We start from the raw sequence: 56,542 nt of genomic DNA, 5'->3' as shown, positions 1-56,542 counted from the left end.
TTAATTGTTAAATAATATTTCGCGCATATTTTTTTTTGTAACAAAATGTAACTGTCCGTCGGAGCGGAGCGTGAAAGAAAATTGCGACAATCTGGTATTCTCGTTCGCTGTAAATCTGTCCCGCTCTTGTCGGAATACATCACGATAACGGTCGATCCAATGCCTAATAACTCTCCCGAACCCCAAGCCGTATGCAGCCCCATCACGCGCAGCGCTATCTTCATTGTCGCGACGCTTTCGCCCGGTGACGGCCATGCCGACACGGTGCGCGCTTGGTGCGCGGACATTGCCGCCCTGGTTCGCTCGGTTGGCCATCGCGTCCCCTCCGGTAATCTGTCCTGCATATGCGGCTTTGGTTCCGGCGCTTGGGATCGGCTCTTCGGCGCCCCGCGTCCGGCATCGCTGCACCCGTTTCGTGAGTTCGGCACGGGTGCGCGCCGCGCCGTGGGGACGCCGGGCGATATCTTGTTGCACATCCGTGCGGATCAGATGGATCTTTGCTTCGAGTTGGCGACGCAACTGATGGAGCGGCTTGGCGATGCGATCTCCGTGGTTGACGAAGTGCATGGCTTTCGCTATTTCGATCTGCGCAGCATAGTGGGTTTCGTCGACGGCACCGAAAATCCGGATGGCCGCGAGGCCGTCGATTTTACGATCGTTGGCGACGAGGATCCGGCGTTTGCGGGAGGCAGCTATATGCTCGTGCAAAAGTATCTGCACGACATGGCTGGCTGGAACGCGTTGTCCGTCGAGGCTCAGGAACGCATCATCGGCCGTACCAAGCTGTCCGACATCGAACTCGACGAATCGGTCAAGCCCTCGTCTTCGCACAGTTCGTTGACGACGATCACCAAGGATGGTCAGGAAGTGAAAATATTGCGCGGCAATATGCCGTTCGGCCGGCCAGGCATGGGAGAGTTCGGTACCTATTTCATCGGCTATGCGCGTTCGCCTGAACCGATCGAGCAAATGCTTGAAAACATGTTCGTCGGACGACCGCCGGGCAACTATGACAAGCTGCTTGACTACAGCAGCGCGGCGACTGGCGGGTTATTTTTCGTTCCTTCGGCTGCGTTGTGCGAAGAGCTTTCAGAGCGTCATCCGCAGACATGACAGGTAGCGTCATAGCCTCTTAGAAAATATATTTTCACTGCGGCGTATCCTTTTGCGATTTCGCCGCCGCTTTATCTTGTCTTTACGGCATGTCAGATTGTTTTTCAGCGAGATTTCCAGCGAAATTTCCAGCAAAATACAGAAGGCTTGGTTGTTGTGCTTTTATTATGCGCGGACCTGCCATGCTTGTTGCACGGTCCGTGAGTTCGCAAACATTCGCAAACGCGGCTAAGTAATCCCGTGGCAGCCGGTTTAAACTTTCTGCTATGAAACGACATAGTCCAGAGGAAGACTACCGCAAGCGCATGGCCCGTGTGATTGCCGCCATCGTGGCGGAGCCGATGGCGCAGCACAGTCTTGAAGGTTTGGCCGGCATCGCCAATTTTTCTCCTTTCCATTTTCATCGCCTCTACCGCGGCATGATGGGCGAAACAGTCGCCGCGACCATACGCCGCCTGCGGCTGGCGCATGCTGCCTCGCTGCTGATGGAAGGCAAGCGCAGCATCACCGATATCGCGCTGGAAACTGGCTATGACAGTCCGCAGGCTTTCACCCGCGCATTCCGCAGTTTCAGCGGCAGCAGTCCGCGTGGATTCAGGCAGAAAATCGGGGTATTCGCCGGGGGCGACGCGGGCGGGGGCGCTACCCAAGACCAGCCCGGCTTCGACATGCATTTACTGGAGCGCGAACCGATGCGCATTCATGCTTTGCCGCATTCCGGCCCGTTGGCGACGATTCCTTATTCGCACCGACGCTTGCGTACCCTGGTAGGCAGCAGGCCAGTGCAGCAATGGCTGGGTGTTTGTTATGGCGATCCAGAAGCAAACGACGATTTCCGAGATTTCCGTTATTACGCAGCAGCAGTTTTGCCTGCGGAACCGCTGATTGCCGACGGCGTCGGCATCATGGATATCCCGGGTGGCCTCTATGCAGTGCACACGCTGATGGGGCCGTACACGCAAATCGGCCCGGCCATCAACACGCTGTATTCGGCCTGGCTACCGGGCAGCGGCTACGAGCCTGACGACCGGCCGCTGCTGGAGTGCTATCGCAACAATCCACGCATGGTTGCGCCAGAAGAGCTACGTACGGATTTGTTGATTCCGATTCGCTTGATTGCGCATCGTTAGGAAGTCTCCCCCGCATTGCCGCAGACAGTTTTCGATGTCCCACATATACAAGGTGAACAAATGAAGAAGACATTATTCCTTGCGTTGATAACCTTGCTGGTTGCAGTATGCGGCGTCACCCATGCCGTCGGGTTCCAGCAAGTCACCGCGCCGGACCCTGACGGCGCGCCGCTTGAGGTTGGCATCTGGTATCCGAGCAATGCGACGCCGGCGCCCATATCGAGAGGGGCGGTCACGCAGAACGTTGCCGTCAACGGGCCTGTCGAAGGAAAAGCTTTGCCGCTGGTGGTCATTTCGCATGGCAACGGTGGCACCTTCCTCGGCCATTACGACACAGCGATTGCCCTTGCTGAAGCAGGATATGTCGTCGCTTCGGTGACGCACACAGGCGACAATCACGGAGACCAGAGCCGCAGTATTTTGATCATGGAGCGGGCGCGGCATATAAGCCGGCTGATCGACTACATGCTCGGCGCGTGGTCCGGGCGCGCGCAAATCGCCCCGGAGCGCATCGGCATGTTCGGTTTCTCTGCGGGCGGCTTTACCACGCTGGTGAACGTCGGCGGCATGCCGGACCTGGCGAAGGTTGCCCCTTTCTGCAAAGAGCACGTCACTGATTTTGCCTGCAGACTGGTGGCCAGCCATGCCAATGCAGATGATCCCCCGCTCGCCCAACGCGACACATCGCACGACGGCACGCAAGACATACGCATCAAGGCTGCCGTCGTTGCGGCTCCTGCGCTTGGCTACACCTTTTCACCGGACGGCTTGAAGAGGGTGACCGTTCCGGTTCAGCTGTGGCGTGCTGAGGACGACGTTGTTCTTCCGCATCCGTGGTATGCAGAGGCCGTGCGCCTGGCGCTGCCGCAAAAGCCGGAATATCATTTCGTGCCGAAGGCTGGGCACTATGATTTTCTGGCCCCTTGCAGCGCATTTCTTGCTTCCAGAGAGCCAGAGATCTGCACCAGCGCTCCAGGTTTCGACCGGGTAGCGTTTCACGCCATGCTCAACGCATCAGTGGTCGGATTTTTCAACAAGACTCTTAAGCCTTAAACCTTAAACGCATGCGCTTCAATAGTTTCAGGTAAGCCGTAGAAAAAGAGGAATTGCTTGTCTCCTATCTAGCGGAGCGCAATACGTACGAGTTTTTTGTGTGCGACGGCGTTATTTGAAAGACGTCGCGCTGGAACCATCATGTACAGTTCTCCGCTCGCATCATTGTTGTCGTGCAGATTGATGGTCATTTTCAGTTGCTTGTCCAAAGCGACAAACGTGTTTGGCGTGATGGCCACTATTTCATGTCTTACCTGATCATCCAATGCGGCGTACATCTTGAAACCTCTGTGGAAGACAGAAAGCGTCATACCGTTTGACAGATCGTAAGCGCGCATATAGTCGTAAAATTCGTCCGGGTGCATCTTGCGATACCGCTCGGGGAGGACGATACGTTCTTTGATGCCGGAAATTGTTACTGGTAAATTGTCTTGATCGGCCGGTGGTGCTGCCGACGCCAGGAAGGACACGCTGAGGAGCGATAATAAGAAAAGATTCTTCATGTTATGTTTCCTATCCGATTTATTGAAAATCGCAAACCACCTGGAAAAATCAGCGGTGGTCGCCATTCATTAAATGAAGAATATCGGCCAAGGTCAATGATGCAGGCGCAATGTTGATGCACATATTTTTCGGCGTGCGAATCCCTCTCGCGAGGCCGGGGTACCGTATATCAACATATGTGACACGTACAAGATGACAAACTTTATAAAAACTTTATATGGTGGAGGAGAGAGGGAACGGAAACAAATCTTCATGTCTAACCCCCGATGATCGGGAATGCGGGCATGACTGATGGTTAATTTGTAAAGATGGTTGTCCGGCACTGGCCCAAGGTTTCGTCAGAGACAAGAGGCCAGTCGTGCCGATTGAAAAATAGCGATAAGTTAATAAGAGGCTGTTGCAAACACACCTAGCGTTGTTGCCCTTGCAAGCACGGGTCGTTCCGCAGGCAGACGACAATGTAGTCTGAAACCCCTGCTACACCCTCCTAGCCGTACTACTCGTACTGTCTTCGTCGGAGCGCCTAGCCATCCGTGTTTGCAACAGTCTCTAAGTTAAAGTTAACGAACCGTCATTGGCGCCGGTGCTTTGTTTCTATAGGCAAGTGTTAACAGCGCTAACCCGAGCAAGACCATCGGTATCGAATACATTTGGCTTCCGGACAACGTTATGCCAGGTATGTGTACTTCGAATTCCGGCGTGCGGAAATATTCTGTAAAGAAGCGAGCACTTCCGTACAGAGTCGCAAACATGCCGCTGACTGCCATCAGTGGCCTGGCGCGACGTGAATAGCACCATAAGATAATGAACACCAGCAGGCCGTCAATCAAGGCCTGATAGATGGGGGAAGGGTGTCTTGGCAGAGCATCGACGTTGGGCCAAATCATGGCCCATGGCAGCGATGGATCTGCAACGCGTCCCCATAATTCGCCGTTGATGAAATTTCCGATGCGTCCCGCAGCGTAGCCGAGAGGCACCAGGGGAGCGATGAAATCCAATACTTCCATCAATTGAAATCCCCGTTTCTTCGCCCAGAAAATCATCGCAACGGTGACGCCGATGAAGCCGCCGTAGAACGACATGCCGCCGGTCCAGACTTCAAAAATTTCGATTGGATGCAGGAAAAAATACGCGGGACGATACAGGAATACCTCGCCTAGCCGGCCGCCGATGACGACGCCCAGAGCACCGTAAAAAAGCATGTCGTCCTGATCCTTGAGCTTCCAGCCGGCGTGCATGATGTGGGATTGCTTCAGGCGTATTCGCCCTAGCAGTAAAAACTGTGCAAACGCCACGAGATACATCAGCCCGTACCATCGAATGGATAGCGGGCCAATCAAGTGCAATATCACGGGGTCAGGCAGGGGATGTATAAGCATTGTGTTTTTGGTTATTTCTACTATGGGGCTAAATTGACGTATTGTCTGCCGTCACCAAGTGGACGTTAGTTGCGGCAATTGATCAGACGGCTCATTGTCATTATGTCACTTCGCCAATATGTTTCGACGATGGACATGTATGAACATCCTTGCCTAGATTAATTCCGTAAAAGCTATTTTTGGATGGAATGGCATTCTTCTTGAAGAAGCCTGGTTAGACTATGCTTCAGTAAAAAAGGGAGGCGATGCCAAATTCCTAAGCGCCAAGATGAGCGGCATCAGGCTAAAGCAAGTTCGTTCAAAAATTTTTTACTATTTTGAATCCAAAACACCATCCAGCCTCATCCAAGCAGAGTAAGCCTTTCACTCACTCTTTTCAGGAGACACAATGGACACCGTGCTACAACATGTCGCGCCGTTTCTCATCCCTATCGTTGCTCTGTTCATTCCTATCGTGGCTATCGTCATGGGCGTGCTGGCCAGGATGCGCCGTGCCGAACTCATGCATGAGACCGTGCGCCAGCTGGTTGCCCAGGGCCGTGACATTCCTCCGCAGCTGCTTGACGGCAGCTTGCTTGCCGATCGTGCTATCAGCGGCAATGGCGGCTGGCGGAATACGAACGGCCAGTTGATCTTTGGCGCAGTCAATGTCGGTGCAGGTTTGGGCGTCATGATTATGTTTTATGCGATGCGGCCTGATATGTGGCTATGGGCGATCGGCTGTATCCCCTTGTTTATCGGCGTGGCCTTGCTGGTGGCGCGGAAGATGGAATCCAAGCCTGCGCCAAATTAAATCCCGTGACATCGCACGCCACGTCTCTGCCAGAGGCGCCGACGCTGGAAGACCCTGATCAGCTCTTGCTGCAGCAGGTGCAGCAGCACGATGACCGCCGCGCATTTGCAGCTTTGGTCGTTCGGCATCAGGGTGCGGTGCGGGCGCTGCTGCGGCGTCTCACCCGAGGCGATGCGGGGTGGGCGGACGAGCTGGCGCAAGAGGCTTTTTTGCGTGCTTACCAAAACCTGGCGAATTTTCGCGGCGAGGCATGCTTTCGCACCTGGCTTATCCGAATCGCTACGCATGTGTTCCTGGAACAGCGGCGGCGCGGCGACGCGCAACTCCAGGCGCGAACCCAGGCTTTGGATGAAGAATCAGACGAACGGCAAAGTTCTGCCGATGTCCTGGCCCAGGCTAACGCCGCTTTGTCCTTGAGCCACACTGTGGCGTTGTCGCTCGATGTGCAGAGGGCGCTGGATGTACTTAGCGAACCCGAGCGGCAAGCAATCGTGCAATGCTATTGGGGAGATTTGTCGCATGCCGAAGCTGCCCAAGCCTTGGGATGTCCGCTGGGCACGCTCAAGACGCATTTATTGCGCGGTCGCGCCAAACTTGAAACAGCGCTCTTGGCCTGGGATCCACGCCAAACTTCGGAGCAGTGCAAATGAAGAAAATTTCACCCATACACGCGTCTCACCCGATTTCAATAGATGAGGCGCATGAGTCATCAGCCGACGACTGGCTTGCCGTCTTGCTGCAACACCAGGCCCGTCTTGACGCGCCTGCGGATGAAGGTTTTACCGCAGCGTTGATGAGGGCTCTGCCTCCGGAAACGGAGCGTTCGCCAGCGCTTGCTCTGGCGCAGAAGCGACGCGCACCAGGCTCCGGCAGCGTTTCCGCATTGCCTGGCTGGCTGCTTATCTCGCTGCCTTGGTTGGGTATCTACGGATTGGTGGTCACGGCGGCGATCATGTTGTGGCTGGCATTTACGCTGGCCGTCATTCCCGCCTCTGGATTACCAGTGCCTCCGCCGTTGCTGGGTCTCGGCACGATGCAGGCATGGACTGAGATGGTCAATTTTTTGGGGGCTGGCCTGGCGCATTGGATGGCGCCGGCGATGATACTGGGTTGGCTGATGTGGTGGTTGCGTGAGCAGGAATGGTTGCTGGAATAGGGGATCAGGAGACTATCTCGATACTCTTTTTCAGAACGCCAGTTCGAACAACAAACCCGCTGCGCCGAGAACGGCTGCACTATTCTCGTAGCTCAGCGTGTACATGGCAACGGCGCCGGTCAAACAAGCGATAGTGATCAAGTGTTTCATGAATGACTCCTTACACATCAGGGAATGACAGGGTTTGCAAGAACATATCATATCCGCGCCGGAACCGTACAGTGTGAAACACTAAAAGTGCGTTGAGGAGGTACAGTTAGATGATCTTCGTTTCAGGTCAATGATCAATGGTCGATGTTAACGCGCCCTAATTGTGGGCTAATTATTGTTCATTAGCCTGTGGCGGGTATATGTGCTTACTGGTTACCTGGATTGCGGAACAGGCAGGCGCATATCAGCCGATCGACATTCCTCCACTATCTCTACATCACATGAAAAATTTGATTGCCAGGAAAATGTATCTCAGCGCAGCGTGCGCGTTCGCGGTATTGCCGGCCGTGCTGCCTGTGCAGGCTCAGGCAGCCGTGCCGGATAATTACAAGATAGTTTCGCGCTTTCCTCTGGCTGGAGAGGAAGGATGGGATTACCTTTCCATCGACAGTCAACGCGGCCGCCTGTTTGTCAGCCGTTCCGATCATGTGCAGGTGGTCGATACAAAATCCGGCAAGGTGCTTGCCAACATTGCGGATACCGCCGGCGTTCACGGGGTGGCGATTGCGCAGGACCTGAATCTTGGCTTTACCAGCAATGGCCGGGCAGATGCCTTGACCGTGTTTGAACTTGACAGCCTGCGTACGGTTGACGTCATCAAGCCGACTGGCACGGGCCCTGACTCCATACTCTACTACCCGCCTTTGCAGCGTATCTACAGTTTCAACAATCACGGCCAAAGCATCACGGTGGTCGATGCGGTGAAACGCAAGGTCATTGAGACGATAGCGGCTGGCGGCCATCCTGAATTCGCTGTCAGCGACAGCCAGGGACATATATTTTTCAATGTCGAAGACAAAAACGAGATTGGCGTCATTGACGCGCAATCTTCCAAGATCGTCAAACGCTGGTCTGTCGCACCGTGCGACGAACCTAGCGGACTGGCCATCGATGACAAGCACCATCGCTTGTTTTCGGTATGCAGTAACCAGAAAATGGTGGTGCTAGACTCCATGACGGGGAAAGTCGTCGCCACCGTGGCGATCGGCGACAAGCCCGATGCCGCGGCATTCGATGCCGATAGTGGACTGGTTTTTGTTTCCAATGGCGGCGGCACCTTGACCGTCGTGCACGAAGACGGCCCTGATCAATATACCGTGAAGAACAACCTGCCTACACAAAAAAGCGCCAGGACCATGGCGCTGGACCCGAATAGCCATCAGGTCTATCTGGTGACTGGACAATTCGGGCCGCCACCACCTGCCACCGCGGTGACGCCTCATCCTCGCGCACCGTTGTTGCCGAATACTGTCAACGTATTGGTTGCAGGACCTGGCACCGTCCAGAAATAAAGCAGTCTATCCAGAAACAAAAAAGGCAGCGCTCCAGGGGAGGGCGCTGCCGTCAATCGACTATTCAAGGAGACCCAAAGAGTCGAAGTTACACGGTTCTCTGTAAGAAGCTGTCGCAAACACACCTGGCGTTGTTGCCCTTGCAGGGCGCGCTTGGGCTGTTCCGCAGGCAAACGACAGTGTCGTCTGAAACGCCTGCTACACCCTCCTAGCCATCTGTGTTTGCAACAGCCTCTAAGATTTAAATCGCCCAGCCACCTGCATAGAAGACTGCCAGGGCAATCGCAATGGCGACTGTACCGACATTCAGTTTGCGGAATTCGCCCGATACGACACGGCCGATCACCAGGGTGCAAAAGCCGAGCATGATGCCGGTGACGATATTGCAGGTCAGTACGATGAACACTGCGCACAACAGGCCGGACATCGCGTCAACCATGTCATCCATGTGCATGCGGCTGACGCTGCCGAGCATCAGCAGGCCGACATACATCAGCGCCGGCGCCGTCGCATAGGAAGGCACCAGGCCAGCCAGCGGCGAGAAGAAAATCACAGCCAGGAACAACAGGCCGACGACGACTGCGGTGAGGCCGGTGCGAGCGCCTGCAGCAGTGCCGACAGTCGATTCGATGTAAGCAGCCGCAGGAGCGCCACCGACCAGGCCAGCGAAAATCGAGCTCAGCGAATCGGCTGTCAACGCCTTGCCGCCGTTGTGGATATAACCTTTTTCATTGACCTGTCCGGCTTGTCCGGCAACGGCGCGAATCGTGCCGGTGGCGTCGAATACCGCAGTCATCACCAGCGCCAGCACGCTTGGCAGCACAGTCATGCTGAGTGCGCCTTTGATATCCATCGAGCCGATCAGCGACGCGTGGCCGGGTGAGCTCAGTGCAGGCATGGCGAATACGCCGGTAAATTTAACCGCCGGATCGAAGATCAAACCGATCAGCGACAGTGCGACCACCACCAGCAAGATGCCACCCGGTACACGGCGACGCTCAAGTCCGAAAATGGCAGCCAGGCCGAGGATGCTCATCACGACTGGAAATGCAGTGATGTGACCGAGCGCAACCGGCAAACCTGGACCGGCATTTTTGACAACCAGGCCAACATCGTTCGATGCGATCAGCAAGAGGAACAGGCCGATGCCGACACCGGTGCCATGGGCGACGCCCGACGGCAGGTTTTGCAGGATCCAGGAACGCACGCCAGTGACGGAAATGGCGGTGAAGACCAGACCCATCAGGAATACCGCGCCCAGCGCCACCGATGGCGACAAGCCTTTGCCGAGCACCAGTCCGAAGGCGGTGAATGCAGTTAATGAAATGGCGCAGCCTACGGCGATCGGCAAGCGCGCCCACAGGCCCATCAGCAGCGAGCCGAAAGCGGTCGTCAGGCAGACCGCAACGAACACCGCGCTGACATCGAAACCGGCCTTGCCCAGCATGCCGGGCACTACGAAAACCGAATACACCATGGCCAGGAAAGTGGTGATGCCGGCGACCACTTCACGACGCTGGGTGCTGCCGCGTGCAGTAATCTGGAAGTACCGGTCGATTTTACCTTCGGCCACGGCGATAGGTTCTGCCAGGCCCGCAACAGGCTGGGGCTGGAGTTGTTGTTCCATCATGATCGAGCTGCTCCTTTGTCTGTCCACTGAAGCGGCCGTGTGCCGGCGATGCGCCGGCTGGTCGTCAACAGGGTGTCTCATGTTATGTTTTTGAATTGCCAGTAACCATCTGCCGAACCCCCTGGTTACTGGACTGCTCGTTGTTTGCAAAGAAGATCAGTTCGGCGAAGACAGCTTAGGGTATGGATAGCTGCGAATCCATCATGAGGGTTCAATAGCCGCCATTCGCATTTCCATATGCAGGAAAAGGCGCTGCAGGCAAAAGGCTACGTCGCGTAGGAGCGAGTGATAGAGGAGGTTGCGAAATGGGTAACGTCTGCGGTCTGGGAGCGTGGAAAATAAATCGTGCTGCCAAAGCGGCAAGCAGCGCTATGCCGCTTACTGCCGCTTACGTATGAATGGTGTAGGCCAGGTCGTGCCAGTTGTGCGAGGTTTTGGCGCCACGGCTCTTGCTGGGGAAGCGCATCGCAGCGATCTCGCGTTGCGCCCGCGCGTCCAGCTCGGGGTCGCCGCAGCTTTTCCGGATAGTGACATCAGTCACATGGCCCGCAGTGTCCAGGTACACGCGGACCAGGACCTTTCTGACCGTTTCGGCCGGCGTAGTGTTTGCGCTTTGCGTCTTCGACAGCAATTTTTCGAGCAGGCTCATTGGTATTCCTTGTATGAAATAGTTTTCTCTCACTTAGAGGCTGTTGCAAACACACCTGGCGTTGTTGCCCTTGTAGGGCGCACCCGGGCTTGCAAGCCCGGACCACGACAGTGTCGTCTGAAACCCCTGCTACACCCTCCTAGCCGTACTACTCGTACTGTCTTCGTCGGCGCGCCTAGCCAGCTTAATTTTTGCAACAGCCTCTTAGCTTGTTAAAGATATAGCATGTGGCGTTCCACAACAATCGAATCTAACGCCAGGAGACTGCAATGCGCCTCATGCTGATTTGTCCGTTGATCTGCGCAATATTGGTTTCCGCGTGCGCCACGTTACCGGAAGGCACTGCCGGCGATATGTGCAAGCAGGCTGGCGGCAGCCGGCAATTGCAAGCCGAACTGCTATTCGGCCGCGATATTAACGGTCGCGGGCCGGTAACCGATGTCGAACGCGCCAGTTTCATGGCGGAAGTCGTAACGCCGCGTTTCCCGGACGGCCTGACGACTTGGGATACGCGTGGACAGTGGCGCGATGAGGCGAGCGGCAAGACCATTCGGGAAGACAGTTTCGTGATTCGCATCGTTGCAGCCGAAACGCCGGAAACGCTGACGCGCCTGGCGCAGATACGCAGCGCTTATACCAGCCAGTTTCACCAGGATGCAGTGGGTTTGCTGTTCTCGCACACCTGCGCTTCGTTCTGATCCGACATGTGCATTTCCTTCGATCAGCGGTCTGATCGAATGTGTCAGTACATCAATTTTATTGCCTTGAGGTAACATATCTGGCATTGTCGTTTTACACACAGATGTGTGTAACTTCTCTTGGAGATGATATGACAACGACCACTGAATCATTGCAGCTTACTCTTAAGGCAAAGCACGATTTGCTGACAAATCATGCTGTATTTTCTGCCATACGGACCCAGAGTGATTTGCGCCTCTTTATGGAATGGCATGTTTTTGCGGTATGGGATTTCATGTCGCTGGTGAAACGGCTTCAGGCTGATTTGACCACTACTTCCATTCCCTGGTATCCGCCTGCCAATCCGAATGCTGCGCGTCTGATCAATGAGATCGTGCTGGGGGAAGAGTCTGATATCACGCCGCATGGCGCCATGACGCATTTCGATCTTTATTTGTCCGCGATGAAAGAGATCGGTGCTTCCACCCGGCAGATCGACCAGTTCCTGAGCATGATCAGGAAAGGGGTTGCTGTTCCTACCGCGCTCAACCGGGCGGAGGCGCTGACGCCGATCCAGCGTTTTGTGAACTCTACGATCACTACTTGCATGGACGGGAAGACGCATCAGGTCGTCGGCAGTTTTTTCTACGGTCGTGAAAATGTCATTCCAGAGATGTTCCAGGCGTTGTTGAAGACGTGGAGCATAGCGCCGGAAAGCGTCCCGGAGCTTAACTTCTATCTGGAACGGCATATCGAGGTGGATTCTGGCGAGCACGGGCCGGCGGCGCAGCGCATGATTGATGAAATAACCGATAACGATCCGGTCCAGATCCGCGAGGTGCTTGAAGCGGGTATCCGGGCCATTGATGAGCGCCATCAGTTGTGGGACAGCTTGCTGGCTGCTCTGCAAGAGCGATTATCTTGAGGATATGGCGGGAGACGCCTGAGTTATTTTCCAACGTGAATGCTTCTTCTATGACCACAGCGCCATACCGGTACATGTAGTACGCCCCTTGGTCGAACGCAAACGTTCGGCCAAGGGCAAGCTGGAAAAAATTCTTTAAATTGCAATTAAGAAATCTATTTCCACGTGGAATTTAATGTACTATTGTTGTCGATAGGCAATTACAATAATAAGCACAATAACAAACAAGTAATACTTCGATAATGACTTCTGTGCGCACACTGGCGAGGTGAAATATGTGGCTTAAAACAATTTTCAACAAACCCGAAACCAGTAAGCGCGATCAGGAGAAGCACGACGCAGCAAAAAAGACTGTCAGCCAGCCAGTTTCGCTAGCCAGAACAGTCGCCCCCCTTGCGGAGCGGGCGGCATTGCAGCCATCAAAAGGCAATCAGATTGAGTACGACGAAAAACTGATCCCGCAATTGAAGGGCGACCATGCGGCGCTGCTGTTGATGTATTCAACGGTGGCTAACAAGATGAGCGCCGACAAATGGGATACCGTGCCCGGCTCGTTACGCGAGATGCGGATGGCGATGTATGGTCACTTGCTCACCGAGGGCGTCAAGCTGTATTCGTATATGCGGCGCAGCCTGGCGGAGGATCCGGCCCTGCACGATGTGTACCGTTCCTATAAACGGGAAATGGATGGCATCGGCCGCGTAGCGTTTGATTTTTTCGACAAATACCAGGGCAAGGAATGGGTTGTCTCGCGCGACGCACGGGCGGCTTTCAAGGAGGAGTTTGAAAATCTCGGCAAGGTGCTGGTAGATCGCATCACGCGCGAAGAAAATATTCTTTATCCGCTGTATATCCCGTCTTAGTCGTTCTTTCCGAACGCCTGCGGCGTCTGTCTGACGTTGGCCCTGCACTGCTCAGGGCTGCCAGGCGCCGTTCCGGTACACCTGTTGATCGTCGAGGTAGACTGCCTCGGTCACCGCAAAGACATCAATATGATATCGGGCGTTAGCGCGTTTGATATTCGCCTTGTTATAGACCCCATGCTTGGCCCCCAGCGACAAATGGATGCCGCACATCCGTTCGTAGGTGCCGATATCGCTGACCATCCGCTCCTGCGAAAACGCCCGGTTCATGCCAAAGCCAAGTTCGCGCAGCCATACTTCGCCTTCATCGGCGCGGATGTTGGCCAGCACCTGGTCGAATTCCGGGGTTGAATCGATGACCCCGGTCACCCGGCCTTTGGCGATCACCAGGGTGATCGGCTGCGCAGGCTGGTTGACCCGGAATGCGGTGTCGCCGAAAACAAAAATGCGCACCCGGCCGTTGACGGCTTCCAGGTCTTGCGCTTCAGTGAACACTTCGCCGATGGGGAACTGGCCGCCGACATTATTCATGCCGCTGTAATCACCGATGTTCAGCTTTGCCGATTCGAACGGAGAATCGAACACCAGTCGCTCGCCGCCGCTATCAACGACGCCGCAACGCGCGTTGTCAATACGGGCCTTGAGCGCGTAGCCGGTGCCGCGGTAGTAAGCGGGATCGTAGGCCAGCGATTCGAGATAGCAGAGCGCCTGTGCACCTGGCATGCGTGACAGGTGCGGATGTTCTATCACCTTTAACCCGCGCTTGAACAGTTCGACGCGGATGCGAAAAGCTTCAAGCCGGAAATTGGTGGATTGGACCAGCACTACCAGATCGCCTGACTGCAGCGGCGCAAATGCAGCCATCACCGCATCCGGCGTCACCGCATCGAAGTCGATGAAGTTCGCGCCGGGCAGGTTGCGCCGATAGGCTTCCGTGAGCGTGACGGCAAGTTCGCAACGTGTGTCGGAGACCACCACGGCGTTGCGGTCGGGCGTGTGTTCAATCGCTATCGAAAGAATATCGCGCAGGTGCTTTTCTGCGACGTCAAGCGCGTCTTCGCTGATGACGCTGGCGGAGGCTGGGTTCTGAATCGGGGTCATCTTCACATATCTCTCGGGGAGTATAGGAAATGCCATGTCGCAAGATTAAAAAACGCCCATGCCACTCCTAATGGATGAGCATTTTAATCGACAACCCCGATCCGAGGCGGTTTTGCCGGGAATTGCCATAAGGACCGGGCAAGATTCCATCTGTGCCGGTCCCCCTGTCGAGCCGGCAAGGAATCAGCCGGAGTTACTTTGAAAATCCATAATTAACAAAGATTTGCTGGGCTTGCGGACTGAGCAGGAATAACGCAAACCGATACGCTGCATCATGCGATCCTGTGTTCGGATTTAATACGGTCAGGCCGAAATCCGCCGAAATGGCGAGTTCCGCCGGCAGTTCTACTTTGGTGAAACGGGCGTCGGGTACTGTTTGTCGTGAACTGCAATAACCGATGAACGCATCGGCTTGTTTATGTTCCAGAAAATATTTCACCGCATCCTGGCCGGCGGGTACCGGCGGACTGTTTTTGCCGCCGACCAGTTGCCGGGCTTTGTTTTCCAGCAGTTCTTTGGCGCCAGGCTGGAGCTTGCCGGCCTTGGCAAAAAGCAGCCACGCATAGTCGCCGCCTGGGTCGGCCTTGGGGGTTGATGTGCCGATCTTGACGCTGGGGTCGAGCAGTTTCGCCAGCATATTTTCACTGCTTAGCTGTAGCTCTGGACGGGCCAGCACGCACAAGCGGTTACGGGTAAAAACCAGCGCCGGGATGGCCTTGCCTTCGCGCGCAAGCTGCTGCGGATGCGCCATGTTCGCCGATGCAAATACATCGGCGTGCTCTCCTTGCTCTATACGTTCCAGCAGGAGACCGGATGGTCCGAATACCATTGCCACCGGCAGGCCGGTGTCGGCCTCGAATTGCTTGGCAAGTACGGTCAATGGGCCGGTCAGGCTACCTGCCGCAAAAACCTTGACGGGGTCCTGGGCCTTGGCTGGGGTAATCGCCATGGCCAGCAGAGTCAAAGGCAGTAGAGTCAAAGGCAACATCGATCGGGTGAAAAGTGAAAGTCTGGACATGTTCAAAATGGCTGCAGGGGCAGTGATGGGTTTGTAATCGCTGTATTTTAAAATATATAGCGAGAGATGAAAAAAAAGCCGTCGATCAGGCTTTTTCACGAAAGCGCATCAGAACTGCCGATGCGCTTCGCTGATTTGCCGGGCGTCAGGCTCAGGCAGAAAGGCCTTTGTTCAGCAGTTCTGCGACCAGCTGGTTGAGATCGAGCTCACGCTCTTTCGCCAGCGTTTGCAGCTGCTGCACCAGGCCGCTATTGAGCTTGACTGCAAACGGCACTAGTCCCAGCGCCTGGTCGCGCTTGCGCTGTTCCTTGCGGTCCACCACGGCGACATCGCTGTTGCCGAAGCCGCTGGTACCGGGCGCGGTCATTTTTCCCATGAGTTTCTTGGCGTCGCTCTTTGCCATTCCGGTCTTTTTCACTATTGATGTCCTTGTCTGTTTTGTCTGATAAAGATCAGCATTGCGCGCAGTATAAGCCTGTTACGTCGCCGCAGCGCGTCCGCGTTACGCTATTCGCGCCGCTGCCAGCTCATGGCCCAGGAATAGAAGCCGACCAGGGCGCCGAACTGGATCAGGCTGGAGCCCAACAGATAGATGAGAGGGTGCCATAGTAGTGAATAGCGCAGCATCAGCCAGGCCGCAAACGTATATTGAAACGGCGTCAGCAGGATCAGGTACAGCACCGCCAGCAGCGACAGCAGGATTTTGCGGGGGATGCCAAAGTCGAAGATGTTGTACAGCAGGCCATAGATCCATGGCGTTAGCAGGATTAGCACCATGGAGACTTGCGTCAGCGCCGAAATGGAAGAAGCCGACTGATAAGGGAATTCCGCGGCCCAAAAATAGAAATATAACTGGCTTGCCAACTGCACCAGGCCGACCACGCGCAAGGCATAGGTGATTGGCAGCATGCGCATTGGCAGCAAAGTGGTGGCTAGCAAAAGCGTGATGCTGACCAGCATGCCCGCCCACCATTGCAAAGGGTCAGGCAACGCAGCCTCGACGTGGGCATAGGGAACGGATTGAATGCCGGGAAAAGAAGTATGCTCCGCTCGCAGCAGCATCCCGTTGCCCAGGCCGTTGGCCCAGAACCGGATGATCCCCGACCACAGCTCGGCGATCAAGGGCCATGCCAGCAAGGTGCAACTGAAAATGAGTGCCGGCACCAGCAAGACGTCGATCCAGCGGCTGTGCGGAAAAGCTAGGCGGCGCAATGCGCGATGGGTCTGTATCAGCTGGCCGCCAAAGCCGGTAAAGCGCGGATTGACTACCGCGTCCCGGTGCTTTTTGATGTGGCTGTTTTTTTTAACCGTTTTGTCAGGCGTGCCGGGCGCAGCGTTTGGCGCCGCCAGTTTGTCTTTGGCGGCATCATCGGATACGACGCCTTGCCGGGTTTTCATCTGAAGCTCCAGCGCCAGCCAAGGTTGAGCGATAGCCGGTCATAGAGCGGACTTCGGTAGTATTCAAGGCCGGCCAGCAGCAGGCTGGCGGAGCTGATGCGTTCGCGCCACTGGAGATTGACGGTATTGCTCTTGAAGTTGACCAGTTCCGGCCCTCCCGGCAATACCTTGTAGGTCTCCTTGGCATGCTCGTAGCGCACAATGATGGCGCGCCGGTCGTCGCTGCCGAAAGTCGCCGCGACGTATTCGCTGGGACCGAGTATCGATCCTGGATCGGCCCAGTTCAGCCGCACGCCGCCTTCGATGACCAGCCCGCTCAGATAGGTAATACCGGTGAACAGCAGGCCCTTGTCCGAACGGGCGCTCTCATTGCCTTTTGCGTAATAGCCGCCGATGCCGGCGACGTACTGGCGTTCGCTGCCGAATTTCCGGTAGCCGGTGGTATCCACGCGCCAGCTCGAGAACAATGGGCTGTTGCCGGTGCCGATGCTGACCGTGCTGTAATACTCCGGGGAGAAATCGTGGGTCAGCGAGACGTCACCGTAATTACCGGTATAGCCGAAGCGGGTCTGCTGCGTCAGTTCTCCCTGCACCACACCCAGCGATGTCACTGCCATGCCGCGCAACGCCATCATACGGGCCTGGCCATAACCGGCGCTCATGTGGCCGTCGCCGGCGACCAGTTCGAGCGCAGCGGTTTCGGGACTGAGTTCGGGGGCTGCCGCCGGCGCGGCTTCAACCGGCACGACTGCAACGGGAGCCGCATCGACGGGCGCAGCCAGCGCCAGCGGCGCTGAAACTGGCTGGGTATCGGCAACTGTTGCGGCTGGCGTTGGCGTTATCGGCGCCCCTGAAGCAACCGCCTGCGGGGGCGCGGCTGGCTCAGTGACCAGTGTAGGGACAGGTTCAGCGGCCGGTTCAGCAGTGAGCATGGTAGGCATGCCAGGCAGCGGCATCAAGCGAGCCTGGTGCAATGGCGGCGCCAGTATGTTCTCGCTTTCGTCAGCCAGCACGGAAGAAGGGATTGCGACGCAGCCGAAAGACAGGCCCAGGGTTGCCAGTGCTGTTTTCAATGCAATGCTTCCTTTATCAACGGTGTTGAAATACGAAGTTGTTTTACATCGCCGGCGACCACGGCCCAGCTATCGCCGCGTTGTTCCACTTTAGCTGAACCTTCCGTAATGCGTGGTCTTGCATACAGCGCGACCGGGAAAAGCCAGCTTAGCTGCTTCAGCGATGCGGTATTGGCAGCATCGACGATAACAGTATTGCTGTCACGGGAAATATGCCATTGCGTCTGTTCCCGGCGATTCATGAATCGCGCCAGGTCCGTCATGGTGCGCCAGCGAAAGCGGCCATCTTTTTCCGCTGCGTCGGCGGCCAGCATCAGCTGGTTGATGGCGTCGGGATACAGGACTGCGCCCGGTGGATGAAAATAGATCAGTCTTATCTGCCCGGTATTCTCGGTAAATTGCACCAGCGACGTCAACCAGTTGCTGATTTCGCTTTCCGGAATGTGCTCCATATAGGCTTCTTCGATGGTGCTGATGTGGCCATAGGTTTGTACCGGAAATGACCAGATACGCTGGTCGCGGCGGCCGTCGCGATAGGTGTGGGTTGGCCCTTGTCCGATATTGCCGGTGAAGTAATACGCCAAGACATCTTGTCCGTCGAGCCAGTCGGTAACCCAGACCGGCTGGTTGCCGGTTGGCGCCGAATATTCGGTCTGTTTGTGGCCGATCAGACGTTGTACGGCGTCGGCATTCTGCTCCAGGTAGGGCAGCATTTGTTCCTGGTTGTCTTCTGCCAGGTTCTTGCCAAACCAGTCGTGTATCCAGCCGCCGTGGCTGCCGATCTCATTACCCTGGGCCAGCAAGGTTTGCAATAGTCCCTGGAACGTCGGATTGTTGTTGAGGTCGACGCCGAGGCCGTCACCGAAGGCGCGCTGGTCCGGCCCGGCGGTCACATGAATGCTGAACGGTCCGCGCTTGAAAACGCTGGCCTTGATCAACTGATCCATGGCGGGAATGCAGATCTTGGCGTCGCAGTGCCAGTTCAGGACCAGCCCGCCGATCGCTTCGGGGGCGGCGGACAGTTGCGGCTGGCCCATGATGCGGTTGGCGAAGTAGTGCAGGAAGCCATGCATCAGAATGCCGTCGGTGCGCAGCTTCAGATATCCCAGCGGCAGGTTGACGAACAGCACGTGGCCCTTGCCAAAATTGTGCTCGCCGGCGATCACCGTGTTGCCTTCCGCCTGCATGTGCAGCGTCCCGGAATAGGGGCCAGTAGTATGCAGGACCGGATAGCGCAGGGTGTCCTCGCCGTAGCCGGACAATACTGCCTGTTGACCGCTCTTGATCCAGCGTCCTGGGGGGATCAGCAACTCCTGCATGATCTGCGGACTGCCGGAAATGGTCGGGTTAAAGGACATTTTGTCGTGCAGCGTTTGATACATGGCATAGCTGGTTCCCGCCAGCGTGGAAAAACGCGATGCCGGTTCTGTGTAATAGCCGTTTTCATCCAGCACCCCGGCGTCGCCTACCAACATCAGGGCGCCGCCATTGTCGACAAAGCGGCTGATCTGGTTGACGAAGGCGGTATTGATCCGGCGATGGATGGTGTCCGGCAGAATCACGCCGGCAAACGGCCGTTCGCCTTGCAGGCCGCGCCGTGAAAATTCCGAGGCGCTCACCGCTTCCAGATGAACCCCTTCTTCTGCGGCGGCATCCAGCCATGCCGATTCAAACAGCTTGCTGGCGTCCGACAGGTCGTCCGGCAGGATCAGGGCGATGGCGTCGCTTTGCCACTGCGCCGGACTGACTTGATTGAGGCGATAGACCCAGGTTGCCGTGCCGCCGATGATGATGGCTATCGCCAGCGCCGGCACGATCTTGCGCAACGGCAGTCGAGATAGCGCGTTCATGCCGGCGGCCTCGCGTTCGCGGTTTTCAATGCATTACGCAAACCGATGCGGGCGCCTTCTTCAACGATGTTCCAGCGGCCGGCGGCGCGCCATGCGTCGGCATTGTCGAGCCAGTTGCGGGCGCTTGCCTGATCGCCGCTGAGGTACGCGGCGAAGGCGATCAGGCCCCACGGATAGCGATCGCTTTCACCGGCCAGCCATTGCGCGCCATAGCGTTTCATCCATGCTTGCCAGTAGCGCTCGCCGCTGGCGCCGCTGCGCAGGCCGTATAGCCATAGATAGACTGGCGCTACGGCATTCGGATAGAACCCGTAAGGTGTCGGCGGGACGCTGGCGCGTTCCGGCTCGAGGGCGCCCCCCGGATCGTAGCCATAAGTACGCTGGAGTCCTTGCTGCAGGCTGGCGTTACCGGGCAGCGCCGCCAGCTGGACGGCAAAGCGTGCGCGGGTGGCTGCGTTGCTGCGCAACCTGCTTAACGCAGCAATCACTTCAACATTGTCGGCGAAATAAGCTGCACTGCCGCCGGACAAGGCGTGGAATGTTTGTTGCGCCGGTTGCCACAGGGTAGCCAGATTTTCAAGGGATCTGGCGCAGCTGGCCGCCAGCGCGGTATCGCCAGGCAGCACTTCCGCCGACAGCAAACACCACAGCGCATCCAGCGAGTCGTCGGCGTCGGCCGCGCCGCAGGCCAGCCAGTCCGCCATGCCGCTGCGACAGATGCGGGGAAAGGGGCCGTTGGCTTGCTGGAATGGCAACAGCCAACGGGCGAAAGCGCTTGCGACCGGAGCAACGTCGATGCCTAGCCTGTGTGCCGTCAGCAGCGCTTTAATTGCAAAGTAAGGCTCGACGTAATCGCCATTTTGGAAGACTGTGAGGGCGCCGCTCGGGGATGCGAAATCGGCAAACGCGGCGATGTCTGGCGTGGCCGGTAAATTTTCTGCCGCAGCCGCTACCGGCCTGCCGCAACAGACAGTGCTGATGAGCGCAAAAAAAAACAAAGAGACTGCCCGCCACCGGCATCGGCACAATTCAGCTTGCATCTGCCGCCTCCCGCGACGCCATCACGGCGCCGTCTTGCGTGGTGATTACGCCGTGCACCACGCAGCCGGCGGCGATGCTCAGCCTGCGGCAGATCATGGTGGTTGCCGCATCGGGTGTGCCGATACGGCAATCGGGACCGACCACGATGTCGTTTTGACTGATCACAGGTCCAAGTACCGAACAGCCTTTGGCAAGCACAATATCTTTGTTGGAAACCAGGCTGCCGGCAACGCAAGTCCGCTCTCCCAGATGCAAGTCGCCATAGGTCTTGATGTTGCCGTAGACTGTTGTGCCGGGATGTAGCTGATATGCGCCGCGCACCACATAATCGCCGTGCTGGCTGAGAGCAGCGGATTGCCGCTCTCCTTCGTCGAGCACATGGCGCACGCGCAGCGATGACGCTTGCGGCGCCGCCGCTGCGGTGGCGTTGGAGTCTCCAAAGCGCATGGTCGGCGCGCCCGCACGGATAAAATGACTGCCGCTGCAGAAATTGATTTCCTTTAGCGCGGTGATGCGACCGTCAATCGAAGCATTGCTGCCGACGTGGATGCAGGGCGCGTCGATCCAGCGATGCACTACTGTATCCGCACCCAGTGTGATCGCCCCCTGGGCCGAGCAGGCGCGCAGGCTGGCGCCGTCGCCGACCAGCAGATCGGAAGCGGCGAACAGGTCGGCTTGGCTATGGCTATCGGGTGGAAGGAATGCGTCATGGACAAAGATAACGATACCGTTCTTCTTTTGCAGCACGCGCAAGGTTGAGGGGGAGTAGCCGGTGGCGGCGTCTTCGTCCAGCCGTTGATGGACGACGTGCAGCTTGTCGCCGATGCTGACGGTGCGGTCGGTGTGCAAGTCCCTCAATTTTTGCAGATTGATCGCCGGCATGTTGGCGATGGTCATGCGAAAACTGTCGGCGAAATAGCGCAAGTTGTTTATCTCGTTTCTCCTGACAGGCAACGGCGCCACGTCGCTGGGGCGCAGCCACTCGTGCAGCGCCGGAACGTACGGCAGGAGCATGATCAGGAGCATGCTGCTCAACAAGAGCGCCGGGTAAAGAAGGTTCATGCTCAGGCAACCTTCTCTTGCCGTTCGGCAGACAAACCTTGCGGCATTGCGTCGCGCGGCAAGAGCAGTTCCTGTATGGGAGATGCCGAGACCGACCTGAATCTTTCGGTTTTATGCCATACCAGTTCGCGTTTCCGTAAAGTGTCGAGAACCTGGACAAATGCCGCGCGCGATATGGCTACCAGACTGACCAGGAAGCCGAAAATATTCAGCGGCAGCAAGCGGATGCGGTTGCGGTTGCCATCCAGGTAAGTTGCCGCAGCCATTTCAAAAAAAGCCGCATTGGTGCCGAATGCGCCATACGCGACCATGCCGCTTAAGGCCAGCCAGCCGAACAGCCATTGATGTGAGGTCATGAAAAACTGGATGATGGTGATACTCCAGCCGACCACCAGCAATGGCGGCATGACAAATACGCAGAGCAGCAGGACGCCGTCCACTCTTTCGCGCAGGCTGATGCGCGGATTTTTCAGCAAGCGCATCAGATTGCGTTCCATGACCTGGTTGTGGCCACGCGACCATCGGCTGATTTGCCGGATTCTGACCGGCCAGACTTCGGGAACTTCTTCGTAGCACTCCGAGCGATTCTGATACACGGTTTTCCAGCCGTGCTGCAAAAGACGGAAAGTGACATCGGTATCTTCTGCCAGCATGTCGCTGTTCCAGCCGCCGATTTCCTCGAGGGCACTGCGTCGTACGCCGCCCACCGTGCCGCCGTATTGCGGCACCAGGCCCAGGTTCATGCGTGCCGCCTGGTCGACCTGGTAACCGCCGGCCCGTTCCAGATCCAGCAAGCGCGTCAACAGGTTGGCGCCGGCGTTGAGCGGAACCACGCGGCCCATGATGGCGCCGACCTCCGGATCGAAAAACGGCGCCACCAGCTGCTTGATCAGGCCGCGTGCGGGCAGGTAGTCGGCATCGAAGACGATAATGATTTCAGCATGGATGCGTTCGGTCGCGTCGCGCAACGCAGCGGCCTTGCCGGGGCGGCCGCCGTCCCGATGGAACAGCGTGAAGCGGCCGGGATGCGCAGCGGCGATGCGGTCGATGATGTCGCGCGTGCCGTCTGTGGAGCGATCGTTGACCGGCATGATCACCAGCCTGTCGGGTGGATAGTCGACGTCGAGCAAGGCATTCAACGCGTCCGCGATTACCCGTTCTTCGTTGTGGGCGGCAACGCAGACAACCACCGCCGGCCAGGTCGCCTGTTCGATATCGAGATAGGGCTGGCGTTGCCGGCCGAACAGGCGGTTGAGGGTAAACAAGTAGTGCCGCAGCGTATAGAGCACCAGCAAAAAAATGATGACTCCCAGGATCGTGGTCATCAGATCCAGCTCCACCGTGCGGGCATCGAATCGGATAGCCGATGCATTGGCCTCGCTCATCATTGGCAAGAAAGAAAAAAGGAGAGCAAAGGATGGCCATCGCGCAGCGGCTTTGCAAAAAATATGCGACGAGCAATCCATATTTCCTCCTGAGATAAAACCCGTGCCTGGAGCGCATTCTGGCAACAATGCATCCCGCGCATATTGACGACATACCTTCCAGATATTCCGCTCTAGGTATTTTGAAAGCTGTTTGCCATCAGGCGCTCTTTTTCCTGCGGCGCAAAATTTCCCACGCTAAATTCAGTAATCGTTCTGCCGCATAGCACATCGACGATTCGCTCTGCCGCGTATCCATCTCCATAGGGATTGATGCGCTGCGTCGCTTGTTGCCAACTGGCGTCATCGTCATACAGCTGGGAAACTGCGGCGACGATCCGCGCCGAATCGGTGCCGACCAGTTGCACGGTGCCGGCGGCGACAGCTTCCGGACGCTCCGTCACGTTGCGCATGACCAGCACCGGCTTGCCTAGCGACGGCGCTTCTTCCTGGACGCCGCCGGAATCTGTCAGGATCACATGCGAGCGCTGCATCAGGCGCACAAACAGCAAATAGTCGAGCGGCTCGATCAGATGGATATTCGGCAAATGCGACAGGGTTGCCTGCACCGGTCCTTGTACGTTCGGATTAAGGTGCACCGGATAGACGATCTGTATATCCGAACGGTGCGATAACGTCGCCAGCGCATCGCAAATCTCGGCGAAACCGGAGCCGAAATTCTCTCGCCGATGGCCGGTGACAAGCAGTAATTTTTTATCCGGCTGCAGATAGGGAAAATGGGCATCGAGACGTTGCTGCAATTGCCGGTTAAAGACAATCGACTCGATCGTCAGGCGCAGCGCATCAATGACCGTGTTGCCGGTGACGATAATGCGGCCGGCAAGATTTTCGGCAGCGAGATTGGTCTTGGCTCCTGTCGTGGGAGCCAGCAGAAGGTCGCTCACCACATCGACGTAGCGGCGATTCATTTCTTCCGGCCAGGGCTGCGTCAGATCGCCGGTACGCAGGCCGGCTTCGACATGCGCCACCGGAATACGTCGATGAAATGCTGTCAATGCGGCGATCATGGCGGTAGTGGTATCTCCATGCACCAGGATGCGGTCAGGGTTGACCGCTTCAAGCACAGGGTCGAGCAGGCCGATCAGACGCGCGCTCAAACCGTTCAGAGTCTGGTTCGGCAACATCACGTCGAGACTGTGATCGACTTTGATGTCAAACAGATCGAGTACCTGCTGCAGCATGAGCCGATGCTGGCCGGTAACGCAGACAAGCGACTGAATCCCGGTCTCGCGGGAAAGAGCCTTGACTACCGGAGCCATTTTTACCGCTTCCGGACGCGTACCAAAGATGGATAGAACTTTCACTTTAATCACTCGTTGGTCGAGTTAAAAAGCCGGCCCTGCCGAAATACATCCCGCAAGCAAGGTCCATTTGTTCCTGATGCAATGCCGATCCGGGCCGGGTTCCCCAAACCGAAGGGGAAGCCGATTGCTCATGGTGCGACGCATGAACAGCGATATTGACGGAGTTTATTATTAGTTATTTCTAAAATAATTTCCACATGGAAATTTATTTTAACTTTACATCACATAGGCTGGTAATGTAAATCTTATAATAAAAAATCTTATTGACTATCTTTTATTGTTAAGTTTTTGTTAAATATTGTGCCCTGAGTTCATCCGGAGTCGTAGGTGCTGGCATTTCCGATACATGTGCCGGTGAGCATTTGGTACTGGTGAGATTTCCAAGTTGTTGATTGGTGTAAAGAGTGACGGGGAATGGCTTTGAACAGCGGAGCAAGAGCGAAGCCGAGGCACTTGCCAAATTAATTGTTACATTTGGTTTGATTGTAAACATGTCATTGATTCAGGCGGGTCTACGGGAACAGGCACTCTCAGAAAACGGGCGGCTAGAAGTTGTTACAAGCATCAGACGATGGCTCAACAGCCGGCGATATGTGCGGCGTAGCCAGGTTAAGCGTGGCTCGTCTTTCGCGGCTATCATGATGGGCATTGCGCCGTTGGCGCAGCCGGCTTTCCCCACTCCTTGCACCGACACTCCCCATGCTTTCTACTCTCCTTATCCTCAACCCTTTGTCCGAACAAAGTCTGCAGCGCATCGCACAAGACTGGCAGATTGTGTATGCCCCTACGACCCAGCAGCGCAGCGCTGCCATCGCTAGCCACGCCGAACACATTCGGGCGGTGCTGACGATCGGTTCGATCGGTTTGCAGGCGCGGGAAATCGCAGCCTTGCCAAAACTGGAATTGATATGTGCGCTCGGCGCCGGCTTTGAAAACATTGATGTGGCTGCGGCGCGCGAGCGCGGCATTGTGGTCTCCAACGGCGCCGGCACCAACGATGCCTGTGTCGCCGATCATGCCATGGGCTTGTTGCTGGCGACGGTGCGCGGCATTCCGCAACTGGGCGTGGCGCTGCATCAAGGCATTTGGCGCGATGCGCTGCCTTTGCCACCAAGCGTCTCCGGTAAGCGGCTGGGGATTGTCGGGCTGGGTACGATCGGCAAGCAGATCGCACGCCGCGCCGCCGGTTTCGATATGGCGATCGGCTATCACAATCGTTCGATGCGTAATGATGTGCCATTCACGTATTTTGCGACATTGCTTGAACTGGCCGTCTGGGCAGATTTCCTGATAATCGCCACTCCCGGCGGCGCCGGCACCCGGCATATGGTCAATGCACCGGTGCTCGATGCATTGGGGCCGGAGGGGTTTATCGTCAATATCGCGCGCGGCAGCGTGATCGATACCGCCGCATTGGCCCATGCATTACGTGAGGGCCGGGTTGCCGGCGCCGGTCTCGATGTATATGAAAGCGAGCCTTTGCCGCCGACAGAGCTGCTGGACTTGCCGAATGCGGTGCTGACGCCGCATGTGGCAGGATGGTCGCCGGAGTCCGTCGCCGAGACGGTGCGGCTGTTCCTGGAAAACAGCCAGCGGCATTTTTCCGGGCAGCCTGTGCTGACGCCGGTTTGATAAGACAAAAAAAATCCGGCGGCTGCCGGATTTTTATAGTTGATTGCTGTTTGTCCTTGGCTTAGGCCCCTAATTCAAGAATTTCTTGTCTTTCGTGATCATGGTCATGTCAACGAATTTCGAGCCGCTGTGATTATTCGCGCTGAAATTGACATCGAAGCCGCCGCCGTTATAGTTTTTGTTGTTGATGCTTTCCAGCGCCTTGACCAGTTTTGCACGCGTCAGGTCTTTGCCCGCACGTTTCAAGCCTTCGACGAATACCTTGGCGGCGATGAAACCTTCCAGGCTGGAAAAATTCGGATCTTTAACCCCCGCCTTTTCCATCAGCCTCACATACTCGCTGACTACGGGGTTGGACGAACTCCAGGGAAACGGCACCACCTGCGAAATCACCACGCCTTCGGCATCCTTGCCCAGCGCATCCGCCAAAGCCTGGCTGCCGACGAAGGAAACGTTATAGAACTGGCCGGTGTAGCCCGCCTTGCGCATTTCCTTGATATAAGCCGCGGATGAGGCATAGGCGCTGATTTCTATTACCGCAGCAGGACGTTTCGGCAGGATCTTGCCGACGGCTTGCGCGACGTCGGTGCTGTTGCGTTCCACTGTGGCAGATTCCACCAGTTCCACGTTCATTTTCTTCAAGGCGCGTTGCACGCCCTCCAGTCCCGCGCGGCCATAGGCATCGTTCTGATAGAACACAGCGATATTCTTGATGCCGACGTTGACCAGTTTTTCCACCAGGTGTTCGGTTTCGTCGAAGTAGCTGGCGCGGATATTGAAGACCTGGCGATTAAACGGTTCGCGCAGCGATTGGGCGCCGGTCACCGGGGCGAAGAACGGTACGCCGGCCTGGGTAACGATCGGTAGCGCGGCGTTGCTGGTCGGTGTACCGACATATCCGAACAAGGCAAACACATCGTCTTTTTCAATCAGGCGCTTGGTGTTGGCGGCGGCCAGGTCTGCTTCGTATTTATCGTCGGCCTTGATGATTTCGATATGCCGTCCAAATACGCCGCCTTGCTCGTTGACTGAATCGAAATAGGCTTTGGCGCCGGTATTCATCTGGATTCCAAGCTGCGCCGCCGGCCCGGAGAATGCAGCCGATTGTCCCAGCAAGATTTTTTGGTCGGTGACGCCGGATTCGGCAAAACTGCTGGATAGGGGGCTGAGGACGCCAATTATCAGTGGCAGGACGAAAGATACAAGACGACGTTGGAGAACCATGGAAACTGCTTTCTGATGTTGATCAAGCGGTGCGTGGAGACGCGGTATCTGGGCGATGCTGCTTTGCACCAACACATATTATAGATAAATTGCTCGAAACAAACAAAAGAAGGGAGATTTTGGCGGTAGTTGGTGCTTTATCAGATGATATGGCGCTGCGGCTGGTCAAAGGTTGCAACCCGTTGTATGGTGACGCCTTCTCCAAAAACCAGCGCTGGGACTCAGGCTACCGAGACGGCACAGGTGATCCGGTGCCGACAAGCAATAGCAAACCGAACAAGGAGCAGAAATGACTTATGTAACGCCGCAGGCGCCGGAACACGGTGCGATCAGCTTCGACGCCATCCAGAATACGCGGGATCTGGGCGGCTACGTGGCCGCCGGCGGCCGCAAGATCCAGGCTGGCAGGTTGTTGCGCGGCGCCAATCCAGGGCTGGCGTCTGCGGAGGACATCGTCAAGCTCAAGAGCTATCGGCTGGACGTCGTTGTGGACTTTCGCAGCGAAGCGGAAAAACACGCGGCCGAGGCAACATTCGCATCGTCGTTCAATTGGGTCGCGGATCCGGTCATGGTTGGCAATTTGTCGCAAGAGGCGTTGCTGCCTTTGCTTAAAAATGGCAGTCCGGCGCATAGCCGGCAATTCATGCTCGATTTTTATCGTGCCTTCCCGGTTGATTACCAATCCCAGTTTGGCGGTTTCCTGCGGTTGGCCGAGCAGAATAAAACCATGCTCTACCATTGCACTGCCGGCAAGGATCGCACCGGTTTCGCCAGTGCATTGCTGTTGTCGGCGCTGGGCGTTGCGCGGCCGGCCATTATCGCCAATTACCTCGAGTCGAACCGTTACAACGCTGGCGCGAATGCGAAGATATTGGCGCAGATTTTCAAGGCCGACCTGTCGCCGGAAATCATCGCCCCTTTGCTGAGCGTAGAGGCGGCCTATATCGAAGCATCGCTGGAAGTCATCGATGAACAATTTGGCGGCATGGCGCATTATCTGCGGCAGGTGCTGGATGTCGACGTGGAGACGATCCGGGGCAACTATCTTGTCTAGTGAGAGAAATGAAGAAATGATGTTTGCCGTCCAGGCAAAAAAAAGCCACCGGTATCGCCGGTGGCTTTTTTGCGATGGCAACAACGACTACGCCATGTTTACCACATGATCACGCGTTGCTCTGGCGGCAGGTACATCTTGTCGCCAGGTTTGACGTCAAACGCACTGTAGAAGCCAGGCTGATTGCCCAGCGTGCCGTTGCCACGGAAACGTGGCGGCGAGTGCGGGTCGGTTTTGACGTACACGATAGCCTGCGCATCGCGTACTTTGCCGCGCCATACCTGGCCCCAGCCCAGATACAGGCGCTGGTCGCCGGTGAGGCCGTCGATCACTGGCGGCGTTTTACCGCCCAGCGACAGGTGATAAGCCTTATAGGCGATCGCCAGACCGGAGTTGTCGGCGATGTTTTCACCCAGCGTCAGTTCGCCGTTGACCTTGTAGCCAGGGACCGGGCTGTAGGCATTGTATTGCTCCACCAGCGCCTTGGTCTTGACCGCAAATTTCTCGTGGTCTTCCTTGGTCCACCAGTCGCGCAGGTTGCCGATTTCGTCGTACTGACTGCCTTGGTCGTCAAAGCCGTGGCTGATTTCATGGCCGATCACGGCGCCGATGCCGCCGTAGTTGACTGCATCGTCAGCGTTGGCGTTGAAGAACGGCGGTTGCAGGATCGCAGCCGGGAACACGATTTCGTTGAACTCAGGGTTGTAGTAGGCGTTCACAGTCTGTGGCGTCATGCCCCATTCAGTGCGGTCAACCGGCTTGCCGAGTTTGTCGATATTGCGTTTGTACTCGAACTCGTTGGCGCGCATGATGTTGCCAACCAGATCATCGCGTTTGATGGTCAGGCTGGAGTAGTCGCGCCATTTGTCGGGGTAGCCGATCTTCAGCATCAGCGTCGACAATTTCTTTTGCGCCTGCTTCTTGGTGGCTGGACCCATCCAGTCGAGGCCGTCGATGCTTTGATTGTATGCAGCGATCAGGTTGCCCACCAGTTTTTCCATGCGCGCCTTGTTCTCAGGCGGGAAGAATTGCTCGACATAGAGCTGGCCCAAGCCTTCGCCAATGCTGCCTTCGGTCACCATGATGCCGCGCTTCCAGCGTGGCTCGTTTTCCGGTACGCCGCGCAACACGGTGCCCTTGAATGCGAAATTCTGGTCGACATATTGCTTGGACAGGTCGGACGCGTAGCTGCTCAGCACATGCCATTTGAAATACGCTTTCCAGACTGGCAGCGGGGTATCTTGCAGGATCTTATCCAGACCCTTGATGTAGCTAGGCTGGCTGACGACGAGATAGGTAACCTTATCTTTCAGGCCCGCGTTGTCCAGGTAGCCATCCCAGTTGAAATGCGGCGCCAGCGTATGCAGCTGGTCCAGTTCGACGCGGTTGTAGGTCTTCACAGGATCGCGGTTCTCGACCTTGGTCCATTGCACCTTGGCCAGTTCGGTTTCCAGGGCGACGATGCTGGCGGCGTTCTTCTTGGCGGCCTTGTCGCCGGACATGGCCAGCATGCTTTCCACATGGGCGCGATACTTGGCCAGCGTGTCTTTCAGCTTGGCGTCGTCGGCCTTCAGGTAGTAGTCGCGGTCAGGCAAGCCGAGGCCGCTCTGGCCGAGGTCGGCGATGACCTTGCTCGAATCCTTGGCGTCCTGGTGGATGCCCATGTCGTACGGTGCACTGACGCCGATGCTGTTCAGATGGGCGATCAGGCCTGGAATCTGCTTCTTGTCTTTCAAGGCGTCGACCCGGGCGAATTCTGCCTCAAGCGGCTTGATGCCGAGTTTTTCCAGCGCCGGTTCATCCATGTAGCTGGCGTACAGGTCGGCGATTTTCTGCTTGTTGGTGCCGGCCTTGAGATCTTTTTCCATGCTGACGGCGTCGACGATGGTGTGCAGCTGGTTCAACGAATTTTCACGCAATTCGTAGAAGGCGCCCCACGACGATTTGTCGGCCGGGATCTCGGTTTTCTTGAGCCAGGCGCCATTCACATAGTTGTAAAAGTCGTCCTGCGGGCGCACCGCCAGGTCGGCATTGGCCATGTCGATACCACTAGCCAAGGGGGCAGCCGCGGTAGTGACGGCAGCGACCGCAGCGCGGGATGTTTGAGCAAAACTGGCGGTGGAGCAGGTGGTGCCTGCAACCAGTGTCAGTACAGCTGCACAGATGAGAGAGCGTTTCACGAGTTAATAATCCTTATGAGAAGTCATCGGAAAAAACAGCCTTGTAAGGCATTCTAAAAAAGCTATAAAAGTTATTGCTGGTCACAGTTATTTTCTGGTTGATACTTTAGCGCAGAATCGCCGCCGGATCTTGTTTCTCGCGCAACGCCGTGCATAGCAAGGTCTTTTCACGGGTTTGCGCCAGACCTCGCTCAGCGCCGGGCAATTGTCCCAGCAGCGGCTGGAAGAACGCGCCGAGTCGTTCGGCTTCACTCTGCGAGCAGCTGTCGCCGGCGATCAGATCCGGCAGGCGTCCGCCAGACGCTTCGCCGCTGCGCTTGATCACTTGTTCATGATTGAGCTTAAACCACTTCCACATGGCTTCGCGGCCTTCGCCATCTTCTCTGCTGGCGCGCAACACGGTGCTCATTTCACCGACTTTGACGCGCGGGTCCAGCGCCAGGTTGCGTGCGCGCTCAGCGCCGGCAGATGCAGTGACCGCACCGAGGCCGCTCAGGATCGCCATGCGCTGCGCCGGCTCATTGGTGTTGCCGAGCGCCTTGATCAGCACGTCGATTGCAGGCGTCCCTTGTTCCTGGGCAGTGACAGACAGCACCGCGCGCAGCAGGTCAGGATTGGCGGCAACCAGGTCGAGCTGGCCATTGGCGTTTTTTTCTAAGGCTTTGTCGCCTTGCAACAGCAACGCCTGGCGTACTTCCGGCAACTTCACGTCAAGCGCCAGGAATTGCGCCAATGTTGCGCGTAGCAAAGCGTCGTCCTGGCTTTCGTTGACGCGGCGCTGGTAGCCGAGTTGCTGCAAGCGCGGCAGATACATCTTCCGCGCCAGTTCGGTCAGGCGATTGTGCTGAGCCTCGTTGCGGACTTCGTATTTCGACAGCCACTTGAGCGTAGGCAGCAACGCCGTTGCCACTTCGCGCGTACTCGATTGCGCCAGCACCGGCGCTGCCGCAAGCACAGCGGCAGCATCGAGGTCACCGTGGCCGAAACCGGCATTGATGGCGTCGGCGTAGGCGAGTTGTTCCGTGTCCGGAAGTTGCGCCAAGTTGCCGGTCAGGCGCGCCAGATCGTCATGCGCCATGTCGAAACGGTAGTAGCCGGCGGCGTCGGCGTTCGGCATGTACCAGCTGCTGGCGGTGGCGTCCGGCAGCACCATCGTGCCTTGGGCCTGGTCCAGCAAATCACATTGCGTTTTGGGAGCGCCGTTGGCGATGCTATAACGCACGCATACCGGAATGCCCCACAAGGTATTGGCGTTGCCGGCAGAGCCCAGCGGCAGGTAGCGTTGCTGTTTCATGTGCAGCACGGCCTTGCCATTTTCCCAATGCAAGGCCGTGTCGATTAACGGCACGCCGGGTTGGTCGAGGAAACTTTGCATGGCTTTGGCAAAGCGTTGGTCCTTGCCTGACGCTTTGGCCAGCGCCGCCACCAGGTCATCCGCGGTGGCGCTGGAAAACTGATGCTGCTTGACGTAGGCGCGCACGCCTTGGCGGAACGTATCCGCACCCAGGTAGCGTTCAAACATGTTCAGCACCGCAGCGCCTTTTTCATAGGTGATGCCGTCGAAAGCGGTTTCGATGTCGCCGTTGCCGGTGATCGGCTGGCGGATCTTGCGCACGCTGACCAGGCTGTCGCTTTGCATGGCAGAGTTGGCGCCGCCGATCAATGCCAGGTCGGCGCGATATTCCGGATGCAATTGCTGCGTGATCTTGGCTTGCATCCAGGTGGCGAAGGCTTCGTTCAGCCACAGGTCATCCCACCAGGGCATGGTGACGGTATCGCCGAACCATTGGTGCGCCAGTTCATGCGCTGCGACGTTGAACGAGCTGCGTACATTGTGCGCCGGCGAATTCGCATCCAGCAGCATCAGGTAATCGCGGAAGGTCACCAGTCCGGGATTCTCCATGGCGCCGGCGGCAAAGTCGGGAGCTGCCAGCAAATCCACCTTGTCGAAGGGATAGCCGAAGCCGAAGTAATCTTCCAGCGCCGTGATGATGGCCGGGGTCTGCGCCAGCGCCGGTTTGATGCGTGGACCTTCGCCATGCGGCGCTATGCCGCGCAGCGGCGTCGCTTGCGCGCGCCATTGGGTCGCCGGAATTTGCGGGCCATCGACTACATCCCATGGGCCGACCGCGAATGCCACTAGATAGGTCGGCAGCGGTTTGGTGGCGGCAAAGCTGAGCTTGTGCCAGCCGTTGTCCAGTTTCTGTTCGGAGATCTGCTGTGTGTTGGCGACGGCAACCTGGTTTTCCGGCACAGTCAGGCTGAGCGTGAATGGCGTCTTGAAAGACGGTTCGTCGAAACCCGGGAAAGCGTAGCGGGCGCTGATCGCTTCCATCTGTGTAATCACATAAGGCACGCCCTGGTTGCTGACCTTGTACACACCTTCCAGCTGTTCATTGAACGGCGCGCTGTATTCCAGCGTCATGCGATAGCGGCCGGCTGGCAAGGTCTTGCCAAACTCGACAGTTGCCACGCCTTCCTTTTGCGCCGCAACCTTGTACTGTGCCGCGTGGATTTTTTTTGCGCTGTCGCTGAGGGTGACTTTGCTGACCTTCAGGTCCTGGCCATGCAGCCACAGGTGGTCGGCGGCTTGCTTGAGTTCGATATCGATGGCGGCGCTGCCGGTGTAGGCAGACTGCTGTGGATCGACGCGGAAATCCAGATGGTACGCCAGGGGCTGGGCCCAGCGTGGCAGTTTTCCCAGCGGCGCTACGTCATCCGGGGTCGCCGCTGCGGCGTTGAATGACGAAATGCTGAGGGCGAGAGCGGCTAGTGTGAAACGACGGGTAGTACACATCACAGGTCAAATCCTCCCAAATTTTGTCTTGGGATTCTAGCGCGCACGACGTTGATCCGCTAGGAAAATAGTATGAACATAAAAAGTAAATCAAACCGCGATCAAAAGACAAAATATGCCACGGCGGCATTTTCGGTGTTTGCGCCTTTAAGGCGCATGGATGCGGGGTTTGGCGGCGGAGCGTTGATGTGAAATTGATGCTGATGTGTGTCAGTTTGTCTTATTTGGAATAAGCAAAAGTGATAGGGTGATGCGCGCCAGATTGGTCCCGCCGGAATAGGGCGCCTTGGTTTTGCTACAGCGGGAAATTCATGACGAACATCGCACCGCCCAGCTCCGAAGCTCCAATTCGAACCGTGCCGCCAAGACGTTCGGTAGCTTTCTTGACAATCGCCAGGCCCAGTCCGTAGCCGCCGGTGGCGCGGTCGCGGCTGCGGTCGAGACGGTAAAAGGGTTCGAAAATCCGATCCCGCTCGTTTTCAGGGATCCCTACGCCATCGTCTTCCACAATCAGATTCCAGGAACCGGCTCTGGCTTCGACCCGTACCCGGATGGTGCCGCGGGTATAGCGCAGGGCGTTGCGCACCAGATTGGAAAACGCGCGTCCCAGATTGCGCGGCTCGGTGACGATTTCTTGCATTGAGGCGTCGACAGACCAACTGATCGTCGTGTGACGCAGGAGCAGCTCTTCATGCGAGACGCCGGTGGCGGAACGTAAAAAATCTTCCAACGCGATTTTTTCCTTGCGCTCCGGCAGCGACGATTGTTCCAGCATGCTCAGCGTCAGCAGTTCCCCGACCAGGATATCGAGCTCTTCAACGTCTTTACGCATGGCCTGGATGCGCTTGTGCGCCTTGCTGTCGTCGGTGGTATCCATCAAGTTGACCAGGCCGAATTCGAGCCGCGCCAGCGGCGTGCGTAGCTCGTGTGATGCGGCGTTGACCATGTCTCTTTGCGCAGTGATCAGGTCTCTGATGCGGTCGGCCATATTGTTGAAGTAAGCGCATAACTGTTTGATGGAGGAATTGTCGGACAGCTTGGCGCGCGCATCCAGCGCCCCATCGCCAAACCTGGCGGCGGCGATACGCAATTTTTCCAGGTCGCGCCAATGCGGCGTCAGCCACATCCAGACCGCAAACAGCATGACGCCGAAGACGACGAGATAGGCGATCACTTCTGTATAGCCGAACGCATAGGAACGGACTCGCAATACGCTGCCGTCGTCCAAGGCCATATAAGGATCCGGTCGGTTATTTTCTCCGTGGCCGTTCCAGGCGATTCCGGAGCGCGCCAACTCTTTCTTGATCGCTGGCGGCAACGCCTGCATTTCGTCGTTCGACAGGCGCGCATAACGTTGCGGGCTGACGCTGTTCATGTGCGCCAGCCTGGCTTCCTGGTCGCTGTTGCGGATCGTGCCAAGGTAGTTGCGCACCAACATTGCTTCGGTGTTGTAGTCCCTGTGCATCTGGGTTTGGAAATCCCCCCTGAATATATAGGGAAAGCCCTTTTGTACAAAAATAATGGAAATGATCGACAGGATGGCGACAATCAAATACAGACGTATCAGGATTCTTAACATTACTCTTCCCAGGCGATCGGGCTGAACAGGTAACCCCGGCCCCAAACCGTTTTGATCTTGCGCGGTTCATTGGCATCGTCGTCAAAACATTTGCGCAAGCGTGAAATGCTGACATCGACGGTACGGTCGAGGCCGTCGAAGCCGATGCCGCGCCAGCGCTTCAACAGTTCGTCGCGGCTGAGCACCTTGCCGGCGGCTTGCAGCAGGATCACGAACAGGTTGTAATCGGCCGTCTTGAGATCAACCTCCCGGCCTTTCCAGCAAACCTGGCGCGCCGACAGGTCGACCTCCAGTTCGCCGAATTGCAGCAGGTTGCCGCGCGTCGGCTGGCCGCGCAATTCCATCCAGCGCAGGATGACGCGCAGGCGCGCTAGCAACAAGCGCGGTTCTACCGGCTTCAGCATGTAATCGTCGGCGCCGATTTCAAGGCCGGCGACCTGGTCGAAAATATCGGCGCGGGCGGTTAGCATCAGCACCGGCAGCGACGAGGTTTTGCGGATGGCGCGGCAGATATCCATGCCATCCATGCCAGGCAACATCAGGTCCAGCACCACCACGTCCGGCTGTTCGCGAGCGATGGCGTCCAGCGCCAGATCGCCGCGCAGCACCAGCGTCACTTCAAAATCGTAGCGGCACAGATATTCCGATATCAATTCGGCAAGTCGCGCATCGTCTTCGATCAGTAAAACCTTCTTCATCCGGCTGTTCCCCTTTTTTTTTCCCATCATAGCGTTTCACTCGCGGCCTTGATGACCCGATTACAAACAAACACATAAATGCCACCGAATGACACAGATTCCTTACTAATGACTCACAGACTTGCCATTCGGGAATGCAGAGAATGTGTCCTGCAGATCTGACTCAGTGAGCCGTTCCCAGGCGACCTTGTGTCGATGCTTCAGCTGGCACTTTCCTTATCAACCGGAGAAACAATGAAACACCAGATCAAGTCAATTATCGCTGTCACTGTGTGCGGCGTGTTGACATCCCGCGTGGCGATGGCTCAGCAAGTGACGCCGGCGTCATCCAAATCCTGGCTGCAGGATACCCAGATTACTATCGGACTTGGCGCCGGCGCCATGGCGCGCTATGCCGGCAGCGACGAATACCGGGCGGTGCCGGTACCTGTCTTGAACATCGTCTCGCCGTCCGGCTTTTTTTTCGACGCCATGCAGGGTGCGGGTTATCGTTACGATATCAGCGACATGTTCTTTGCCACCGCCGCCATCGGCTACGACGCCGGCCGGAAGGATTCCAACGACGGCCTGCAGCCTGGCTCGGCAAAACTGAAAGGCATGGGCGAAATCAAAGGCTCGGTGCTGGCCAATCTTGAGGGCGGCATCAAGCTTGGCCGGATCGGCGCATTGTCGGTCAGCGTTTCGCAGCCTGTCACCAACCGCGACCATGGCCTTACTTACAAGGCGCAACTGAGCAGCACAGTGCTGGACCTGGCCAAAGACAAGGTCAGCGTCAGCGGCGCGGCAGTCTTTGGCGATGCCAAATACAACCAGACTTTCTTCGGCGTCACCGCGCTTCAAAGCAGCAATTCCGGCTACCGCCAATACACCGCAAAATCGGGCTTGAATGCGATGACGGCTTCGGTCGTCTGGACACACAGCTTTAACAAGACCTGGTCGGTTTCCACCATGTTAGGCGCAACGCATTATATGCAAAAAGCGGCTGACAGCCCGTTAGTGCTGGCCAAGACCAATTACAGCGGCTTCACGACTGTCAACTATTCGTTTTGATCGAATCCGAATTGGTACGCCATCATGGTTTTTAATTTGTTCCCAAGATCGCCGTGGTTGCGTGGCAAACAAGAACTTGCCGCGCAAAATCCCTCTGAGGCAGGATCGCCACGAATTTTTCTTACTGGCGTCACCGGCTTCGTCGGCGGTGCGATTGCCGCCAACCTCGCGGGCAGCGCAAGCTTCAAGGAAATGCTATTTCTGGTTCGTGCGCAGTCGGCAGCGGAAGGCGTACGCAGGGTGCGCGCATCGATCGCTCGTTTTACGCGCTCCGCAGCGCCGCCAGCGGTGTCGGAGAGGCAGATCATCCTGGCTGACCTGAAAGATCCGCAGGCATTTTCGGATGCGCGGCTGAACGATGTCACGCACGTCATCCATAGCGCGGCGGTGACGTCCTTTGCCGATCGGCCGGATATCTGGGAGGTCAATGTCAACGCCACATTGCGGCTGGCCGCGCGGTTTTCCGGCCATACCAGGCTGCGGCGTTTTGTCTATGTCGGCACTGCCATGGCATGCGGCGTGGCGCGGGGTCCGGTGGTGACGGAGAGCATGCGCTTGCCGGAGGAAAGGGCGCACCTGGTGCCGTACACCGCCTCCAAGGCGCAAGCGGAGAATCAGCTGAGAGAACGCTTTCCAGAACTGCCGCTGGTGTCTGTGCGGCCATCGATCATCATCGGTCATTCGGCGCTGGGCTGCAAACCGTCCGCCAGTATTTTCTGGATACTGAAACTGGTCTCGCAACTCAATCGTTTTGTTTGTCCGCCGACGGCCCACCTGGATATCGTTCCGGTCGACTATTGTGCGCAGACGATCGTCGCTCTGACTTTAAAGGAGACGCTGGGCTTCTCCGCCTATCACATCGCGGCCGGGCTTAATGGGAGCGCCATGGTGGAGGAATTATTGCAGGCCTTCCACAGCATGGACGGGACTGCGGCGGGTCAGCCTTATGAACGGGTATCTGAGGAAGCGTTGTTGCCGCTGGCGCGTTCGTACAGTTCCCGCTATGCCGCTGAGAACCGTGTGGCGAAGGAACCGGGCAGCGGCCTGCTCAATATCCGCATGCTGCACAAGGCATTGATGCTGTACGGTCGCTTTTCAAAGCTGAATTATATTTTCGATACACAGCGATTATTGAGTGAAGGACTGGCCCCGGCGCCATCGTTCCTGGACTATATCGGCCGCTGTGATCGCAGCACCCGAAAATTATCGCTGAAGGCGCAAATGGCCTATGACTTCAAATAGCGGAATAGCGGAGTGAGTGAATCGAGGAAAAGAAAAAACCCGCACATGGCGGGTTTTTTATGCATTTTTTACAGCAATGCAGGGTAATGGTAATGCTCAGGCGCGCTTGATAAGCCGCAGGATGAACAGCAAGATGACAGCACCTACGGTGGCAGTCACGATCGACGCGATCATGCCGCCGCCAACATGAATACCAAGTATGCCGGCCAGCCAGCCGCCGATGAAAGCGCCGACGATACCGACGATGATATCAACCAGTACGCCGAAGCCGCCGCCCTTGACCACAACACCAGCCAGCCATCCTGCAATCGCGCCAACTACCAGCCAAGCGATAATGCCCATGAGATTTCCTTTCAAAGTTGACGATGTTTAGACTACCCGGCAAGAGTAGCGTAAACATCATCAAAAAAAGTCGTCCAATTGTAAAAGATAGATAAACCCGGAGTTCTTTATTGGTTGCCGGCGCTAACGGAAATCTGGCCGGAAATGAAAACAGGGCCAAGGAAACTATACCCCGGCCCTGTTTTTTTAGCTCTTAGCTACAAGCTTTGCCGTGGTCGGCGTGGTTGCCTGCTGCCTTGGCGGCTGCTTCTGTCATGTAAGAACCAGCCTTTGTCTTGCCATAGTACTTGCTGCCGGCGCAGTGATAGACCTTGCTGGAACTATTGACCCAAACGTCGCCTGGATTAGCGCCAGCTGCCGGAGCGGCGGCTGCAGCTGCTGGTTTTGCAGGAGCCATCGCTGCTGGTGCAGCTGGTTTTGCCATGGCCGCCGGTGCAGCGGCTGGAGCTGCTGCCGGAGTTGTGGCAGGTGCGGCGGCAGGTGTGGTAGCAGGTGCGGCGGCTGCCGCAGCGGCTGGTGCATACCATGTTTTTACGCCCTTATGGCCAGCGCAAGCGCCTTTCTTGGTAGCGTTGGAAGAGTAGCTGCCGTCCTTGCACAGGCCGGTGCTGCCGGCTGGCGCTGCTGCCGGTGCTTGGGCGAAGCTGGCGGCGGAAGTCAGTAAAGCTGCTGCAACTGCTGCTGAAATAAACAATGCTTTCATTTTTTTCTCCATGGAGTGGTAATGCAAATTTGTCAATCTGTCTACTTGCAGCACGACTGTGTTATCTGTTGTGCGCCGCACCTGGCAATATGACCGAGGTAGGTAATCAACGCGGTCAGATTGGATATGGCTGACATAAAGTGCGATACAAATGAAAACAATTGTGAGATATCGATGTTTAAGAGGGCGGCAATACAAGTAGCAGGGGATTTTTAGTTGTCAGGAAAATATGGGCATCAATAGTGTTGATGGGTTGGCGGCCGGCAACTGACTACCGGCCGCACACAGTTAGAACGAGTAGCGGGCGCCCACGGTGGCGGTAAAGCGCGGCGCGAGCTGTACGCCGTTGACTTTTTGATAAACCGGTAACTGTACGAAACCGTACAGCGAGACTTGCTGGGAGACCGGCACCGTCACGCCAGGGCTGAGATAGACCAGGGTGCCGCCGGTGCTGATGGTGTCCGCATTGGCGCCGACATCGTGCAGCACACGTCGCACGTTCAGCTGAATTTGCGGCGTGAAGGCGGTATTGCCCATATAGCGCAGGCCCAGATTCAGGTTGGCGCCGTCGCCTGGACGATACTGGTCGCTGGAATCCAGCGCCTTCTGTACGATGCCCTGTGCAAAATAATCCCAGTTCTGGCTCAGCGTATCCATATAGTAGATGCCGAGAATGGCGTCGGTGGTGCCGCTGCCCGGTTGCAGGCCGCGATCGATAGGCACTGGTCCCGGCGCCGTGGGATCGCTCGACATGGCGGTATCGGTATGGCTGCCGGTGGGCAGTTTCACACCGAACAAGATACCGAAATTATGTTCAGGCGAGAAACCCTGGTAACGGCCGATGAGCTTGAGGTCGCCGATGCTGGACGTCCTGGAATCGTACTGGCCGCCACCGGGGCCGGGCGTTATGCCATCCGAGGCGGTGCCCAGCGTGCTGTGGCTGCGCATAATGTAAGGCAATTGCAGATTGATGCCCCAGTCTGGATTGAAGCTGTAGTCGAGGCCGAGCGTCAGATAGTTGTTACGGGTGTATTTTTCGACTTCCTGCGGATCGCCATTATTGGAAATCCGGCTGGCGGCGGTGGGCGAGATGGTGCTGCTGCCGCTGCGTAGCTGGTTTTGATTCAGGTAGTCGTAGCGGATATCCATTTTCAGCCCGGACGAGCCGCCGATGCCGAGATTGTCCCAGTCGGAGCTGAGCGTGCAGCCGCAACTGGCGCAAGCCAGCGCTGCCTGTGGCAAGAGGGTGGTCAAAGACAAAGCCGCGAGTGGCCATACGGAAAGGCGCGCCGAAATAACGCGGGTGCGGCGAAAGAATGGCGTAGCCATGATGAAGGTATTCCTTGTTCAAGTTGTAACTCGCACTGTCGGTCAATGAAAGTGCGCTGTAGTTAACCAAATCAAGCAAATACGGGCGGCCCGCGCGATTGTGGATACAGCCGGACAACGCTGGCGTGCAGGGTTGATACTGCTTGCGGCAGAGCGATGGCTGCGCTGGCCGGAAGTTGCCACTGGCCGATGGCGGGCGGCAGGCCGAGGTCGGCCGCATGCAAGAAGCACAACAGGCAATGGCCTTGATGATTCTGGTCCGGTGTGTCGGAGTTGCCGGGGTTGTCTGAGCTGGCCGCCTGCACATGGCCGGCCACGCTGCACAGTTCGCCCAATCCCAGCGGCTGGCCGTGGGCGGCAGGCAGCAGCTGCACCACGCTTGGCAGCAAGGCTGCAAACATGGCAAGGCAGATAGCTAGCTGGCGTAATGGACGGGGCAGGCGGAACATGGGAAAGGCGGTCGCGGTTAGCCTTGCGCCGGGATGGCGAAGGCAGCCATATGTTAGCGCTTCGCCCCTGGCGAAGCAACAGACGCCGGCTGATAGCCGCTATGCCTCGGGATGCAGGTCGACCTTGAACAGATCCTTGCCGTCAATGTCGTGCAGGGAGACAGTCATGACTTTGCTCTTCGCATCGATCTTGCCGACCCCGAAAAATTGCAATAATTCGCTGGGCGGCCGGTTTTGCTTCATGTCGGCAGGGATGCTGACATAACGCACGTCGGGGCCGAAAGTATGGTCGATTTCTCCCGGACCGAAAGTGCCCGCATGCAGCGGGCCGCCGACAAATTCCCAGAACGGCTTGAAGTCGGTGAATTGGGCTTTTTCCGGCATATAGCGGGTGGCCGAGGCGTAGTGGACGTCGGCGGTGACCCACACCACGTTCTTGATATTGTGCTGCTTGATGAATTTGAGCAGGCTGGCCACTTCCAGCTCGCGCCCGCGCGGCTTGCCGTTGTCGCCATTGGCCCAGGCCTCGAAGGTCCCTTGCGGCACGTCGGGATTCAGATCCGGCACGACAATGGAGATTGGCATGTCGCTGGCGATGACCTTCCATGTCGACTGCGAACGCAGCAACGCCTGTTTGATCCAGCGCAATTGCGCCGCGCCGAGAAAGGCTGTATCCCGCGTCAGCGCGCTCTGGCGGTTCGGCGAATTAGCGCCGCGATAGCTGCGCTCGTCGAGCATGAATACTTCTAGCAGCGGGCCGTAGTTGAACATGCGGTAGACCCGCTCAGGATCGCTGGGTTCGATGCGAAACGGATTGTATTCGAACATCGCCCGCTTTGCGTTGGCTGCCAGGGTCGACAGATCGCGTTCCTGATAGCGCTGTTCGGCAGCGCCGATCTTCTGGCCCGGATACCAGTTGTTGCGCACTTCGTGATCGTCCCATTGCACCAGGAACGGGACCTCCGCGGCAAAGCGGCGCTTGTTGATATCCAGCAGGTTATAGGCGAAATTGCCGCGATAGTCGTCCAGCGTTTCCGCTACCTTGGATTTAGCCGGCGTCACCAGGTTTTGCCAGAGCGTGCCGTCGTCCAGCTTGACCTCTTTTTCGATGACGCCGTCCGCGTAAATCTGATCGCCGGAATGGATAAAGAAATCCGGCTTGAAACGGCGCATGGTTTCGTAAATCCGGTAGCCGCCCCAGGCTTCGTTGATGCCCCAGCCTTGTCCCGCTTCATCGCCGGAAAACGCGAAGGTGATGTCGCGTTCGGCGCCGCCCGGGATCAGCAAGCTGCCGCTCTGCGGCGCGCTATATACCGACGGGTTCTGGATATCCTGGAAACGCACGCGGTAAAAAACCGTTTGTCCGCTGGGCAGGCCGCTGAGATCCACTCTTGCAGAGAAATCGCTGCTGGACAACGCCAACGGTCCGCTCAGCGTCTGTGCGTTCCGGAAGCTCTCGTTGCTGGCGTATTCCACCACCATGCGCGACGGCCGGTCGGCGCGGCTCCAGATGATCGCCTTGTCGCGGCTGACATCGCCGCTCATCACACCGCTCGGCAATTGCGGCCGCAGCTTGTCGGAGGTGATGATGGCAGGAGCAACGGTTTGCGCGATGACGCTGTGCAGCGGTGCGCCGCTCAGCAAGACGCCAGCGCCGGCGGTGACTTTGTGCAAGAAAGTACGGCGTTTGTTGAAGGACATGGCATGTTCGGCGGGAGGGTGACTGAGCGCTGATTCTAACGATACAGTGTTACAGGCGGATGAACTGAGGAGAGGTTTGTTGTTGCGCAAAAAAAAAGCGGCCAGCGTAATGCTGGCCGCCTTGGTAGATATCGCTGCGATTAGTTGCTCTTGACTGCTTCGACCTGGATCGCCAGCTTTACTTCCGGTGCAAATTTCGGCACGCCGTAGCTGATGCCGAAGTCGCTGCGGTTGAATTCGCCAGATGCATCGGCGCCGCATACTTCACGCTTCAGCATCGGATGCATGATGCATTTGAACGAATTGATGGTCAGCTTGACTGGCTTGGTGACGCCGTGCAGGGTCAGTTCGCCGTCGACTGCAACCGGCTTGTCGCCATCGAACTTGATCGATGTGCTTTTGTAGGTCACGTCAGGAAATTTCTTGACGTCGAACATATCCGGGCCGGACGCGTGCTCGTTCAGTTTGGCCATACCGAAATCGATGGTGCTTGGATCGATATGGATATCGATGGCGCCAGTCTTGGCGGCGCGATCCAGGGTGACTGTGCCGGTGGTTTTTTCAAATTTGCCGCGCCAGACCGAAATACCCATATGGTCGGCTGCAAAGCTCGGATAAGTATGCGTCGGGTCGATGGTGTAGGTGTCGGCTGCGGCAAATGCGCTGGCGGCGCTGACGGCCAGCAGGGAGGCGATGATGAGCTTGAGTTTCATTGGTGATGATCCTTTCAGTGGAATAATGTCTTAGAGGTTGTTGCGAAATTAACCTGGCGTTGTTGCGTCGGGGCAGCCATCCGCTCCTAGCCGTACTGCTCGTACTGTCTTCGTCGGCGCGCCTAACCATCTTAATTTCACAACAGCCTCTTAGTTCGCTACAAGATGAAACTTGATGGTGATTTCGTCCGCTACCATGCTGGTGTCTTTCCATTCGCCTTCACCAATATTGTAGGTGAGCCGCTTGATCGGCAACGTGCCGTCGAACACCTGTGCGCCGCCTTGTTTAGAGACGCTCAGGGGGAAACTGACATCGGTGGTCTTGCCCTTGATGGTCAGCTTGCCGCTGACGTCGTACTTGCTGCCGGTTGGCGCGCCGGCGCTGGCCTTGATGGTGCTGGCGACAAAGCTGGCTTTGGGGAATTGCGCCGCATTGAACCATTCTTTCTTCAGCGTTTCTTTATTGTATTCAGGATCGCCGAGGTCGAAGCTGGCGATGTCGATGTCGACGCTGGCTTTGGCGGCGGTCGGCTGTGCGCTGTTGAAATCGATGGCCGGGCTGAACTTCTTGAACTTGGCTTCCACCGGCACATTCATCTGTTTGAAGACGATGGTGACGGTGCTTTTGGCCAGGTCAGGTTTCAGCACCGAGGCATTGGCCGACCAGCTGGCGCCCAAGGCCAACAAGCCGACAGCGGCAGTTCGTAAGCTGAGATTGAGGAAGCGTGCAGACATGAAGTGTCCTTTGATGGGATAGGTGGTTAAGGCAGCATGCGCTTGAGCACGCCGTCGCGGTCGATGAAATGGTGCTTGAGCGCAGCCAGCACGTGCAGCGAGACAGCGCCCAGCATGATCATGTTGAGTGTGTAGTGCACCAGTTTCAGTATCGGTTTCAGATCCGGATTGGGCGCGATCAGCACCGGCATCGGCCAGATGCCGAGGTAAGTCACCGGCACGCCGGCTGCCAGGCTGTAGAAATAGCCGGAGAGCGGCACAGCGAAAATCAGTACATACAAGAAGATGTGCAAGCCGTGCGCAGCCGTTTGCTGCCATGGTTGCATGCTGGCCGGGTAGGGCGGCGCGCCGTTGGTCTTGCGCCATAGCAAGCGCAGGCATGCCAGAGCGAACACCGTCACGCCCAGCCATTTATGCCAGGAGAAATATTTCAGTTTGGTTGGCGTCAGGCCGGGAATATCAACCATGGTCAGGCCCAGCGTAAAGGCCGCAACGATAAGGATAGCGACCAGCCAGTGCAGCACAATGGCTGGAATTGAGTAACGTTGCATAGTCATGGAGCAGTCATTATGGAGCGACAATTAAACAGGGTTCAGAACGGCCAATGGCAGGCGGAAAATCAAGCCGGCTTATGCGATCGGCGGTCGCATTGCGACCTGCAAAACGGCAGCGAGTTCCCGGCAGCGCCTGTGACTGGCAATGTGTACGCTCGGCAAGTAACGCAAGCGAGTCGCTATAGTATCGGAAATTTCTGAACCATGTTTTCGAGCGCCACCCGCGCTGCTGTTATGGCTTGCGCTGATAACTGCCCTCACTGGCAGGAGCGCCGTTCATGTCGTCGCCTTCAGCGTAAAGCGAGATCACTACCTTGCCTGGTGTTGCTGAAGGATTAATACGTAGCTGTTCGACTGCTATTTTGTTGATGATGCAAGAACCGTTTTTATCAACTCGCAGCCGTACCTGCTGCGGAGTGCTTTCCAGCACAATCGTCCTGGCCTGGTTGCAGTTGATGGCGTTCAGCGCATGTCCGGAAATCGCCACGGCGTCGCCGGTATAGATTTCGGCATAGGGCGATGGGGTAGCGCTGGTCGGCAGCCATGCTCCCGCAGCCCAGCGTGGTACTTGCGGGACTGCGGAGGCCATTACCGGTACGGAAGCGGCTGGCGACGGCGGCGCGACGGCTGTTACAACCCGCGGCGCCATGGCAGCTTCTGTCGGCAGTGCAGTTGGCGCAGGGTCTGCCACAGGTGCGGCGCCGAAGTCAGGCGGTGTTGCCGGTATCGATGAAATCGGCGGTGTCGGCATGATTGGCTGTGACGGCGCGTCAGGCTCGGGCGCTGCCGCTGCCGTTCCTGGCATTGCAATGCTGGTATCCGGCGCAGATTCGGAAATCGTTGGCGGCACCACTTGCTGAGGCTGCGCCTCGACAGGCGGCATGGCAAACAGCGGCTCTTGATTGCCGGTTGCCGGTGGCATGGACGATACAGGTGGCACAGGCGGCAGCGGAGCGGCCGGCGGATTTGCGCCACCGTTACCGCCCAGCAGGTTCGGCAGGAGTTGCAGAGCGGCTTGTCTCGACATGACGATGCGCATTTGCGGTGTGTCGACAACGTTTTGGACGTGCGAAGTATTGATTGCCTGGCCGTCGATCATTACTGTCAGATCCTGCTCCAGCGCGGCGCTGGTGGCGGCCTGCATCCGCTGCTGCGCATCCTGGCTCAGCGTGATATCCAGCTCGATCGCATCTGGATTGGCGTTGTATGTATCCTTGATGTTCAGGCTGATTTCGGTGAAATCGCGTTGCGAGGAAAAGGCAATCTCGGCGGCGCTGGCCGTCATGGCGGCGCCAACCGTCAATGTTGCGCATGTCACATAGAGCGCGATTGTCATTATTTTCCAGCGTACGCGCATGCTCATGCTCCCGTGATCGTTTCGTTGGATGGTGTGGTTTGCTGCTGCGCTGTCAATGCCAGGTGCACCGCCTCGGCGACGCTCAGCGCGCTCAGCGAGGCAGCCGGGAAACCTGGCGCGGCGGCATTCTTCATGATGTCGTAGACCGGATCTTTGAGTCGGGCCAGTAATAGCCGCAGGCCGCTAGTGCCGACGAAACTGAAAAAATCGTGCAAGCCTTCGAGGCTCGAACTATCGAGGTCCGGTGATTCTTCCAGGCTGAGAATCACGGTATGCAACGCCGGCGCGGCTTCGATGGAATGGCGCGCCTGGCTCAGGATCCGTTCGGCATTGGCAAAAAACAGGGGTTCGTTAGGACGCAGGATGATGATGCCGGCCACCGGCTTTGCATCCGGATGGGTACGCATGTTGACGAAATCGTGCGTCTCGCCCAGTTGCCCCAGGACGGAAATAGTCGATTGCGAAAACTGTCTGAGCATCATTAAGATGCTGATGGCGATCGAGACCAGCAAGCCATCCAGCACACCTAGCAGCAACACGGCGACTACCGAGGCGATCACCACCACGCGATCGCGGCGCCATTGGAAGTAAGGACGGAACACCATCGGATTGAGGGTATGGCTGACGGCATGGATCACGATGGCGGCCAGTACCGGTTCCGGCGTCAGGGCAATCGCCGGCAACAAGGTCAGCACGATTGCCAGCATCACCAGCGCCGCTATCCAACCCGACAGGCGCGAAGTAGCGCCGGCCGCTTCATTGGCGGATGTGGCCGAATAACCGGCGCCGACCGGCATGCCATGGAACAGGCCGGATAGCAGATTGGAGGCGCCCAGCGCCAGCAGGTCACGGTTCGGCGACACTGTATCGCCGTGCTTGATGGCAAAGCTGCGGATCGAGCCATATGATTCTGCGTACAAGATCATGCCCATCGCAAAACCCAGTTCGCCCAGGCGCAGCCAGTCGGCGCGCGACAACATGGGCAAGGTCGGTGTCGCCAGTTGCAGGTGGATGCTGCCAACCAGGCCGACGCCGTACTGAGACAGGTTCAGCCACTGGCCGGCAGCGACGCCGATGACGATCACTAGCAAGGCGCCTGGCACCCGCCGCAGTTGAGCAAACAAAAACAGCAAAGCCAGCGCTGCCGCCATTACGGCGACGCTGATCCAGTTCCAGTGACCGCTTTGCGCCAGCATTTCCGGAATGAAGCGGGTCATGTCGCTATGCGCCGGCTGGACGCCGACCACGCTGGCCACTTGTTTGACGATGATCACGATCGCCAGGCCGAAGGCGAAACCGCGCAATACCGGCTTGGCGATAAAGTCGGTGACGCTACCCATGCGGGCCAGTCCCGCCAGCAGGAAAAACAACCCGGTAATCATCACCAGCCCGATCGCTAGCGTCATGCGCAAGCCAACGTCGCCATTCGACATGGACGCAGTGGCTGCCGCCAGCACGGCGGCAGACGATGAGGTCGCCGAGACAATCGCAAAGCGGCTACTACCGAACAGGCCATAGCAGAGCAGGCCGGCAAACAAGGCAATCACCCCGGTTTGCGGGGGCAGGTTGGCGATACTGGAATAGGCGACGGCTTCGGGCAGCAGCAGCCCGGCAATCGAGAGGCCGGCAACCAGATCCGCCATGACCATGCGTTTGGCCGGTGGCGCCTGATTGAGGTCGGCATGTTGTGATTGTGCAGTGCTCATGCGGCTCCCTGGGATGGACGTATATGTTTTAATTTTATGCTGCTTTCGCAACAATGCGATGCCGTAACGAAACAATTCCCGTTTGGCATTGTCATGCATGCTTGATCAGCAAGCAATGAGTGCTGTTGATTTTAAGTCAAATATTATTGATCGAGGTGGGCATTTTTTATCAACAAGTAAAGCGCGCATAGTGCCGCCATGGGTTGTCGACTCGCCATCACTCAGGCAAGGATTGAAAGCGCAATTTAAATTGATCCGCGATGCGGCGCAATCACGGCTAGTGCCGGCAGCGGTCGATGTGTGGGGATTTTAATGTATGCCTGAGACGTGAATAGCCGCGTATTGGCGGTTGGCGCGCGCAAGGAACCGGGTTGGCAGCCGCAGCATGCAACGGTGCCGGAGTGGATTAAAGAAAAGACGATATGAAACTGGATTGAAGTCCGGATCAAGTTGACAGGTTGGATTAGCAAGGCGTAATCCAACCTGTCTTTTTATTTTTTAACTGCCACCGGTCGTTGTCCAGGCTTGACGATCACGGTGCAGGTCATGCCTGCGGCCAGCGTGATGCCTTCCGGGATCTTATCGATATGGATACGCACAGGTACGCGTTGCGCCAGCCGTACCCAATTGAAGCTTGGATTCACGTTGGCCAGGCCATAGCTGCCAAGTGCATTGTCGCGGTCGGTGATGCCGCGCGAGATGCTGTCGACGTGGCCGTCGATGATTTGTTCGCTGCCGAGCAGGCGCATGTCGACGGCGTCGCCGACCTTCATCAAGGGCAGCTTGTTCTCTTCAAAGTATCCATAAACCCAAAATGAATTGGCGTCGATCACTGCCAGTTTTGGCGCGCCTGCCTGAGCGTAGTCGCCGGCATGCACGTTCAGGTTGGTGATCCAGCCATCGACCGTGGCCCGTACTTCGGTCCGGTCCAGGTTCAACTTGGCGCTATCGCGCGCGACTAGCGCCGCCTGGTACGAGGCTTGGGCGGCGGAGGCGTCGGCGCTGGAATTCTCGCGGTTTTCGTTGGAGATGACATCGCCATCCAGTTTGGCGCGGCGTTCGGCGTCGCGTTGTTTGGTGGTCAGGCCGACCCGGCGTTCGGTTACCAGCGCTTCCGCTTGCGCCAGCGCCAGCGTGTAGCGCGCTGGATCGATTTTCATCAGCAGGTCGCCTTTGTGCACATAGCTGTTGTCAGCTACCGGCACCGCTACCACGATGCCGGAGACATCGGCGGCGACGCTGACGACATCGGCGCGTACCCGGCCGTCGCGGGTCCAGGGTGTATTCATGTAGCGCTCCCACAGTGCGCGCGCCAGCAAGACCGCGATCAGGACCACTAATAGCGTGATGATGACCTGCAGCAGGGTTTTTAGAATGGTGGATGGTTTCATGTCGACCTTAGAGCAAATTTTTTACAGCAGATTAAACAACGTGCAACAACAATCCGGCGCCGCCGAAAATGCAAAAAAACAGGGCAATGCGGAACAGGCTGGGATGCCAGACATAGCGGTACCATCCCAGCCGGGTAAACAGCCAGTCGATCGCCAGCTGCACGAACAGGCAGCCGATAAAGACCAGCAGCAAAGTAGGGATGAGCGCATCGAAGAGTGCGATTTCACGCGGCATGATCAATTTCCGGTAGAAGGTGTGGTGGGCCTGGATACGGTTTCCGCCGGCGTCAGCACGGTGACCCGTTCCAGCATGGCGCCGCGCATCAGGTGCAGGTTGGCCAGCACTCCTGGCATGTCGCTGCACACTGCAATCGTCGCCAGTACGGAATCCAGCGCTGCCCGCAAGCGGGTTTGATTGGGGCGCGAAAACAGACGGGCAATGCTGTATATGCTGTCGTCGATCCTGGCGTGTATCTGCGGATCGTCGACGCTCAGCGCTTCCTGCCGCAGCTGGATCACGGCGCGGCCGATTTCCAGCACCGACAATAGCCAGGTCATGATGCCGCGGTCGTCCTCGTTATCCAGAGAATGGGTAATGGCAAAGCGCGAGAGCAGGTCGCGAGTGCCGCTCTCAAACCTTCCTGCCAGGCCGGGCAGCGGCCGGTTGCAGGCTTCCACCACCTGGAAGCGCAGGGCGCGCGCCAGGCGGCGCTTGATCCAGCGGCTGTCGGAAGGATCGATGATCTGGTACATGACCGAGGCGATGGCGACGCCGATCAGGCCGCCAGCCATGCCGTTGAGCAGCTCCAGCATGTCGAACTGGTAGTTGCTGCCGATGCTGGCGTAGGTAAAGAAAAACAGCAAAATACCGGTGCCGATGCCGGAATATTTCCGGGTAGTGGTGAGCCATGCGCCGATCAGGATGAAGGGGGCCAGCGCGATACATAGCATGGTGAAATTCTCGGCCTGCGATTGCAGGTAATACGCCGACAAGAAACCGAAAAAGCCACCGAGCGCAGCGCCGATCATGAACTGCCGCACAATCTTGACCGGCGCGGGAGCCGCCGCGAACAGGGCGCTGACGACGGTCGCCATGACCACCGCGTCGGCGCCGGAAACCCATCCGGTCTGGATCCAGAACAGCGACGATATACCGAAGCCGATCGCAGCCCGCAGCGCCGAGGTGAAGATCAGTGTCGGATCGGTGCGTGCGACATAGTGCGCTGGCAGCTGGACGTCGTCCGCCATGTGCATTTCGGCCTGGATTACTACGGCATGGATGCGGGCATAGATCAGTAATTCATCGGCGAACCTGGTCAGCAATTCGGTGGCGGAATCGAAATCCAGCGGGTCGCTGGCAGCGCTGTCGATACTGGCCGCAAGCGCGCGACGCAGGGCGACCAAACGTTGCGGCAGCCCATTGCGGATCTGTTTCAATTGCGTCCTGTCCTGGCTCGACAGCGCGCGCACAATTGCCTTGTATTCCATCATCAGGGCATTCAGCGTGCTGCGCTTGCCGCTGGCTTGCAAGCGGCCGAACAGTTGATCGAGCGAATGGAAAGTGGTGGAGGCGGTCATGAAGGCGTTGTTCAACTGGCGCAGCTGCAGGCTTTGCAAATGGCCGGCGGCGCTTTCAAACACGGATGAGGTACGCAAGGCTTCCAATGAAATCACTTCGCCGATAAAGCGCAGCACCATGCGCTCGCGCACCGGCCGCGACACCGCGCTGCTTTCATCGAGTGCAATAAATGTTTTGAAGTCGGCAAAGCGCTTGCGCACTGTCAGCAGCAAGACGTCCGATAAATGCTTGGGAAACAGCACGTCGCTGACCACGCCGGCGCACAGCAAACCCAGCATTACTTCGGCCAGGCGGGTCATGGCGATGTCGAAAGCCTGGTCAGGTTGCAGCGCCGCCGGCAAGCCGACGATGACCAGCGTATAGCCAGCCAGCACGAACGCATAGGATTGGAAGTTGCGGAAGATGGTCGAGCCGGCGGTGCAGAGGGCGACCCAGCAAGCGCCCGCTGCCAGGAACAGCACCGGCTGCTGGGTAAACGAAGCTGCCAGGATGATCGACATGATGACGCCGATCACGGTGCCGATGAAGCGGTAGAAGCCTTTCGCCAGCACCAGCCCGCTGCGCGGCTGCAGAACGATGATCACGGTCACCATGGCGGTGCCGGGTTTGGACAAATCGAACAGCAGCGATAGTCCCAGCGCCAGCATGGTCGCGATCAGGATTTTGCTGACGTGCAGCAGATTCTCGCCGTGGTTGTCGATCCAGATGACGCCTGCTTGCGCCAGATGATGCAGCCAGGACTGGCGGCGGCTTGCGATGTCGCTCATGATGGTGGCCGTTTATTTTTCTGCGGCCACGGCGGCGTTTTCCGTCGCGCCAGGCAGCGGCAGATCGTCGCCCAGGCCGCCACCCAGTGCCTGCATCAGTTGCGCCCAGCTATCCAGATAGCTGGCGCGGATTTGCGCTACGCGCAGTTGTTGCTGCAGCAGCACCAGCTGGGTCTGGATGACGTTGATGTTGGCGGTCAGGCCGGCTTGGTAGCCGCGCTTGGCGAGCTCGTAGGATTTCTTCGATAGCGCCAGCGCCTGTTCCGACTGTACGCGTTGCTGCTGTTCCGATTTCAGCTTGACGATCTGGTCGGCCACGCTTTGCAAGGCTTGCACCAAGGTGTTGTTATAACTTTCAATTGCGCCGTCGAGTGCGGCGGTCTGAGCGCCGAGGTTGGCGCGCAAGCGGCCGCCTTCAAAAATCGGCAGCGAAATCGCAGGACCGGCGCCGCGCACGCCGGAAGAGGCGCTCAGGAAATTGGTGAAGCCGAGTGCTTGCAGGCCGATAAAGGCGGAGATATTGATATCCGGATAGAAGGCGGCCTTGGCGACGTCGATATTCTTGCTCATCGCTTCGACCCGCCAGCGTTGCGCGATCACATCCGGGCGACGGCCGATCAGGTGGGCCGGCACGTTGTCAGGCAGGGCGACCGGCAATTGCGCGTTGCCGCGGCTGCCAGTGCCATCGATGGCAGCGTTCAGCGTCGCAGCCAGCACGGGGCGTTGAATCGCCTCGCCGCTGCCAGGGCCTTTACCGCTCAGGGCGGCAATCTGGTTGCGCAGCAGAGCGATGTTCTCGTCGATTCTTTCGATGTTGCTGCGCGCATCAGGCAATGCAGCTTCTGCCTGGCTGACTTCCAGTCGCGTGCCAAGACCGGCGTTCAGCTTGCGCTGAGCGATATTGGCGATGGAAGTCTGTTGCGTCAGCGTCGCACTGGCGACGTCGCGCAGTGCGAACTGGGTCGCCAGTTGCAGATAGCCGCGCACCACCGCTACTTCCAGGTTTAACTGGGCGCTACGGGCTTCGGCGGCGCTGACGTGGACTGTATCGAGCGCCGATTCGAGCGCACTGCGGTCCTTGTCCCACAGGTCGAGGTCATAGCTGGCCTTGACGGTGATTTCATTATCCCAGTTCCAGCTGCCACCCAGCGGCGGCGGGAAGATGTATTCCTCCGAATACAGGCCGCGCGTACTGCTGGCTTCAAGGCCAACCTTAGGCAAGGTTGCTGCGCGGGACACGCCTGCCAGTGCAGATGCCTGGCGGATGCGGGCTTGGGCGATTTTCAAGCTGGGGCTATCGGCTACTGCTTGTTGCACTAGCGCATTGAGTTGTGGATCGCGATAATTTTCCCACCAGGCGCTGGTCGGCCACGCAGCGTTGCCAATCTTGCTGAGCGCAGAACCGGCGGCCAGCGCGCTGCCATCCGATAATTTCGATTGCGGGGAAATACCTGAGAAATCGGCGCAGCCACTGAGCAACATGGCCAGCGAGCAGGTCAGCAACAGGCTGGTTGAAAGGGGAGACTTGGGAAGGGAAGATAACCGCATGGTGACCTGAAATAGTGTAACAACGAAAGAGGTCTGAGAGTCAGGACTTACGCAAAACCGCCCTGACTGCGTTGCATCTCCTAGCCGTACAATTCTCGTACTGTCTTCGTCGATGCGTCTTGCCAGAACGATTTTGCGTAAGTCCTGAAAGTAATGCTCTGTTGGCGCGATAGAGAACGATAGGGCGCTATATGGCGCTTATGTCAGCCGGCAGTCATGGTGCAAAACACTATGGCTGAATAATAGCAAAACGCCAGCATTGCTGGCGTTTTGCGTGATTCTTTAAATTGCGGAATCAGTATCGCTTTGTCTTTTACAGCTTAGTTGCCGTTGTAGACCGATGGATCTGTCTTGCTGATCTGGCTCACCACTTCAGCACGGGTAACTTGTTTGCCGGCAGCTGCAACTACGGGGTATTCGCTGCGTGCCTGGTTCAGCGTGCCGTCTTTTTGGGCTTGTGCTACTTCAGCCTGGACGTCTGCACGCGACTTGGTGGAGACGAATGGTGTTTCAGGTGGGTATGGTGTAACGGCAAAAGCGCTGCTGGCGGCGGCTAAAACGGCGAGACCAGCGATAAGTTGTTTGGCATTCATTTTTTTTCTCCAAGAAATTGATAGATAGCACCGGGCTCGGCGGAACAGGCATTTGTATCTGTAGCCCGTCGGGTCCTGCCTCGGTGAGCGGCGCACTTGCGTTGCTGATTCAGTGCTGCTTGCTTGTGTGTTGCGCCCATCGATGAAGCTCAGTGTAGAGGCTTCAGGAATAACAATAAATGGCATTGATGGAAATTAACTATTCCGTAATCAGCAATAATATGCAGGAACTTATTGTTGCAATTGAACGACATAGTGTGTTTGGGTAAAATTTTGGATTTGTCTGATCTGGCCAGAACGGCTCAGAACGGTAGAAATGACCGGTTTTACGCCATGAAGATGTAAAACCGGTGTTGCGGAGTACTTATCCGGCCTTAGCTGCCGGACGACTCGATGATGCCGCCGCCGAGGCACACATCGCCGTCATACAGCACGGCGGACTGACCCGGCGTCACGGCCCATTGCGGATCCGTGAACTGGAGCTTGAAATTTTCGGCGGTCTCGACTTGCAGGCTGCCAAACACACAAGCCATATCGGCTTGCCGGTAGCGCGTCTTGGCCGACAAGTGGCTGGTCTGCGGCGCGGCGCCCGCAACCCAGCTGAGTTGGCCGGCTTGCAAGGTCGATGACAGCAGCCACGGATGGGCGTGTCCCTGCACGATGTACAAAGTGTTGTTTTCCACATCCTTGCGCGCTACATACCAGGGATCGCTGTCGCCGCCGGCATTCTTGTGCGATTTCATGCCGCCAAGGCCGATGCCCTTGCGCTGCCCCAGCGTATAGAAACTCAGGCCGACATGTTCACCCACCACGTCGCCATCGGACGTTTTCATCGGTCCTGGTTTGTAGGAAAGGTAACGGTTCAGGAATTCGCGGAACGGTCGCTCGCCGATGAAGCAGATGCCGGTGGAATCTTTCTTCTTGGCGTTCGGCAGCTGGATCTGCTCGGCGATCTTGCGCACTTCTGTTTTCTCGATTTCACCCAGCGGAAACAATGTTTTCGACAATTGCGCCTGGTTCAGGCGATGCAGGAAGTAACTCTGGTCCTTGCTGGCGTCGACCGCTTTCAGCAATTCGAAACGGCCGGGATCGGACGGGGCCTGCCGCACGCGGGCGTAATGGCCGGTGGCGATCAGGTCGGCGCCGAGTTTCATGGCGTGGTCGAGGAAGGCTTTGAACTTGATTTCTGCATTGCACAGCACGTCCGGGTTGGGCGTGCGCCCGGCTTGGTACTCGCGCAGAAATTCGGCGAACACCCGATCTTTGTACTCTGCTGCAAAATTCACGGCTTCGATGTCGACGCCAATCACGTCCGCCACGCTGACAGCATCGATCCAGTCCTGGCGGGTGGAGCAGTACTCGGAATCGTCGTCGTCTTCCCAGTTCTTCATGAACAGGCCGATCACTTCATAGCCTTGCTGCTTCAGCATCCAGGCTGCAACCGATGAGTCGACGCCGCCAGACATGCCGATCACCACGCGTTTTTTAGTCGACATGTTCCACTCCATAGGCGCTCGGGTGGGTATTCACCATGGACAAAGGCGCACGCTGGCCGCGCAGGTAGTCGTCAACGCACAACAACACTTGCGGACTGCGGTGGCGTTCGGCGCAGGCTGCCATTTCGTCGCGCGACATCCACAAGGTGCGCAAAATGCCATGATCCAGCGGCTGGTCATGCTGGACGCCCAGATCGCCGCAGAAGGCGAAGCGTAAGTAAGTGACCGCTTTGCCGGTACGGGCCGAGACATAACGCGCCATATACATGCCGACCAGTGCGGTGGGAGTGAATTCGTGTGCTGTTTCTTCCAGCGTTTCGCGCGCGACCGCCTGCAGCAGCGACTCGTTGGGATCGAGATGGCCGGCTGGCTGGTTGATGCGGATGCCGTCGCTGGTTGCTTCTTCTATCAGCAAGAAGCGGCCGTCGCGCTCGATGATGGCGGCGACAGTGACGGAGGGTTTCCAAACGTCAGTCATAAATTCCTCGGTTAATCCGATATTTTAACTTGCCTGCCGGTTTTCAATGAGAAGTGAGTCAGACAGGGATGACGCCTTCGGACAGCCGGGCGAATGGGATTCTAGCCAGAATTGCAACAAAGTACTAATTTTAGGATAAATAACCTACATCAAGACTCAGATTGTTTGGCTGCAATTTTTCCGTGTAAGATTCCATACGGCTAATTGGACCGGATTGAGCAGTCGTCTGGCATGGACTGTCAGGCGGCGAGCGGTACGGATGATCCAGAGCAAAGAATTCTTAACATAGTGGGAGAAGACCATGAAAATCGGCATACCCGCCGAAACGCGGCCTGGCGAAACCCGGGTTGCAGCGACTCCAGAGATAGTCAAGAAGCTGGTAACAGCCAAGCATCAGGTGGTGGTGCAGTCCGGTGCAGGTATTTCATCCAGCATTACCGATGAAGCCTACGCTGCAGCAGGCGCCGAGGTAGTCAATGCCGCTGCCGCCTTCGGCATGGAAACCGTACTCAAGGTGCGTGCTCCCAGCGCCGAAGAATTGCCTCTGCTGAAAAGCGGCACAGTGGTGGTCGGCATGCTGAATCCTTTTGATGCCGACAATATTGCTGTTATGGCAAGCCATGGCCTGACTGCGTTTTCGTTGGAAGCTGCGCCGCGCACTTCGCGCGCGCAATCGATGGATGTGCTGTCGTCGCAAGCGAATATCGCCGGCTACAAAGCGGTCCTGATGGCGGCCAATACCTACCAACGCTTCATGCCGATGCTGATGACGGCAGCCGGCACCGTCAAGGCGGCGCGCATGCTGATCATGGGGGCCGGCGTTGCCGGTTTGCAGGCGATTGCCACCGCCAAACGCCTTGGCGCGGTCATCGAAGCATCCGATGTTCGGCCTGCAGTTAAAGAACAGATCGAATCGCTGGGCGCGAAATTCCTCGATGTACCGTTCATCACCGATGAAGAGCGCGAAATTGCCCAGGG

At 57.3% G+C, this 56,542-nt stretch carries 53 protein-coding genes (1 of these 53 cut by a window edge); 17 read left to right on the top strand and 36 right to left on the bottom strand.

Features of this window, described 5'->3' with window-relative positions:
• The first annotated feature begins 159 nt into the window (after positions 1–159).
• From LT85_RS20815 to LT85_RS20805, 3 genes are all read left to right on the top strand, one after another.
• A complete protein-coding gene (locus LT85_RS20815; RefSeq protein ID WP_038492784.1) occupies positions 160–1,113 on the top strand; it encodes a Dyp-type peroxidase in 954 nt (317 codons plus the stop codon).
• A gap of 266 nt (positions 1,114–1,379) precedes the next feature.
• Complete coding sequence (locus LT85_RS20810) at positions 1,380–2,243, top strand: AraC family transcriptional regulator (RefSeq protein WP_038492781.1); 864 nt, start codon at positions 1,380–1,382, stop codon at positions 2,241–2,243.
• A 60-nt stretch (positions 2,244–2,303) separates the two neighbouring features.
• Positions 2,304–3,296, top strand: a complete 993-nt coding sequence (locus tag LT85_RS20805) for an alpha/beta hydrolase family protein (RefSeq protein WP_038492778.1) — start codon at positions 2,304–2,306, stop codon at positions 3,294–3,296.
• 68 nt (positions 3,297–3,364) lie between these two features.
• Here LT85_RS20805 and LT85_RS20800 read toward each other — a convergent pair whose 3' ends face one another.
• Together LT85_RS20800 and lgt are read right to left on the bottom strand one after the other, a co-directional pair.
• Positions 3,365–3,799, bottom strand: coding sequence for a hypothetical protein (locus tag LT85_RS20800; RefSeq protein ID WP_038492776.1), 435 nt, complete (start codon positions 3,797–3,799; stop codon positions 3,365–3,367).
• A gap of 561 nt (positions 3,800–4,360) precedes the next feature.
• Positions 4,361–5,179: a prolipoprotein diacylglyceryl transferase gene (lgt, locus tag LT85_RS20795; RefSeq protein WP_038492773.1), complete on the bottom strand. Its 819-nt coding sequence runs from the start codon at positions 5,177–5,179 to the stop codon at positions 4,361–4,363.
• Positions 5,180–5,567: 388 nt separating this feature from the next.
• On the opposite strand from lgt, the gene LT85_RS20790 reads away from it, so the two are divergent.
• From LT85_RS20790 to LT85_RS20775, 4 genes are all read left to right on the top strand, one after another.
• A complete protein-coding gene (locus tag LT85_RS20790; RefSeq protein WP_038492771.1) occupies positions 5,568–5,972 on the top strand; it encodes a DUF6249 domain-containing protein in 405 nt (134 codons plus the stop codon).
• 5 nt (positions 5,973–5,977) lie between these two features.
• Complete coding sequence (locus tag LT85_RS20785) at positions 5,978–6,622, top strand: sigma-70 family RNA polymerase sigma factor (RefSeq protein ID WP_052135367.1); 645 nt, start codon at positions 5,978–5,980, stop codon at positions 6,620–6,622.
• Positions 6,619–7,128 carry a hypothetical protein gene (locus LT85_RS20780; protein ID WP_156117602.1) on the top strand — a complete coding sequence of 170 codons (510 nt, stop codon included), beginning with the start codon at positions 6,619–6,621 and terminating at the stop codon, positions 7,126–7,128. The genes LT85_RS20785 and LT85_RS20780 overlap by 4 nt, the downstream gene beginning before the upstream one ends.
• A 431-nt stretch (positions 7,129–7,559) precedes the next feature.
• Entirely contained in the window at positions 7,560–8,630 is a 1,071-nt protein-coding gene (locus tag LT85_RS20775) for a YncE family protein (RefSeq protein WP_038492765.1), read from the top strand.
• Between the two features lie 241 nt (positions 8,631–8,871).
• Here the strand turns inward: LT85_RS20775 and LT85_RS20770 are convergent, their stop codons facing one another.
• Positions 8,872–10,260 (bottom strand): NCS2 family permease, encoded by a 1,389-nt coding sequence (locus LT85_RS20770; RefSeq protein WP_038492762.1) that lies wholly within the window; start codon positions 10,258–10,260, stop codon positions 8,872–8,874.
• A gap of 388 nt (positions 10,261–10,648) precedes the next feature.
• Positions 10,649–10,909: an energy transducer TonB gene (locus LT85_RS20765; RefSeq protein ID WP_038492759.1), complete on the bottom strand. Its 261-nt coding sequence runs from the start codon at positions 10,907–10,909 to the stop codon at positions 10,649–10,651.
• Positions 10,910–11,178: 269 nt separating this feature from the next.
• On the opposite strand from LT85_RS20765, the gene LT85_RS20760 reads away from it, so the two are divergent.
• The 3 genes from LT85_RS20760 (at position 11,179) to LT85_RS25645 (ending at position 13,375) form a co-directional block, all read left to right on the top strand.
• Positions 11,179–11,607 (top strand): DUF3574 domain-containing protein, encoded by a 429-nt coding sequence (locus LT85_RS20760; protein ID WP_038492756.1) that lies wholly within the window; start codon positions 11,179–11,181, stop codon positions 11,605–11,607.
• A 131-nt stretch (positions 11,608–11,738) separates the two neighbouring features.
• Complete coding sequence (locus LT85_RS20755; RefSeq protein ID WP_038492753.1) at positions 11,739–12,512, top strand: DUF3050 domain-containing protein; 774 nt, start codon at positions 11,739–11,741, stop codon at positions 12,510–12,512.
• 275 nt (positions 12,513–12,787) lie between these two features.
• Complete coding sequence (locus LT85_RS25645; RefSeq protein ID WP_052135366.1) at positions 12,788–13,375, top strand: hemerythrin domain-containing protein; 588 nt, start codon at positions 12,788–12,790, stop codon at positions 13,373–13,375.
• Between the two features lie 51 nt (positions 13,376–13,426).
• Here LT85_RS25645 and LT85_RS20745 read toward each other — a convergent pair whose 3' ends face one another.
• From LT85_RS20745 to wecB, 10 genes are all read right to left on the bottom strand, one after another.
• Positions 13,427–14,476, bottom strand: a complete 1,050-nt coding sequence (locus LT85_RS20745) for a hypothetical protein (protein ID WP_038492749.1) — start codon at positions 14,474–14,476, stop codon at positions 13,427–13,429.
• 193 nt (positions 14,477–14,669) lie between these two features.
• Positions 14,670–15,455 carry a molybdate ABC transporter substrate-binding protein gene (gene modA / locus LT85_RS20740; RefSeq protein ID WP_216595032.1) on the bottom strand — a complete coding sequence of 262 codons (786 nt, stop codon included), beginning with the start codon at positions 15,453–15,455 and terminating at the stop codon, positions 14,670–14,672.
• 190 nt (positions 15,456–15,645) lie between these two features.
• The gene (locus LT85_RS20735; RefSeq protein ID WP_038492743.1) at positions 15,646–15,912 is read right to left on the bottom strand and encodes a hypothetical protein; all 267 of its coding nucleotides are present in this window, start codon (positions 15,910–15,912) and stop codon (positions 15,646–15,648) included.
• A gap of 89 nt (positions 15,913–16,001) precedes the next feature.
• Entirely contained in the window at positions 16,002–16,892 is an 891-nt protein-coding gene (locus LT85_RS20730) for a hypothetical protein (protein ID WP_253273591.1), read from the bottom strand.
• Positions 16,889–17,965, bottom strand: coding sequence for a YaiO family outer membrane beta-barrel protein (locus tag LT85_RS20725; RefSeq protein ID WP_253273590.1), 1,077 nt, complete (start codon positions 17,963–17,965; stop codon positions 16,889–16,891). Before LT85_RS20725 ends, LT85_RS20730 begins: the two co-directional genes overlap by 4 nt.
• A complete protein-coding gene (locus LT85_RS20720; protein WP_038492740.1) occupies positions 17,962–19,815 on the bottom strand; it encodes a hypothetical protein in 1,854 nt (617 codons plus the stop codon). Before LT85_RS20720 ends, LT85_RS20725 begins: the two co-directional genes overlap by 4 nt.
• The gene (locus LT85_RS20715; RefSeq protein WP_038492737.1) at positions 19,812–20,813 is read right to left on the bottom strand and encodes a hypothetical protein; all 1,002 of its coding nucleotides are present in this window, start codon (positions 20,811–20,813) and stop codon (positions 19,812–19,814) included. The genes LT85_RS20720 and LT85_RS20715 overlap by 4 nt, the downstream gene beginning before the upstream one ends.
• Before the next feature lie 31 nt (positions 20,814–20,844).
• Positions 20,845–21,918: a polymer-forming cytoskeletal protein gene (locus LT85_RS20710; RefSeq protein WP_038492735.1), complete on the bottom strand. Its 1,074-nt coding sequence runs from the start codon at positions 21,916–21,918 to the stop codon at positions 20,845–20,847.
• A 2-nt stretch (positions 21,919–21,920) separates the two neighbouring features.
• Positions 21,921–23,243 carry a glycosyltransferase family 2 protein gene (locus LT85_RS20705; protein ID WP_253273589.1) on the bottom strand — a complete coding sequence of 441 codons (1,323 nt, stop codon included), beginning with the start codon at positions 23,241–23,243 and terminating at the stop codon, positions 21,921–21,923.
• Between the two features lie 233 nt (positions 23,244–23,476).
• Complete coding sequence (wecB, locus tag LT85_RS20700) at positions 23,477–24,667, bottom strand: non-hydrolyzing UDP-N-acetylglucosamine 2-epimerase (protein WP_081992828.1); 1,191 nt, start codon at positions 24,665–24,667, stop codon at positions 23,477–23,479.
• 699 nt (positions 24,668–25,366) lie between these two features.
• Here wecB and LT85_RS20695 point away from each other — a divergent pair.
• The gene (locus LT85_RS20695) at positions 25,367–26,299 is read left to right on the top strand and encodes a 2-hydroxyacid dehydrogenase (protein ID WP_038492732.1); all 933 of its coding nucleotides are present in this window, start codon (positions 25,367–25,369) and stop codon (positions 26,297–26,299) included.
• Positions 26,300–26,368: 69 nt separating this feature from the next.
• Here LT85_RS20695 and LT85_RS20690 read toward each other — a convergent pair whose 3' ends face one another.
• Entirely contained in the window at positions 26,369–27,523 is a 1,155-nt protein-coding gene (locus tag LT85_RS20690; RefSeq protein WP_038492729.1) for an ABC transporter substrate-binding protein, read from the bottom strand.
• Positions 27,524–27,612: 89 nt separating this feature from the next.
• On the opposite strand from LT85_RS20690, the gene LT85_RS26765 reads away from it, so the two are divergent.
• Both LT85_RS26765 and LT85_RS20685 read left to right on the top strand, forming a co-directional pair.
• Positions 27,613–27,816 (top strand): hypothetical protein, encoded by a 204-nt coding sequence (locus LT85_RS26765; protein WP_156117601.1) that lies wholly within the window; start codon positions 27,613–27,615, stop codon positions 27,814–27,816.
• Positions 27,813–28,577, top strand: coding sequence for a tyrosine-protein phosphatase (locus LT85_RS20685; RefSeq protein ID WP_253273588.1), 765 nt, complete (start codon positions 27,813–27,815; stop codon positions 28,575–28,577). Before LT85_RS26765 ends, LT85_RS20685 begins: the two co-directional genes overlap by 4 nt.
• 98 nt (positions 28,578–28,675) lie before the next feature.
• On the opposite strand, the gene LT85_RS20680 is transcribed toward LT85_RS20685, so the two are convergent.
• From LT85_RS20680 to LT85_RS20665, 4 genes are all read right to left on the bottom strand, one after another.
• Entirely contained in the window at positions 28,676–30,757 is a 2,082-nt protein-coding gene (locus tag LT85_RS20680; RefSeq protein WP_038492727.1) for a M13 family metallopeptidase, read from the bottom strand.
• Positions 30,758–30,863: 106 nt separating this feature from the next.
• Positions 30,864–33,554 (bottom strand): M1 family metallopeptidase, encoded by a 2,691-nt coding sequence (locus tag LT85_RS20675; RefSeq protein WP_038492724.1) that lies wholly within the window; start codon positions 33,552–33,554, stop codon positions 30,864–30,866.
• A gap of 295 nt (positions 33,555–33,849) precedes the next feature.
• Positions 33,850–35,133, bottom strand: a complete 1,284-nt coding sequence (locus LT85_RS20670; RefSeq protein WP_038492721.1) for an ATP-binding protein — start codon at positions 35,131–35,133, stop codon at positions 33,850–33,852.
• Positions 35,133–35,831: a response regulator gene (locus tag LT85_RS20665; RefSeq protein WP_216595031.1), complete on the bottom strand. Its 699-nt coding sequence runs from the start codon at positions 35,829–35,831 to the stop codon at positions 35,133–35,135. Before LT85_RS20665 ends, LT85_RS20670 begins: the two co-directional genes overlap by 1 nt.
• 234 nt (positions 35,832–36,065) lie before the next feature.
• Here LT85_RS20665 and LT85_RS20660 point away from each other — a divergent pair, with 234 nt between their 5' ends.
• A complete protein-coding gene (locus LT85_RS20660; RefSeq protein ID WP_052135362.1) occupies positions 36,066–36,881 on the top strand; it encodes a MipA/OmpV family protein in 816 nt (271 codons plus the stop codon).
• Positions 36,882–36,905: 24 nt separating this feature from the next.
• The gene (locus LT85_RS20655) at positions 36,906–38,123 is read left to right on the top strand and encodes an SDR family oxidoreductase (RefSeq protein WP_052135361.1); all 1,218 of its coding nucleotides are present in this window, start codon (positions 36,906–36,908) and stop codon (positions 38,121–38,123) included.
• Positions 38,124–38,219: 96 nt separating this feature from the next.
• On the opposite strand, the gene LT85_RS20650 is transcribed toward LT85_RS20655, so the two are convergent.
• From LT85_RS20650 to LT85_RS20605, 10 genes are all read right to left on the bottom strand, one after another.
• A complete protein-coding gene (locus tag LT85_RS20650) occupies positions 38,220–38,465 on the bottom strand; it encodes a GlsB/YeaQ/YmgE family stress response membrane protein (protein WP_038492720.1) in 246 nt (81 codons plus the stop codon).
• 193 nt (positions 38,466–38,658) lie between these two features.
• The gene (locus LT85_RS20645) at positions 38,659–39,168 is read right to left on the bottom strand and encodes a DUF3761 domain-containing protein (protein WP_038492717.1); all 510 of its coding nucleotides are present in this window, start codon (positions 39,166–39,168) and stop codon (positions 38,659–38,661) included.
• A gap of 288 nt (positions 39,169–39,456) precedes the next feature.
• Positions 39,457–40,497 carry a TonB-dependent receptor gene (locus tag LT85_RS20640; protein ID WP_038492714.1) on the bottom strand — a complete coding sequence of 347 codons (1,041 nt, stop codon included), beginning with the start codon at positions 40,495–40,497 and terminating at the stop codon, positions 39,457–39,459.
• Positions 40,498–40,568: 71 nt separating this feature from the next.
• Complete coding sequence (locus LT85_RS20635) at positions 40,569–40,946, bottom strand: DUF2946 domain-containing protein (RefSeq protein ID WP_081992598.1); 378 nt, start codon at positions 40,944–40,946, stop codon at positions 40,569–40,571.
• Positions 40,947–41,045: 99 nt separating this feature from the next.
• Entirely contained in the window at positions 41,046–42,647 is a 1,602-nt protein-coding gene (locus tag LT85_RS20630; protein ID WP_038492709.1) for an alkaline phosphatase D family protein, read from the bottom strand.
• A gap of 140 nt (positions 42,648–42,787) precedes the next feature.
• Positions 42,788–43,360 (bottom strand): YceI family protein, encoded by a 573-nt coding sequence (locus LT85_RS20625; RefSeq protein ID WP_038492707.1) that lies wholly within the window; start codon positions 43,358–43,360, stop codon positions 42,788–42,790.
• Between the two features lie 150 nt (positions 43,361–43,510).
• On the bottom strand, positions 43,511–44,095 hold the full coding sequence (locus LT85_RS20620; RefSeq protein WP_038492704.1) for a YceI family protein: 585 nt from the start codon (positions 44,093–44,095) through the stop codon (positions 43,511–43,513).
• 26 nt (positions 44,096–44,121) lie between these two features.
• The gene (locus LT85_RS20615; protein ID WP_038497013.1) at positions 44,122–44,646 is read right to left on the bottom strand and encodes a cytochrome b; all 525 of its coding nucleotides are present in this window, start codon (positions 44,644–44,646) and stop codon (positions 44,122–44,124) included.
• Between the two features lie 235 nt (positions 44,647–44,881).
• Complete coding sequence (locus LT85_RS25640; RefSeq protein WP_156117598.1) at positions 44,882–45,985, bottom strand: hypothetical protein; 1,104 nt, start codon at positions 45,983–45,985, stop codon at positions 44,882–44,884.
• Positions 45,986–46,008: 23 nt separating this feature from the next.
• The gene (locus tag LT85_RS20605; protein WP_081992826.1) at positions 46,009–47,712 is read right to left on the bottom strand and encodes a SulP family inorganic anion transporter; all 1,704 of its coding nucleotides are present in this window, start codon (positions 47,710–47,712) and stop codon (positions 46,009–46,011) included.
• Positions 47,713–47,809: 97 nt separating this feature from the next.
• Between LT85_RS20605 and LT85_RS26760 the strand changes: the two genes are divergently transcribed.
• Positions 47,810–48,025 (top strand): hypothetical protein, encoded by a 216-nt coding sequence (locus LT85_RS26760; RefSeq protein ID WP_156117597.1) that lies wholly within the window; start codon positions 47,810–47,812, stop codon positions 48,023–48,025.
• 178 nt (positions 48,026–48,203) lie between these two features.
• On the opposite strand, the gene LT85_RS20600 is transcribed toward LT85_RS26760, so the two are convergent.
• The 7 genes from LT85_RS20600 to LT85_RS20570 form a co-directional block, all read right to left on the bottom strand.
• On the bottom strand, positions 48,204–49,103 hold the full coding sequence (locus LT85_RS20600; RefSeq protein ID WP_038492701.1) for an efflux RND transporter periplasmic adaptor subunit: 900 nt from the start codon (positions 49,101–49,103) through the stop codon (positions 48,204–48,206).
• A 31-nt stretch (positions 49,104–49,134) separates the two neighbouring features.
• The gene (locus LT85_RS20595) at positions 49,135–49,338 is read right to left on the bottom strand and encodes a DUF1656 domain-containing protein (RefSeq protein ID WP_038492699.1); all 204 of its coding nucleotides are present in this window, start codon (positions 49,336–49,338) and stop codon (positions 49,135–49,137) included.
• Positions 49,339–49,340: 2 nt separating this feature from the next.
• The gene (locus LT85_RS20590) at positions 49,341–51,449 is read right to left on the bottom strand and encodes an FUSC family protein (protein WP_038492696.1); all 2,109 of its coding nucleotides are present in this window, start codon (positions 51,447–51,449) and stop codon (positions 49,341–49,343) included.
• Between the two features lie 12 nt (positions 51,450–51,461).
• Positions 51,462–52,997: an efflux transporter outer membrane subunit gene (locus LT85_RS20585; RefSeq protein ID WP_052135359.1), complete on the bottom strand. Its 1,536-nt coding sequence runs from the start codon at positions 52,995–52,997 to the stop codon at positions 51,462–51,464.
• A 320-nt stretch (positions 52,998–53,317) separates the two neighbouring features.
• Positions 53,318–53,590, bottom strand: a complete 273-nt coding sequence (locus tag LT85_RS20580; RefSeq protein WP_038492693.1) for a DUF4148 domain-containing protein — start codon at positions 53,588–53,590, stop codon at positions 53,318–53,320.
• A gap of 374 nt (positions 53,591–53,964) precedes the next feature.
• Complete coding sequence (gene mnmA, locus LT85_RS20575) at positions 53,965–55,086, bottom strand: tRNA 2-thiouridine(34) synthase MnmA (protein WP_038492690.1); 1,122 nt, start codon at positions 55,084–55,086, stop codon at positions 53,965–53,967.
• Positions 55,076–55,564: an NUDIX hydrolase gene (locus tag LT85_RS20570; RefSeq protein ID WP_038492687.1), complete on the bottom strand. Its 489-nt coding sequence runs from the start codon at positions 55,562–55,564 to the stop codon at positions 55,076–55,078. The genes mnmA and LT85_RS20570 overlap by 11 nt, the downstream gene beginning before the upstream one ends.
• Positions 55,565–55,865: 301 nt before the next feature.
• On the opposite strand from LT85_RS20570, the gene LT85_RS20565 reads away from it, so the two are divergent.
• Positions 55,866–56,542: the 5' portion of a Re/Si-specific NAD(P)(+) transhydrogenase subunit alpha gene (locus LT85_RS20565; protein WP_038492684.1), read on the top strand. The gene runs 439 nt beyond the window's last position; only the first 677 of its 1,116 coding nucleotides appear in the window; it begins with the start codon at positions 55,866–55,868; the stop codon falls past the right edge of the window.

It is taken from the genome of Collimonas arenae (assembly GCF_000786695.1).
Lineage (GTDB): Bacteria > Pseudomonadota > Gammaproteobacteria > Burkholderiales > Burkholderiaceae_D > Collimonas > Collimonas arenae_A.
Note: the sequence above shows the minus strand (reverse complement) of the source record. Positions and strands in the feature narration are given on the sequence as shown.

What these genes read in the sequence shown, in the direction of transcription:
- LT85_RS20815 (WP_038492784.1), top strand. Translation starts at nt 160, where the DNA reads ATGCCTAATAACTCTCCCGAACCCCAAGCCGTATGCAGCCCCATCACG.
- LT85_RS20810 (WP_038492781.1), top strand. Translation starts at nt 1,380, where the DNA reads ATGAAACGACATAGTCCAGAGGAAGACTACCGCAAGCGCATGGCCCGT.
- LT85_RS20805 (WP_038492778.1), top strand. Translation starts at nt 2,304, where the DNA reads ATGAAGAAGACATTATTCCTTGCGTTGATAACCTTGCTGGTTGCAGTA.
- LT85_RS20800 (WP_038492776.1), bottom strand. Translation starts at nt 3,799, where the DNA reads ATGAAGAATCTTTTCTTATTATCGCTCCTCAGCGTGTCCTTCCTGGCG.
- lgt (WP_038492773.1), bottom strand. Translation starts at nt 5,179, where the DNA reads ATGCTTATACATCCCCTGCCTGACCCCGTGATATTGCACTTGATTGGC.
- LT85_RS20790 (WP_038492771.1), top strand. Translation starts at nt 5,568, where the DNA reads ATGGACACCGTGCTACAACATGTCGCGCCGTTTCTCATCCCTATCGTT.
- LT85_RS20780 (WP_156117602.1), top strand. Translation starts at nt 6,619, where the DNA reads ATGAAGAAAATTTCACCCATACACGCGTCTCACCCGATTTCAATAGAT.
- LT85_RS20775 (WP_038492765.1), top strand. Translation starts at nt 7,560, where the DNA reads ATGAAAAATTTGATTGCCAGGAAAATGTATCTCAGCGCAGCGTGCGCG.
- LT85_RS20770 (WP_038492762.1), bottom strand. Translation starts at nt 10,260, where the DNA reads ATGATGGAACAACAACTCCAGCCCCAGCCTGTTGCGGGCCTGGCAGAA.
- LT85_RS20765 (WP_038492759.1), bottom strand. Translation starts at nt 10,909, where the DNA reads ATGAGCCTGCTCGAAAAATTGCTGTCGAAGACGCAAAGCGCAAACACT.
- LT85_RS20760 (WP_038492756.1), top strand. Translation starts at nt 11,179, where the DNA reads ATGCGCCTCATGCTGATTTGTCCGTTGATCTGCGCAATATTGGTTTCC.
- LT85_RS20755 (WP_038492753.1), top strand. Translation starts at nt 11,739, where the DNA reads ATGACAACGACCACTGAATCATTGCAGCTTACTCTTAAGGCAAAGCAC.
- LT85_RS25645 (WP_052135366.1), top strand. Translation starts at nt 12,788, where the DNA reads ATGTGGCTTAAAACAATTTTCAACAAACCCGAAACCAGTAAGCGCGAT.
- LT85_RS20745 (WP_038492749.1), bottom strand. Translation starts at nt 14,476, where the DNA reads ATGACCCCGATTCAGAACCCAGCCTCCGCCAGCGTCATCAGCGAAGAC.
- LT85_RS20730 (WP_253273591.1), bottom strand. Translation starts at nt 16,892, where the DNA reads ATGAAAACCCGGCAAGGCGTCGTATCCGATGATGCCGCCAAAGACAAA.
- LT85_RS20720 (WP_038492740.1), bottom strand. Translation starts at nt 19,815, where the DNA reads ATGAACGCGCTATCTCGACTGCCGTTGCGCAAGATCGTGCCGGCGCTG.
- LT85_RS20710 (WP_038492735.1), bottom strand. Translation starts at nt 21,918, where the DNA reads ATGAACCTTCTTTACCCGGCGCTCTTGTTGAGCAGCATGCTCCTGATC.
- LT85_RS20705 (WP_253273589.1), bottom strand. Translation starts at nt 23,243, where the DNA reads ATGACCACGATCCTGGGAGTCATCATTTTTTTGCTGGTGCTCTATACG.
- LT85_RS20695 (WP_038492732.1), top strand. Translation starts at nt 25,367, where the DNA reads ATGCTTTCTACTCTCCTTATCCTCAACCCTTTGTCCGAACAAAGTCTG.
- LT85_RS20690 (WP_038492729.1), bottom strand. Translation starts at nt 27,523, where the DNA reads ATGGTTCTCCAACGTCGTCTTGTATCTTTCGTCCTGCCACTGATAATT.
- LT85_RS20685 (WP_253273588.1), top strand. Translation starts at nt 27,813, where the DNA reads ATGACTTATGTAACGCCGCAGGCGCCGGAACACGGTGCGATCAGCTTC.
- LT85_RS20675 (WP_038492724.1), bottom strand. Translation starts at nt 33,554, where the DNA reads ATGTGTACTACCCGTCGTTTCACACTAGCCGCTCTCGCCCTCAGCATT.
- LT85_RS20670 (WP_038492721.1), bottom strand. Translation starts at nt 35,133, where the DNA reads ATGTTAAGAATCCTGATACGTCTGTATTTGATTGTCGCCATCCTGTCG.
- LT85_RS20665 (WP_216595031.1), bottom strand. Translation starts at nt 35,831, where the DNA reads ATGAAGAAGGTTTTACTGATCGAAGACGATGCGCGACTTGCCGAATTG.
- LT85_RS20660 (WP_052135362.1), top strand. Translation starts at nt 36,066, where the DNA reads ATGAAACACCAGATCAAGTCAATTATCGCTGTCACTGTGTGCGGCGTG.
- LT85_RS20655 (WP_052135361.1), top strand. Translation starts at nt 36,906, where the DNA reads ATGGTTTTTAATTTGTTCCCAAGATCGCCGTGGTTGCGTGGCAAACAA.
- LT85_RS20650 (WP_038492720.1), bottom strand. Translation starts at nt 38,465, where the DNA reads ATGGGCATTATCGCTTGGCTGGTAGTTGGCGCGATTGCAGGATGGCTG.
- LT85_RS20645 (WP_038492717.1), bottom strand. Translation starts at nt 39,168, where the DNA reads ATGAAAGCATTGTTTATTTCAGCAGCAGTTGCAGCAGCTTTACTGACT.
- LT85_RS20640 (WP_038492714.1), bottom strand. Translation starts at nt 40,497, where the DNA reads ATGGCTACGCCATTCTTTCGCCGCACCCGCGTTATTTCGGCGCGCCTT.
- LT85_RS20635 (WP_081992598.1), bottom strand. Translation starts at nt 40,946, where the DNA reads ATGTTCCGCCTGCCCCGTCCATTACGCCAGCTAGCTATCTGCCTTGCC.
- LT85_RS20630 (WP_038492709.1), bottom strand. Translation starts at nt 42,647, where the DNA reads ATGTCCTTCAACAAACGCCGTACTTTCTTGCACAAAGTCACCGCCGGC.
- LT85_RS20625 (WP_038492707.1), bottom strand. Translation starts at nt 43,360, where the DNA reads ATGAAACTCAAGCTCATCATCGCCTCCCTGCTGGCCGTCAGCGCCGCC.
- LT85_RS20620 (WP_038492704.1), bottom strand. Translation starts at nt 44,095, where the DNA reads ATGTCTGCACGCTTCCTCAATCTCAGCTTACGAACTGCCGCTGTCGGC.
- LT85_RS20615 (WP_038497013.1), bottom strand. Translation starts at nt 44,646, where the DNA reads ATGCAACGTTACTCAATTCCAGCCATTGTGCTGCACTGGCTGGTCGCT.
- LT85_RS25640 (WP_156117598.1), bottom strand. Translation starts at nt 45,985, where the DNA reads ATGACAATCGCGCTCTATGTGACATGCGCAACATTGACGGTTGGCGCC.
- LT85_RS20605 (WP_081992826.1), bottom strand. Translation starts at nt 47,712, where the DNA reads ATGAGCACTGCACAATCACAACATGCCGACCTCAATCAGGCGCCACCG.
- LT85_RS26760 (WP_156117597.1), top strand. Translation starts at nt 47,810, where the DNA reads ATGCTTGATCAGCAAGCAATGAGTGCTGTTGATTTTAAGTCAAATATT.
- LT85_RS20600 (WP_038492701.1), bottom strand. Translation starts at nt 49,103, where the DNA reads ATGAAACCATCCACCATTCTAAAAACCCTGCTGCAGGTCATCATCACG.
- LT85_RS20595 (WP_038492699.1), bottom strand. Translation starts at nt 49,338, where the DNA reads ATGCCGCGTGAAATCGCACTCTTCGATGCGCTCATCCCTACTTTGCTG.
- LT85_RS20590 (WP_038492696.1), bottom strand. Translation starts at nt 51,449, where the DNA reads ATGAGCGACATCGCAAGCCGCCGCCAGTCCTGGCTGCATCATCTGGCG.
- LT85_RS20585 (WP_052135359.1), bottom strand. Translation starts at nt 52,997, where the DNA reads ATGCGGTTATCTTCCCTTCCCAAGTCTCCCCTTTCAACCAGCCTGTTG.
- LT85_RS20580 (WP_038492693.1), bottom strand. Translation starts at nt 53,590, where the DNA reads ATGAATGCCAAACAACTTATCGCTGGTCTCGCCGTTTTAGCCGCCGCC.
- mnmA (WP_038492690.1), bottom strand. Translation starts at nt 55,086, where the DNA reads ATGTCGACTAAAAAACGCGTGGTGATCGGCATGTCTGGCGGCGTCGAC.
- LT85_RS20570 (WP_038492687.1), bottom strand. Translation starts at nt 55,564, where the DNA reads ATGACTGACGTTTGGAAACCCTCCGTCACTGTCGCCGCCATCATCGAG.